This window comes from Oribacterium sinus (assembly GCF_014202695.1).
Classification (GTDB): Bacteria; Bacillota; Clostridia; order Lachnospirales; family Lachnospiraceae; genus Oribacterium; species Oribacterium sinus.
Window position 1 is genome coordinate 1 of the sequence record NZ_JACHHH010000002.1, and the last position, 57,242, is coordinate 57,242.

The window sequence follows — 57,242 nt, forward strand, 5'->3', positions numbered from 1 at the left end:
CTTCCCATAGCCCAAAATGAAAGCCAGCGCCTTTAGACGCTGGCCAGTAGCAGGGGCTTATAGCCCCGAGCAAACCACCCGTTTGACGGGTGGTAATGATTTTTCAGCCAACTCTAAAACATCTCTATGGGATTTATGAAACATTTTAGTTGCGTCTTCAAGAGAAGTATTTTGATGTTTCTTCCAAAAATCTATATTCATATCTCCATAAGTTTTCCAATTGTACGGCTCAGGCAAAAACGGTTTTTCTTCTCCCTTTTGGTTGGAATGTACCCAATTCAAAATAAGCTGATGCCATTCATAGAGATGGATTAAAACATCTCTTAGATTCTTATCTCTTTTCCAGTGGGTTTCTTATTTCTTTTCATCTTTTGAAAAGTCAAATGGTGTATTTAACTCTTCCTCAGTCATCTTTGAGATAAATAAATTTAACTTTTCATAGTTTTCCTTAGCAACAATCATTAAATCATTTTTTGTCGTTGGGCTTGGCATAATTTTTTACTCCTTCCATCTCTTTAGAGTTGGGAAAAACTCCATCATCATTTTTCTTGCACTATCTTCATTCATATCTTTATTGGCTTCGACTACATAAGGAACGCATATCTCAATCATTTCCTCCATTGTTCCCTGTTTCTTACGATATAAATGCTTGGATAGTCACTTACTAATTAGCTTATTCTTTATAAAAAACCATTTTGACCTCAGCCCCGGAAATCCCTCTACCATAATTATTTAAATATAAGTTTCCATTATTTGCCATGACAATATTTTTCACCACCCATAAGCCTAAACCATGTTTATCGCACTTATCTTTTACTTTGCCGGAAATAAATTTATCTGTAAGTAAAGGTAATAAGTCTTTATCAAAACCTGTTCCTTCATCTCTGACGATCAAAACAAACTCTCCGGGCTCATCTTTAAACTCTACCGATATTACAGAATCTTTTTTAGAATATTCGACAGAATTAGTAACTATATTTTGCAGTGCTACAGCCACTTCCTCTTTATCTAACCTAATATTACTGCTTTCACTTTTTATTACTTTTAATTTCAAGCCATTTAACCTACATATACTGGACATTACCTCAATCCAATATAAAATCACCTCATTACTGACAACATCTTTTTTCCCTTCCATCGTATAAGAAAAATTTTTTAATTTTCCAATATATTTTTCCAGTCTATCAATACCATTGAAAATATCCGAAAATCGATCGGAAGATAAACCGGGATTCTCTTCTTTTAATAATTCTAAATTACCTTTAATCAATGTGATTGGCGTTCTTATGTCATGCGTAAGTTGTTCCACCAACTCTTTTTGCTTAACTTGCATGTCCCATTGTTCACCAAGAGATTTTTTTAGATTTTTAGCCAATACATCAATCGAACAAAGTACTCCATCTATTTCTTTATACTTGGAATACTCTCTCTCATAATCTAAATCCATCCGACTGATGTTAGCATTTGCAATAGCAATTTTGTCAATTTCCCTCTTTAATATATTTGAAGAACGAATAAGAAGCAAAGCAAATCCCAAAAACCAAATCGTCAGTATAAAAACAATATACCCCCACTCGAAATTTTCAAAGAGTTTATAAAGCTTTTTATTGGTAAATATAGCATTGACTTTATACCTTATTACCAATTGTCTATTTCCCATAGTATAAGTCTTAAAAATATTTGAGCCTATAATTTCATCACTTGTTGCTTTTCCATTTTTTTGGGCTTCCTGTACTAAATTATCATATTTTTTATCAATAGTATTTTCTATTATTTTTCCATCTTTCAAATATAAAAAATCATAATAAAATGGAATTTCGGCAGGTGTCCAATCTTCTTTTTTAAAACCTTCCTCCACTTTTTCCGACTGAATATCCGCATAGTTGGCAGGGTGGATTACCCCGGTATTTAACAATACATTTAATCCTACATAAAATAATACAACGATAAAAAAACTATATACTAACTCTATAATTGCATATTTGCTGATTAAATATCTTAAACTCTTTTTATTTCCCACTGATAACCAACTCCCCAAACTGTTTTTATAGGATTTATGCGATAGGGCTCAAATTTACTTCTTATTAATTTGATTCGTTCGGTAATCGTTGTAGAACTATCACCCTCCTTATCATAACCATAAATTGCCGTATAAATTTTTTCTTTAGAAAAAACTTGGTTTTTATTTTTTAATAAAAACTCGCAGATTTCATATTCGCTATTTGTGAAACTGATTTCTTCATCATCAAAATAGAATTTTTTTGAAAGCAGATCGCAAGATATCGGATAATCTATAAGTTTTGAATGCTTTTCTCTATTTTCTCTTCTGATATGTGCAGCCACCCTTGCTCTAATTTCAGCAATAGAAAATGGTTTAGTTACATAATCATCTGCGCCCAATGCAAACCCTTCGACTTTATCTTTTTCGAAGTCTTTAGCGGTAAGTAAAATAATAGGAATATCTAAGATATTTCTGTATTTGATTAAAAAATCAAAACCGGACATTTCTTTCATCATGATATCTAAAATGATTAAGTCATATTTACATAAATCACTCGGCTCAACTTTGAGTGCCGAATCGCAAATAACGACATTATATTCTTTCTCAAAGGTCAACTGTAATAATTTCAGCAAATCTTTATCATCATCTATTATGAGAAGGTTCATGCCTTTTATTCCTCCATTTTACTGATTCCATCCCATTGATTATACCAAAATGAACATATACCCACACTTACAAATGAAATAAAAAAAGATAGAAAAAGATAAAAAACAATAGTGTTTAAATTGAAAGAGCGACAAACATAACCATATAGAAGTCGTATTGGATAAACAAATGGGAAGTAATACCATATGCCACTTCCTAAATCTGTTGTGCCTAAAAGAACGGCAGCCAAAGTAAAAATAGTACCTGGCAAAATAGAACCGGTATAATCAAATTTTAAACTTAAAAATTGATAAAACGGCACCATATTAATCAAGCCTACAGACCCGATCATCGTATAAACTTCCAAATCGGATATTTGAATCTTGATTCCATGAAAATATAAAAACAATAAAAAGGGTAATAGTGCTATCCCCTCAATAGTAATTAGTAATATAAAGATAAATAAATATTTGGCAAAAAACAATTTTTTTCGACAAATGCCTATTCTCAAATCATTGGCATAGCTCCCGGCTTTTTTATCGCTTTCATATAACATGGGAACAAAAAAACTGATAGAAAAGCCTGCCAAGGTCGTATAAGCTCCAAAGAAGTAGGCAAGCTCTACTCCTTTTAAGCTTGTGGAACTTAGAAGATATACAATAAAAAGACCGGTAAATAGTAAAGGGCACATATTAATTACCATTCTGGACGGCGTTCTTTTGGTTCTTATCCAATAAGACTTTAAAATATTAAACATGACTTTTTCCTCTTTCCATTCCTATATTTAGAACTGTTATTAGGATATACACCATGACGCTTAACGCTAATCCGACAAACACGGCGTTCATAGATGTTAACGGCGATGATTTTTCTAAAAAAGTTCCATTGGGATGAACCTCAATAATCGGACATAGTATCCGCAAATTGTAATCCCAAGGGAAAAATTTCCAATAGGATGTTACAGCAATCATTGCCGATGGAAAGGTAAATACGAAATTAATTAAAATCACTAAATACTTTTTGTTAAATAAATTATAAATAAAAAAAGATAAAGCAATTATAGGCAAACTTCCAATAAACAAACAACAAGTGGCTAAGAACATGATTTTCAGACTAATTTCCTCTTGTAAGAAGAATCTTCCTACTAAATAAATTCCAATCGATGACAATATCAAAATTACAAATAATTCAAGAATAACCATTTCATTCTTGGCGATTAAAATCTTTTCCACACTTAGATTCAGTCTTCGTTGAAAAGTAAGATGCTCTTCTTTCTCTTTACTGACAATATTAACGACCAGTAGACTTAATACAATAGGTAAAATCAGAACAGGATACCAGTTAAATGCTGTAGCCATTAAATAACTTCTTCCTTCAGGGCTTTGTCCCATGAGATTAACCATAAAAAGATTAAATAGCAGAAAAATAACGGGGACTATATATTTTAGTGTTGAATTAGCAGCTCTCTTTTCTTTAATCCATTCTACTTTAAGCATCTTAATCATTATTCATCACATCTTTCCTAACAATTTCCATAAATAAATTTTCCAGCTTAGACGGATTGGTATTTTGTCCTTCATAGCGTAAAATTCCCTTATTAATAATACCAATTCTATCCGCAATCTGTCCCACTTCACTCAAAATATGACTTGACAAGATTATTGTAATCCCTTGACCTGAAAGCATTTTTATCAGTTCTCTTAATTCTTGTATTCCCAACGGATCTAGCCCATTTGTCGGTTCATCAAGAATAAGTAATGACGGACTGTTAATTAGTGCCATGGCAATGCCGAGTCTCTGCTGCATACCTAAAGAGAACTCTTTTGCTAACTTTTTGCCGGTATTCGTCAATGAAACCATCATAAGTACTTCATCAATTTTCTTCCTATCAATATTTAGTAAAGTGGTAATAACCTCTAAATTCTCATAAGCTGTTAAATTAGGATAAATAGCCGGATGCTCAATAATCGCTCCAATATTCTTTACATCATTTGCGTTTAATGGATGATTTTCAAATATCACTTCACCTGAGCTTTTTGGAATTGATCTTGTAATAATTTTTAATAATGTGGATTTTCCGGCACCGTTAGGACCCAACAGACCATAAACTGTACCTTTTTCCACTTGAATTGAAACATGATTTAGCGCAATCCCATTTTTATATTTTTTTGTCAGTCCTTTTGTTTCTAATAGGATACTCATATGATTAACCTCCATCCTTTTGATGATATCGTTATAAAAAATAAAAATAACTGGATTATAACAATGAGGGAAAGTCGATAGAGATTTTGGAGAAGAAATAATTGCCGGCGAGGCGGAGCGTTTCTTGTAAAATAAAAACAAGGCGAAGGTAACCTGCTAAGTAAAAATGCAAGAGCGTAATATGCAAAAGTATATTATTGCATATTACGCTCTTGCATTTTATAATGTCTCTAGAGAGTATCATGAGTATACGCGATATCCCGTTTTCAGGAGGTGATTTTATGCGCTTTATAGGAAGAGCATTTGAGTTAAAAGAATTAGAAGTAGAATACGGGAAAGGCAATTTCGCTTTATCGGTTATTTACGGCAGAAGACGAGTAGGGAAAACTTACCTGATTAAAGAATTTTTAAAAAGAAAAAGAGGCTATTATTTTGTGGCATTGGAATCCAATGCACTGATTAATCTGAGTCTTTTGTCACAAGCCATCTATGAAGCTTGCGGGAATCTAAAGGGGCTTCCGGATTTTCAGGATTTTGAGGCGGCTCTTCGCTATTTGTTTGCCTACGCGGAAGAGCATAGAATTGTTTTTGTCATCGATGAGTATCCCTATTTAGCCCAAAGTGCGGAGCATATTTCTTCCCTATTACAAAAACTGATTGATGAGTATAGGGAGAAGAGCAAGCTCTTCTTGATTTTGTGCGGCTCATCCATGAGTTTTATGGAAAATCAGGTACTGGGATACAAAAGTCCGCTTTACGGACGACGGACAAGCCAGTTAAAAGTTCAGCCCTTTGGCTATTTGGAAGCGGCAGAGTTTGTCGCTTCCTATAGCGATAGAGATAAGGCCATTGTCTATGGAATCACCGGAGGAATTGCGGAATACTTAAGCTTTTTTGATGAAAATGTAGATTTGAAAACCAACATTATTCGTAATTTTCTGAAGCCTAACGGAAGGCTGTTTGAAGAGCCTGATAATCTCTTAAAGCAAGAATTGAGACAGCCCAAACTTTACAATGATATTCTTTTTGTGATTTCGGCAGGGGCAAGCAAGCTAAATGAAATGGCAACGAAATTGAATATGCAAAGCGGGGGACTAAGTCATTATCTGAATTCCTTATTGGAGCTTGGAATCATTGAGAAGAAAACACCGGTTTTAGATCGTAAAAGTAAGCGCCCTATTTATCGGATCAAGGATACGATGTTTCGCTTTTGGTACTGTTTCGTACAGAAAAATATGAACTTACTTAATATGGATTTGGGAGAGCTTGTATACGAGAAGCAGATCGAGCCAAAACTCAATGAATATATGGGGGCTATATTTGAACAGATTGTCATAGAGTATTTTGAACAAAGGCTGCGAAAAGGAGAATTGGACTTCCTACCGGAAGATTATGGGAACTGGTGGGGAACGGACAAGATCAGAAAGAAGGAATCCGAAATTGATTTACTTGCTTTTGATGGCAAAGACAGCTATTTATTTGCCGAGGTAAAGTGGAGAAATCAAAAAATAGATGCGGTGGTTTACCAAGAATTATTGGAAAAAGCAAAGCCATTTCCTGCGAAGAATAAAAGCTATTGGATGGTCAGCCTTTCCGGATTTGAAGACTTTCCTGTTGAGAAAAACACGGAGCGAATTACTTTAGAGCAAATTTATGAGATAGGACGACAAAGTATTGACTCCTTCTATTCAGAAAGCAATATGAGTTCACTGAAAAAATCTATAAAGGAATTGCGTGAGGGCAAGGGAAAAGCGCATGAGCTTATAGAGGTAGAGGATGAGATAAGAATACAAGGGGATAAGCAATGACTTCGATTAATATTACCAAGGCAAGAGCAAAGCTTAATCAGATTGTTTCAGAAGTAAATGAATTTTCTCAGCCAATTACGATTATCAATAATAGAGGTAAAAATGCGGTATTGATTGGAGAGGAGGATTGGAAAGCCATTCAGGAAACGTTGTACTTGAATAGTATTCCCGGTATGAGCCAAAGTAATTTGGCGTCAAAGGAAAAAGAAATTTCCGATCAACCATCTTTTCAATGAATAGGAGAAATCATGAAACAATCATTAGAAGAAAAACAGTCACTAGCCATGGAAGGCTTAGCGGCAGGGAAAAATTGCGGACAGCTGGTGCTACTTGCCTATCAAGAGGAATTAAATCTGCCAGAGGAGCTTCTGCTTCCTCTCTCTGCAGGGCTTATTGAGGGCTTAGGAACCTTAGAGGGGACCTGCGGAGCCCTGATTGGAGCGAACCTTGTTTTAGCTATGAAAAATAAAGGAAATCCTATGGTACAGGTGGAGGCCGCCCATCTTTTTCAGGATTTTGTTGAGCGCTGCGGAGCCAGCATTTGCAAGGATTTAAGAGGCATAGGCAAAGAAAAGCCTCTTTGCAGCTGCGAAGATTGCATCAAAGAGGCGATTGCTTTACTATATTAAGTTTTAGGGAAGTTCATTAAAACTGATCCACAATTTCCACGCTATCCGGTAAGAGCTCCAGATTCACAATGGAGTTTCCGGATAGCTTTACTTTTTTCAGATTGGGTAAATTCCGTAATGCGCTGATATCGGTAATATAGTTATCAGAAATGTCCAGCTCTTCCAGAGTGCTGAGTCCCTCTATACAATCCAGATTCTCCAGCTTGTTTCCACGAAGTCCAAGCCTTTTTAACGCTTTAAAATGGGAAAGAAAGGCTTTGGCATTGACCGTGAAATTATCAGAATCATCATCCAGGTTTTTGATTTCTGCCTGGTTGAGAATCAAGGTCTCCGTAGCGTTGTTATCTTCCATCTTACTAAGGGATAGGGAAATATCAGGCGTTTCAGGTGGACCAATAAGATTTTCGTCAAAAATCAGTTCTTTTACTTTAATGCCGGAAAAAAGTCCATGATAGTCTTTTAGGAGGTCTAAAGATTCTCCCAGAATGCTCATTTTTTCAAGGTTTGGTAAGCCTGCTAAAACATTTTCCCAGTCGTTAGAAATATAATCCAAGGAACCGGAAACTACTAGAGTGTTTAATGAGTTCATACCGCGAAGGGACTCGGCGCTAATATTCCATCCATTCAAAACACAATAGAGGCTCTTAATCGAAGGCATATGAGCAAAATGCTTGAGATCACTCGATCCGCAAAACACGTCTTCCAAGGCGGTTAAATTTTGCAAATCCGGTATGTAACAGCCATGCCCGCGACCGCCAAGGTGCAGGCTTTGTAAAGCGCTGAGACCGGCAATAGCCTTTCCGTCCGTTAATTCATAGCAGTCATCAATGAAAAGCGTGTTTAATGAGGGGTGATTGGCTAAACCGTCTAAAGAGAGTATCGGTACGCTCTCGAGCTCCAGAGACTTTAAATTAGGCATATTTTGGGTAAAGTTTAAATCCTTTAAGGACATAACATCGTGTAATCTGAGATGTTCCATTTGGGGCATACCGGATAGAACGGAGATATTTTCTAAGGGTTTATCATAGGGACCAGACAGACTTAGATTTTTACAATTGCTTAAAGTAGCTAAAGGAGCTAAATCTGCAGAGGTATCAAGGGTTAAACTCTCTAAGTTAGGAAAGTGTCTTAAAAAAAGTAGTCCCCCTTCATATTTATAGTTTACCCTGATGGAAAGGCTTTTCAGGGAAGAAAAGGGTGTGAAAATATCCGTGATATCTTTTGTTTTGTCAGAGGAAATGCTGTAGGGAACAACGTCATCACGGAGGTAAATACCGCTAAGACCGAGTATCTGTTCCGGTTTTGCCAAGATTAACAAAAGCTCTCTAAAGCCTTCCGAATTGTTTCCTATAGCAGAAAAGTATTTTAACTCTTTTAGATTTTTTAAATCCTGATTGTCTTGACTGTCGCTATCGAAGTCCAGGTCTTTTCCCAGTGCCAGATTTTCCAAACCGGTGAAGGGCTGAATCTCCTGCCGGGGAATGTTTTCCGTAGCAGGAAAATAAAGAGTCTTTTCTTCCACGGGATTTCCCTCTTCATTCAGTTTCTCGGCATAAGAAAAACACCAGTTTTCTTCATCTAAATCTTTTGAGATGGACAGGAATTTTAAGGAATTATAGTCTTCCATTGTGATTTGAGAAAGATTCTTGGAAAATGCTTTTTCTACAAAGGAAATCACTACCGGATCCTGCACTGTGCTACGATATTGGTCGGTGGGAAGCTCTATTCCGCTAGGAGAAAAGACTGTTTTTAGTAAAATAAACAGAAGGATTGACATCACCACTACTACAGAGCCCACTGCACAGCTTTGCAAAAGGTATTTGCCTCGTACGTTGTTTGGAACAGTTCTTTCCTTGTTATAATTCACATTTTTGATGGTGATATTTTGGGTGATATCCGGCTTATGAGGTTCCAAATAGACCTTGGTATTACAGAATTCACACTGCACAAAGCCTTCCTTCATTCCTTCGGGAACGGATAATTGACCTTGACAGTTTGGGCATTGGATTTTGGTAATCTTCATGGATTTTCCTCTTGCTATTTTTAACTTATATTTTGTAAAATAAATATTATTTTATAAATAAATTAAGTTTACAAAATGTCTAAGAGATATGCAAGATAAGATTAGGAGGAAAAACAATGAGAAGTGTTTTGGGAGATCGTACAGCGGTGTTTGATGATGGAGGACGGAAGTTAAGCATTACGAAAGATGGAATATCCGTAGAGGGGAAGAAGCCCTTTACCCTTTCTTTTTCCGAGGTGGGAGCTATTCTTCCCATGCGATATTGTAACTCCAATATGCTGTATTCTCTGATTTTTAGGGATCTTCAGGGGAAAAATATGAGTCTTCCGGATTTAGAGACAGATACCAAGGCAAATGGTAGAGGGCATAATATCGCGGAAACCAAGACGCTCTTACTTGCATTTGCAAGAAATAAGCTGGGGGCTGAATTTCCCAATAGCATCGATAGCTTGGATCTTCCTATCGGCTTTAATTTAAAGGAAAAGGAGATTCGCCTTTCCGGAGGATGTATTACCGGAGCAAAGCATAGTATTCCTTTAACTGCGATTAGACGAGTGAAAATGGTGACCAACGGCACCATTTCCAACTTAGGCATTTATACCAAGGAAAAGGGCGGCTTCTTTGATTTTCCGGATATGAGCATTCCTGCAAATGAATTGACCCTTCCTATCTTGGAGGCGGCCATGACCAGAAATACAGGAGTCGGCATTGACTTTAGTAGGGGAGACGGATTTGCACAAAAAACTTCCGAGTTTATGATTATTCGTTTCTTAAGTGCCGATTTTTTCATTAATGAAGATGGCAGTTTCTCTGCTGAATGGCAAGAGAGGGTCTGTGACAGAATTTCTGCCTATGGATATGAGGAGGATACCTTGCTGGAGCAAGCTATATTGCTTTAGTAAGAAAATGTCTCCTCCACCTCTTGATAAGGATAAGCCCTGCGGAGTGCCTGATAACAGGGGCAGTCTTCTTCGTGGTCGTTAATAAGACCGCAGGCTTGTAAAAATGAATAGACAATGACGGGGCCGGTATATTGAAAGCCCCGTTTTTTTAATTCCTTACTAATTGTTTCGGAAAGAGCATTTTTGGAAGGCATTTCTCCTTTTTCATGTCCTTGATAACAAAGGCTCTTTCCATCGGAAAACTTCCAAAGATAGCTATCAAAGCTGCCCTCTTCCTTTTGCAGGGCTAAAAATGCCTTGGCGTTTTGAATCATAGCTCTGATTTTTCGCTCCGACCTAATCATATTTTCCGTATGCATGATTCTTTCAATATCTTCTTCTGTGAATGCTGCGACCTTTTCCGGGGAAAAGTTTGCAAAACAGCTTCGAAGGATTTCTCTTTTTCGAAGAATCAAGGCCCAGCTAAGCCCGGCCTGCATGGATTCCAAAAGCAAATACTCAAAGAGCTTTTGATCCTCATGGGTGGGGACGCCCCATTCTTTATCGTGGTAGGAAATCATTTCCGCACTGCTGTTTTTCCATTGACAAGCCATAAAGCCTCCTTTTTAAAGCATTATAACAGAATTTATTTAGAGTTGATAATAAATAAGCAGTGTAGTATAATGTACTACATATAAGGTTTGTGTATTCTTTGCTTGAATAGTACAGCAAATTATTTTTGAAATAGAGGTAAAATCATGGCATTTTCAATTCGAATGAGCGAGGAAGAAAAAGCACTTGCAGAAAGCTATGCAAAGCTTCATGCAATGTCTTTAGGAGAGGCTTTCAAAAGGGCTTTATTTGAACGTATTGAAGAGGAGTATGATATCAGTCTTGCCAATGAAGCCTATCAGGAATATAAGAATAATGGATGTAAGTCCAGACCCATTGAGGAACTCTGGAAGGAACTTAATCTATGAGCTATCATGTGGAAACAACTGCTCGATTCGATAAAGAGTTCAAAAAACTGGACAAATACACACAACAGATGATTAAATCCTGGATTGTAAAATATTTGCAAAATTGTGAAGATCCGAGAGCTCATGGAAAGGGACTTACCGCTAACAAAAGTGGACAATGGCGGTATAGAATCGGAGATTATCGCTTACTCTGTCTTATACAAGATCAAGAGCTGATTATACTTGCATTGACTGTTGGTCACAGAAGAGATATCTACAGCACTTAGGGGAACAGTAAGTCTCTATAACTGTGAAGTGGTAGATTACGGCCTATTTTAGACCTACTTTCAATGTTGCTTTCTCCGCTTCTTTTTTCGTAAACCCTTCATTCATCAGAACATCTATTAAATCCTCTTTGGAGCTAACGCCGTCCTCCATGTATTCTTTTGCAACAATCTTTGCTTGCTCTATCCAGTTCACGTGAATGTGGCTTAGGGCAAAATCCGCTTCTTCTTCTGTGAAGTGGTCGAAGAGCAACTGGGCTTTTAATTTTACTTTGGAGAAGCCGATTTTATGCTTGCAATATTCTTTGGCTTTCTTCCGTGCCTCTTGATTCCAATCTATATCAAGATACTCCAGGGCAAATTCTGCATCCTCCAAATTGATATTTTCCACGGTAAGCATTTGCAGTAATTCTGTTTGGGATAAGGGCATAGTATCAAGATAGCCTTCAGCAGTTTGGATGGCCTGTACTTGATTTTCGCTTAAGCTTTCCAATGGGGGCTTGGTAGTTTCTTCGCTTAATGATTCCTTACCTGCCGAGACACTATCCTTGATCCTTTCGTTCGTATCCGCAGAGCTATTCTCCGGGTAAATTTTTTTGGAATCTACCGAACTGTTCTCTATGCTTTCTGAAGAGAGCTTCGAAGAACTTTCTATAGCATTCCCTTCTTGATTTTGCTTTGTACAGGACATTATAAAGAAGAGAAAGAAAATGGCAGTAAGCCGGGTAAAGTATCTGGAAGCATGACTCATTTTTGTAACTCCTTTCGTGGGAGAGAATGGAGAGATTTCTTCATTTTCATAAAAAAAGCTATAACAACTACGGTATAATGTCTTTATAGTAATCTTTGCTTTCTTATTAGGCAAGAACTAGTGCAGTTTAAGAAAAGAGTTTTGAAAGAAATGGAGAAACAATGGAAGAATTTAAAACAATGAGACGGTTTAAGCAGGAAATTTCTAAAGAAGAGTGTATTCAAGTTTTACGGGAAGCTCCCAGAGGGGTAATGGCTTTTCATGGGGAAAATGACTATCCCTATGCTATTCCTTTAAACCAGTTTTATGATGAGGAAGATGGAAAACTTTATTTTCACGGTGCGAAAGAGGGATTGAAATTGGATCTGCTTGCTAAAAACAATAAGGTCTGCTTTACCATCATGGACTCGGGATTCAAAAAGGAAGGAGAATGGCCTTGGTATATTCGTTCCGTACTTTGCCTTGGAAGGGTGGAAGCTGTAGAGAATCAGGAGAAGGTGATAGAACAATGCAGAAAACTGGCGGAAAAATTCTATCCGACGAAGGAGTCTATAGAGAAAGAAATAGAAAAAGCCGGGGCAAGAGTCAATATGCTTTGCATGACGATTGACAGAATGACAGGAAAGCTGGTGAAGGAATCCTAAGTCCGGTTTGATTTTCATGGAAGGAGGAGAAAATGAGTCGAAAGGAAGAAATCCAAAATGCCTATCAATCCGTTGGCAGCCATACCGGCTTTTATGATGGGATGATGACCTATGGGAATTTTGCGGGAAAGCTTTTATGTCGTTTGGTGTGGAACATGGATAGGGGGAAAAATCTCTATTATCGGGAAAAGGTCTTATCGTCCATACCGAAGGACTTTTCCGGAAAGCTTTTGGAAATTCCTGTGGGGACGGGAATTATGACACTTCCTCGATACAAAGAACTGCCAAAGGCGGAAATTGTCTGTATGGACTATGCAGCGGAAATGATGGAGCCGGCAAAGGAGAGGGCAGCTTTAGCAGGTATCGAAAATATTCATTTTCAACAGGGAGATGTGGGTGCTCTTCCTTTCCCGGAGGAAAGCTTTGATATCGTCTTGTCCATGAATGGCTTCCATGTTTTTCCGGATAAAGAAGCGGCTTATCAAGAGGTATTTCGTGTATTGAAATCGGGAGGAATTTTCTGCGGCTGTTTCTATGTGGAAGGGGGCGTTAAGAGAGCGGATTGGTTTGCAAAGCATATCTATGTGCCGAAAGGACTATTTACACCGCCCTTTGAAACGGAAGAGAGCTTAAGAAAGCGGCTTATGGAAAGCTACAAAGAGGTTTCCGTGGAGAGGGTGGAAACGGTGGCCTGCTTTTCCTGTGTAAAAAAATAAATTCATGATTGTGACCTTTCCGTTCTATTCTCCGTCTTGATGGAAGAAGGCGAAAGAAAAAAGAATAGGGAACAAAATTAAGTATTGTTACAGTTTATGAGAATCTTGACGGCAAGGCGGAAATTTTGTCTACAGAAGATGTGGATTTTGGCGTATAATGGGGAGGTGTAAAAATTGTTTTGTCCTATCGCCGGAAGAGCATAGGAGAAGTCGGGAAAAATTAAGTTTGTCTCAAAGCATGTCTCAAAGAATGTCTCAAAGAATGGAGAATAGCAAAAAGAATTCCTGATCGTTAGAGTAGAAATAGGGGAAACTATGCTTGTTACAAAAAAGCTAAGCAACAATAATACATGGATTAATATTAACTCGGATGAAATCACCAAGCATTCCAAAGTCTATGAGGAATATGATATTGACCCGAAAACTTTGGAGTATGCTTTGGATGAAAATGAGCATGCCCACATGGACTATGATCGGGAGGACGGAACTGTTACCTTCATTTACAGTGTCTTGGATCTGGAAAAGGATAAGGAATATTATGAGACGGTTCCATTGACGTTTATTGTGCAAAAAAATCGACTGGTGACCATCAGCAATGAAGACAATGTATATATCATTCAGAAGATGTGTGATTATGTGGATGGAAAAGAGAATCTTTCGATTTATACCTTACTCTTTGCAAGTTTGGAAATGATTTCCAATGCCTATTATCCTATTATTGAGCGTTTGGATAAGCAGAAGGATGAGATTAACCATTTGCTTCGGCAGAAAACCACGAAGAAAAATCTTTATGCTCTTTCCGACTTGGAGGTGGGCATGATTTATTTACGATCCGCCGCTACGCAAAATCGTCTTTTGCTGGAGCATATCCAGGCTCATGCCATTTATCGTAGCTTTAATGAAGAGGAGTCTGCGCAGTTTGATGATGCCATGGTGGAGGCCAGACAGCTGGTGTCCATGACGGACTTACTTTCCAGCGTTGCCCGCCAACTGTTGGATTCTTACAACAATGTTTTAAATAATGACTTAAATAACAACCTGAGTACTTTAACTATTTTTGAGATTTTACTCAGTGTTCTTGCGGTTATCACCGGATTCTTCGGCATGAATGTGCCTCTGCCTTTTATGAATGAACAAAGAGCGTGGATTATGATTTGTGCTGTCAGTGCACTGCTATGGGTGATTTTAACTTGGGTAATGCGCTGGATTATAAGACGCAGATAAATGAATGGATAGAAAGTAAGGAATAAAACGTATTTGAAGCCGAGATTGGGAAATGAAGCATTTGGAATATAGCTTTAGGAACGTAAAATCATAGATAAGGATTCAGAAGGATGGAAGACCAAAAGATTATCGCCCTATATTTTCAAAGGGCGGAGACTGCGATTTCAGAAACCAAAAATAAATACAGCCGCTTACTCCTTTCTATTTCCTATGGTATTTTAAAAATCATGGCGGATGCAGAGGAGTGTGAGAATGACACTTATTTAAAGACCTGGAACGCCATTCCACCGAAACAGCCGGACAATCTGCCGGCTTTTTTATCGAAGATTGTTCGGAATCTTTCTTTAGACCGTTACGACAGTTTGCACGCGGAAAAGCGTGGGGGAGGAGAAGTTCCGGTGGTACTGGAAGAGCTGTCGGAAGTTCTTCCCGATAAGGGATCTATTCCCGGAGAAGAAAATGAGCTGTCGGAGCTTATGGACTCTTTTTTGGCTAGCTTGAAACCGGAGAGCAGAAATATTTTCATGAGAAGATATTGGTTTATGGATTCCGTATCCGAGATTGCGGAGGAATCCGGTTTTGGTCTTAGTAAGGTGAAAATGAGTTTAAGCCGTACAAGGGAGCAGCTTAAGCTTTTCTTAGAGCAGGAGGGATATCGTTTATGAAAGAGGACAGCAAGCGACTGCTTCGGGGAATGACAGAGGTAAGTGACCAATATATTCTGGAAGCGGAGGCATTTTACCAAAAGAAAGAGGAGCAGGACTTAGTAAGTAAAAACCGGGAAAGCCTCGAAAGAGAACGTGTAGAAAAAGAAAAAAAGATCATCAAAATGCAGGAAGCTAAGAAGAGGAAATTTATTACCCTTCCTCGGGTTTTAGGCTTTACAGCTTCCATAGCTGCGGCCTGCTTTGTTTGCTATGTCGGAGTATTCATGTTTTTCGCTCCCAGAGCAGCCAAACCAAGCTCTGTAATGCTGGAGGGAGCACAAGGGGAGGACTCCGGTGGAACACAGGATAAAGCGGAAGAATTTGCTGCAGAGGGTGGAGAACTGAAAGAGAACTCTGGCGGAATCACGGCTAAGGGACGGAGCGTAGAAGAAGTTGCGTCAATGCAGCAGGCTACAGAACTTACCGGTTTTACCATGCGTATTCCTGAGGGCAAAGCTCCTTATACCGAAAAAACCATCAGCGTAATCGGAGAGGATATGATTGAAGTGGCCTATTCTAAGGAAGAGCCCTTTGCGGTTGGATACTCCATCCGAAAAGCAAGAGCTGAAGGAGACATTAGCGGAGATTATACGGAGTATACAGAAAGTAAAGAAGTGGATTCCGAGGGAAGAAAAGTCACTTTAAAGGGTGAAGACGGAACATATTCTCTGGCATTATGGGAAGAAAATGGCTTCAGCTATGCGGTAAAAGCACAGGAGAAGCCAATGACGGAAGAGGAGATTTTAGAAATTGTAAAGGCGGTGGAGTAAGAGACTCGTCCAGGCAATGGAGGAGCGTAAAAAATCGGACGGTAAATATGCACCGTCCGATTTTTTATGAAATATTATAGAAGCTGAATGCTTCCTATAGCAATATCGTCCTTGAGGCTATATTGCTTTTGATATTACATTGTTCTTGAAGTTATAATGCTCTTAATATTGCTCTTGATATTTTGGAACTATCATTAGCCCCAGAAGTAATGTCCGGTAATTAAAGAATAAATGCCCATAACTGCTACAACGGCACAAGCTATAATTTGCAATGGACGAATGCGGACACTGGTTCCGTTTTCATGAGCTTGTTTAATCATAAGAATCTGCCCTACGCACATTACTAAGCAGACAAGAGTAACGATAATGGTCATGGTTTGCTGGTTCATTTTGTTCCCCCCTAAAAATCAAAGTGATTTGTTTATTCCCTTAAAAAAGAAAATATTAATTTTAATCCTTAAGAATTGTAGGCGGAATATTAATGCCTGTCAAGAAAAATATTAATCTTTTACGGAAGCAGATTGACTTCCTGGACAGTGAATTTATAATGGTTTTGCATGTATAGGATAGAGATTTTTTCCTATCCCGTAAGTGAGATTATGGAGAAGAAGTAAACGTTACTATTTATCAATATTTGTAGCAGCTTTCAGGAGGAAAACAAGATGAATCAGACTATTATGATTGTAGCCGGTGTGGTAGTTGTGTGGGCAGTTTTATTTGTTGTCATGATGAGCTTTCAAAAAAAGCGTAAGGCAGGGGAGCAGCAATTTAATGCGGATAATGCGTATAAGGCACTCATACATTTGTACTGTGATCACATTGCTATTGATGGAAACAGCCTTTCCACATTTTCTCATACTAAGGGAGAATATATGCAGACAATCGTAGCTTTGGAGCCGGGACAGCATAGATTGGAAGGCGTTTTCCGTTCTACAGAGGCAGGCGTTACAGGCAATAAGAATTTGGTTAGCGAAAAGCTTAGTATTGATATCGATTTGGAAGCAGGGCATGTTTATTCTGCAGCAATGTATTTTTATTCCGCTGAAGATAGAAACGAATATTATAAGGGACAGACCGGAAAGGCTATTGCAGAAGTTCCTCTTTCCATTGTGAAGGGCAGCGACCAGGTTAAGGCCTATGTCATTGTGTATGAAGAGCAATAAAAGTAGCTAGAGAAAGTGGTGGATTCATGTGGAAAATAAAGTCAAATACTTATTTGGATGAAAATGGATCCTGCCACTGGCAAATTAGGTACTACTCGCCCAATCCGATTTTTTCTTTCTTTGGTCTTCTTTTCTTACTGGGAATATTTTTTCTGAGTTATAGGCAAGTAGGCTTAGATAAGAGTGTGTGGCTTCTGTATGGACTGCTCACTATGTATTCCGCCTTTTGCGTATGGGATATCTACAAATATTTCTTTCTTACTTATATTGTGGAAGCAATTCTGTATGAGGAAGAGATTGTACTTCTTTACAACAAGGGGGAAAGCCGGAGGATTCCCTATACGGAAATAGGATTTGTGGATTTTCAACTCCATGAGGGTGTGGGAAGTAAGATACGTTTTTCGCCCCACTTTAGCCTTTACAAGAAGAACAGCACATCTAAGATTCTGGATTCCGTGCTGTATAAAAATGAGTATTTGCTTTTTACAGGAGAAGTAGAGCTTCTGGAGGATTATCTTAGGATTAAAGAAATTCTGGCGGAAAAGGGAAAACATTGTGTGGAACCCAGGGAAACCGAAGAGTGCTTTCGAAGAGGAAGGCTTAGCAGGCAAGCTAGAAGAGATATTGGGAAATGAATAAATATATATAAAAATGCAATTTCATACATTTTATACATTTCATACACAAGCTGAACATAAATTTCTGTGATAGTAGGGCGTGTAAAGAGCAACCCAATCACAGAAAAGAGGACAGTATGAAAAAGAATAAAAATAAAATGAGTATATGGCTGGCGGCAATGGCGATGAGTATGGCCATCGTAGGATGTTCCAATGCAAAGACCGCTACAACAGCGGCAGCAACGACCGCCCAGAGCACAGAGGCGGTGGCAACGAACACTTCCACAAAAACAACGGCAAGTTATTCTGAGGAAGACTTAAATACTTCTTATTCCGACTCGGATACCACGATTGAGTTGAGTAGCGGAAACGCCAAGATTACCGGAGAGGGCGCAAGCTACACGGATGGCAATATTGTCATTACCAAGGCCGGAACCTATGTCTTTAGCGGAGAGTTCAATGGACAGATCATTACGGAGGTGGGAGACGAAGACCTGGTACACATCGTTTTCAACGGCGTAAATATCACAAATACGACTTCCTCCGTCATTAACGCAGCTACAGGACGTAAGATTGTGTTGACCTTAGTGGATGGCACCACCAACACTATCACTGACGGCACAACATATAATTATGCAGAGGGAGAGGATGAGCCGGATGCGACCCTCTTTGTAAAGCAGGATTTGACCATTAACGGAAACGGAACTTTGAATATCAGCTCCAACTATGCAACAGCCCTTAAGGCAAAGGACAATCTCATTATCTTAGGTGGAAAGCTGAATATCGAATCGGTAGGAAAGGCCATCAAGGGAACCGATTCCGTTACCATTGAAAATGCGGATATCACCATCAATGTAGAGGATGACGGTATTACCACAGACGGAGCCTTGGTCATCAACAGCGGAACTATTAAGATGGAGAAGGTTGGAGAAGGTCTGGAGGCTGTTACCATAGATATTAACGGCGGAAGCATTGACATCGTGGCGAGCGATGACGGTATCAACGCCCGTGGACTGATTGACGATAGCGCTAGCGATGAGGAAAAGGAAGCTTACGGAGAGGAAAATCAGGCGGATACCTATTTCCGTATTACAGGCGGTACGGTAAATGTGACAGCCGGCGGAGACGGAATCGACTCCAACGGTCAGGTCTATATCGAAGGCGGCACCTTAAATGTTTCCGGACCTGCTTCCGGGCCGGATGTGGCTTTAGACTTTAACGGAAAGGCAACCATTACCGGCGGAACCTTTATCAGCACCGGTGTGCAGGAAATGTTTGAATCCTTTGACAGCAGTTCCCCCCAGAACTTTATCAACGTGTTCTACTCTACTGCAGTAAGCGGGGGAACAGAGGTGAAGGTGACAGACAAGAGTGGAAATGTGGTACTTAGCTACACACCAACCAACGACTTTACGGCAGTGATTCTTTCCTCTGAGAAGCTTGTAACAGGGGAGACCTATACCGTAAGTGCAGGAAGTAATAGCGAAGAAATCACGATTTCTGCAGGAGAGAATACCATAGGGGAGCAAAGCAGCGGCATGGGCTTTGGCGGTGGAAACGGTACTCCTCCAAGCGGAGCTCCCGGGGAAAATGTCGGTACACCTAGCGGAAACGGCTCTATGGGACAGCCACCTGAGAAGCCGACAGATGCTAATGGGAATGAGTTGGCTATGCCGGAGCCACCCAGCGGTCAGGGAAGTAATAGTGAAAGCAACTAATATCGTTTAGGGAAATTTTGAAGAAATAATGAAATAGCTATTAGTAGATAGAAAATAGGGAAGGGCTTTGACTCTTTCCTATTTTTATATGAAAATATATTTTACAAACATATCTTTGATACAGCTCCTTACCCACTTCATTTCCGTTTAATCTCTATCTATCTTATATCATACAATATAAAAACATATTCAAGTCTTATATAAATATGATGTATTCATTATAAAATTTAATAGATAAAGCTATAGTAAGATTTAACATTTTCTTTTAAGATAAGGAGGGGATTATAGCTATTTTATACAATATTTTTAAGCATCAAAGGAGAGGACATGAAAAAAGCAAAACGATTACTGGCAAGTACTATGCTTTGTACCTTGGCTTTACAAAGTGTGGCTTTTGCCACAGGCAGTGGGGCGACAGCTTCTACAGTTGCTTTAGAGAGCACAGCGACCAATGGTAGTGTTACGGAGGAAAATAGGGGTAGTATCACTCGTGTGTTTTTTGGAGATGATTTAAATCAGGATAGTAGCACTCTTCCTGCAGAAGGAGGAAAGCTAAAAATCGGCCTAATGCTGGGAATCAACAATCGTCCTGATGGATATGAAACGCTTCGGGTCAAGGCGGAATTTAAAACAAGTGATGGACTGGTTTCGGAAAAACTTCTGCCCCTTGAAGAGGAAGATTTATCTTTAAAGAAGGGAAAGAGAAGTTTTTCTGTAAGTATTCCGGAAAATGAAGATAAGAGCGAAAGAACGATAACTCTCTACTTTAACTGCTGGGGAGATGAAGAAAAATTCCAAGACGCTCCGATTCTTACAATTACCCAAGAGGCCGGAAGAAAAAAAGTCGTAAAGGCGGAAATTACGAAGCTTAGTGCCAATAAAACAGAATTGGCTAAAGGCGGAGAAATTTTACTGCATGTTAAGGGAAAAAACCTTACAGAGGACAATCTTTTCGGAAAGGTATATAGGGAAGAAAAGGGAGAGTATCTTGAAGATGAAGGTTTAAGTGAAAGCTTAAAAGGCGGATGGGAAGGCCTGGAAAACAATAGAACCAAAGCTTTGAGCCTTCCGGATGCAGAGGGAGGCATTCAGAAATATAAAGTTCAAGTAGGGACGATGGATGCCCCGGAGGATTTGTTTTCCGATGCATTGGAAATTTCTGTAGGGGGAGAAGAAAGTAAGAAAAAGGTACAATTTATGCCTCGCCTGGTTAGTCTTTCCGATGATGGACAGAAAATTACCGTATATTTTTACGAGAAGGTTTCTGCGGCAAAGGACATGGATTTTCTGAAGAAAAGCATTTTCCTGAAAACAAAGGAAGAGGAGGGCTATGCTCCTTTAGAGGTAGAGGATGAGCTGGAATTTGTAGATGACCATACTTTGGAAATCCGTTTGCACGCTGCCAAGAACTTTAAAAATACTGCAAAGATTAAAGTGGAAGAGCGGAGCATTTTAGATATCAATCGACAGGTGGAAAATAATCCCTTTGAGAGCTTCTTGCAACAGTCCGGTGTTATCAGTGAAGTAAAGATTGAAGAGGGGACTGTTCTTTCCTCAGAAGGAGGACAGGTTCGCCTTCGAATTAAGGGACAGAATCTTTCCAAGGAAAAGTTCCGCATGAAAGTGCTTCCGAACAAGGCTTTTAGCGGAAAAGAAGAGGATAATATTTTTGAGCCGGCAGACCTTAAAATAGAGGCAGATACTGGTTTTTCAGCGAATGCAGAGGAAGCAGAAAAGGAAGGCTTAGTTGTCAGCTTCTCCGTTCCGAAAAACGAAAGCAAGGAGATGAAGAGTTTTACTTTGCGTTTATCTGCTGACGGTGGAATGAGTTTTAAGAACCGTTTTTCCAAGCAGGCACTTCCTAATGAGAAGCTGGTGTTAACTCAGCTTTATGAGGGACAGGAGGAAGGTATTCCTGCGATTTCCTTTGCATCCATTCAATCCTATGGAACTTCCGGAGGAGGAACGGAGGTGGTGGACAATACCCACACCGTCAGTCCCACAGGACAAGGCAGTAAGAAGACTCTCGTGCATCTTTACGGCATTAACCTGGATGAAAAGAAGAGTAAGATTAAAATTGTGGATGAAAATGACATTACCTGGTATCCGGTGAATGATGCAACATCTGATAGTTCCAGCAACTTCATTATGATTGCCTTTAACCATACCGGAATCACCGGAAATGGAAACAGTCAGGTGATGGAAGTCATTTGTCCTAATAATTTCAAAGGCGACAGAACTTTTACTTATTATATTGCCCCGGACGGAGTGCATTATGATATGCAACACAAGGTTACAGCTACAGTGTTGGACGACAAGACTCCGAATAAGCTGGAGCTTTCCGGAAAGAACATTCGTGCAGTGAAAGTAAGCTATGTGGATGTGGAAGGGAATATTTTAGAGGATCCGGAATATATACAGGGCTATAGCTTTGCTAAGGTGATGTCATTCGGTATCGCTCCTAAAGACATTTCCGGCTACAAGGCAAAGGTTTATCGCTACGGTAGTATTCAGAATAAGAAAATGCAGTGGACGGAAGGGGACATTCGTATTTTAGATAACCTGAATATTAAAGATATGGCAGAAATCCAGTTTGTCTATGAGAAGGACAATACAGGAAAAGAAGAAAATCCTAATCCCTCTGAAAATACCGAAGCTTCTCATGAAAAGCAAGAGACCGGCAGAACTTTTGGGGGTGGTTCCGGAAATGGAAACTATCGTTCCTTTTCCAGTAGAAGTTCCGTTGCTTCCGCTATAGTTAAAGTGGGAGCGGTACTTGGAGAGAGCCGTGATACTACTCTTTCCGGAACTTGGCAAACGGATGATAAGGGCTGGTGGCTATCTGCAACTGATGGAACTTATCCAAAATCTCGATGGGCGGAAGTACATTACGAAGGAAGACCTCAGTGGTTTTACTTCGGAGAAGAAGGCTACATGGCCACCGACTGGATTTTCGTGAATGGAAAATGGTATTATCTAAATCCATTAACAGGTGCTATGCATGAGGGCTGGCTCCTTTGGAAGAATCAGTGGTATTACTTAAGCAACGGTTCAGGAGAAATGAAAACCGGAGAGGCAAAAATAGGAGAACAAAGCTATAACTTTGATGAGAAGAGCGGAGCCTTAAAGTAAGAGAAAAATACTTTCCATAAGATAGATGCTCTTTTGCAGGAATAAGAAAAAGGGACTGGAAACAAAATAGTAAATTGTTTTTTCCGGCCCCTTTTGCATTTTCCTAAGAGGAAAAACTAAATTTTAGTTCTAAAGGAATTGACAATGCCGCGTATTGCGCCATAGCCCACTCCGGCTACTGGCCAAATAATCCAGCTGATATCCCAACGCCGTGTAATAAAGCTGTAGGCCAGATAGATAGCCGTTACCGAGCACCAGTAAATTTGCCCGATGGTTTCATTTTTATGCTCATCCATCTTTTTCTCCCTTCTATAATCCCCTTGCTCTAAAAGCATGTTCAAGGCATCCCAAATAATATTCGTTTTGACAATCTGAAACACGCCAACGGCCACAAAAAGCAGAAGGAAAGGCACGGCAAGAGCGGTATGGAGATCATCTTCTCCGAAAATAATCATACTGATAAAGATGGGACTTACCGCAATGATGCAAAGAAAAATGCCTAAAATCATCTGAGAAGTATAAGTTCCCTGGTAACGGGATTTTTTCTCCTGCACCATACCGTTTACCCCGTAAGCGGTATTCAGAAGCTCTTTTTCCATATAATGGAATCGGTCTCCTTCAATGGAGTTCTTGATAAATAAAGCTACTCCTACTCCTGCCAAAAGGAAGAGGAAGAGCACACCGATACCTACGGCTTTTCCCTCTGAGAGAGGAAGAAGAGAACTTTCCTGAAGAGTGCTTAAAGCAATCAATAGGCTGGGGGAGAGAATACAAAGCAATACGCCCAGAGCAATTTGGGAAGCTGCTTGATTCTTGTGCGCGAGAAAGGCATTGGCTTCCTCTATGGAAACAGGAACTTCCTTTAGGGAGGATTCCGTATCAATCTTTGGAGCTTCTCCCGGGCTGTCCAGCTCTATCTCATCCTTTAAGAGGTAATCCGTACTGACGGAAAAGACCTCGGACAACTTCAAAATCTTATTCATATCCGGAATGGACTGGGCGCCCTCCCATTTGGAAATGGACTGTCTGCTGACCTCCAGCTTCTCCGCCAGATCCTCCTGAGACCAACCGTTTTTCTTTCTTAATTCTATAATCTTGTCTGCCAGTATCATACTCTACTCCTTTTATGATTTTCAGTGTTTACCGGATTTTCCTTCTTTGGAAAATGTCTTTGCTCACTCCGTCTTTACGTCTCCCATACTAGTGAAAAATGCGGTTGCAGGGAAGAAAGAGGGCTTGTCAATTTGACAACCGACGGTTGCAAAGCCTTGATTTTCCATGGAAAAATAATATTTCGAAGAAAAGTTTCAGAACGGAGAAGTGTGATGAGTGAATTGAAACAACAGTTTCGGGAAAACGAGAATCGATATGCGCTTGTCGGGGATTATTATATCCCGAACTTGACTTTAGTGGAAGAAGAAAGATAGAGTACAGTCTTTGAACTCTTGCTTGCATGAGTTTGTAATTCACTTGAATTATCGAGAAAAATATAGTACGATTGCATTACAAACAAATGCAGATTTCAATGGAGGTGTAAGCATGGCAAATGGATTACTTCAGCTTCGTATAGACGACAATCTTCGGAAGGAAGCTTCCGATGTATATTCTCAGCTCGGCCTTGACCTGCCCACGGCAATCCGCATGTTCCTGACTCGTTCTGTGCAGGTGCGCGGTATCCCATTCAGCATGATTTTGCCAGAAGAGAACTATAAGGCGACGGCAGCTGTTGCAGCCATGAAGCGCATGAGCAGTGATGCGGAGAATGCCGGTGTAGCCGACATGACACTGGATGAAATCAATGCGGAGATTGAAGCTGTAAGGAATGGGAAATAACGTATGAAGCTATATGCTGTGATAGATACCAACGTACTGGTTTCCGCTCTTCTTCGCTGGGATTCCGTGCCCGGAGCGGTTCTGGAACAGGCTCTTGTGGGAAGCATTGTTCCTCTCCTTAGCGATGAAATCATGACTGAATACGAAGAGGTACTGCGGCGGAAGAAATTCCCCTTTAAGGAAGAGGATATCCAAGCTGTGACGGATGGGATTCGTATGCGTGGTGTGTTCCTTGTCCCGGAGAAGCGGGAGGAAAACCTGCCCGACCCGAAGGATGTAATATTCTATGCGGTCACTATGGAAGCCAGAAAAGATAGTGACGCTTATCTGGTGACTGGAAACATCAAACATTTCCCGCTGAAGCCCTATGTGGTGACGCCGAGGGAAATGCTGACGATCCTAGAGAACGGCGAAAAGTTACTCCCGGAGGAAGCAAATAGTGATGAATGATGCGCTTATCCAAGGTTTTTGTAGACACTGTCTGCAAAATTGGAGAGATGACGTAATATCCTTGGAAGAGACCTGCTCATTTTTGTTTTGCTGAGCTTGAACTATCTCATTACTCGTCTTGCTCCAAAGAACTTCATTTTCTCAATATCTTCATTCTCTGAATCTCTACATTTCCAAAACCGATTCAATGCTGAGACGCAAGGCGATTTCCCGGGAACCAATACCGAAGGAACGCATATCGTGTTCCTCTACATTTGCCAAAGAATCTCCGGTGTAGAGCAGACTACCCCATTGAATATCCCGCATCTTTGCCACGGCTGCCAGGGCGGAACACTCCATTTCCACAACGGTACAACCTTCCGACTTTCTATATTCCACCTTTTCTTTGGTTTCCCGGAAAAATCCGTCGGTGGACCAGGTAATTACTTCTTCATAGGGCAAATGATGGGAGCGCAGAACCTTTTCGATAGCCTTTCTTGGGGCTTCCTCTATGTTCACGAAGCGGGAGGGAGGAAGATAATGGTAGGAGGTGCCTTCGTCCCGCAGTGCTTTTTTCGGAACCAGAAAAACGCCTTCCTCCTTATGAACCAATACACCGCAGGAACCGCTGCTGATGACTTTTTTAACGCCATGGGCAATGAGCCAATCCAGAATCTGTGCGGCAGGGGCGGCACCTACAGGAGCCTGCACCAAGAGGAAGGGAATTCCATTTTCCTCCAATAAAAAAATGGGATATTGCATGGTGGCGGAGAGAAATTGGGTCAGTACCTTTCCGCCATGCTGTAAGGCATATTTTTCTATTGTGTCCTGTAAAAAGGCAAAAACGGCTCTCTCCGGAAAATGCACATCCAGTGCTTCGTGACCCGGCTCTAAAACAGCACTGGGATCGGAATCAAATTCTAAGATGGGAATTTCGTGTTTTTGAATACTCATTTTGGCCTCTATTTTTCTCTTTTTAAAAGGGTTTTATGGTAAAATAATAGCAATATTTTTTTATAAAGTCTTAGTATACATGGGAAAATAAGAGATTCGCAAGAAGGAAAATGCTAAGGGAATTTAAATATTTAAATTGTAATGGAAGCATACGTGTCTTGGATAGAAAAATATTTATCCGACTATAATACGGACTTTTATTATCAGTCTCGAGAGTATATTGCTTTGTGCTATAGAGAAGGGGAAATTGTGGAGTAGAAAAGGCTGTAGAGCGGAAAAGCTGTAGAGTAGAGGAGTGGGATAATATGAAAGTACTGGTCATACCGGATGTGCATTTAAAAACTTGGATATTTGATAAGGCGGAAAATGTCTTAAAGTCGGGTAAGGCAGATAGGGCAGTCTGTCTTATGGATATGCCTGATGATTGGGATATGGAATTTCAGATTGATCGATACAGAGCAATCTACGACAGGGCTATTGCATTTGCCAAGGACTATCCGGATACCCTTTGGTGCTACGGAAACCATGACCTAAGCTATCCCTAGGGACGACTGGAAAGCGGCTATTCTCCTTATGCAGAGCGGACGGTGATGGAAAAACTGGAAGTGTTGGAAAACAGCCTGAAAAATTCCTCTCAGATAAACATTATGCATAGGATAGATCGAGTTTTGTTCTCCCATGCAGGCCTTAGCACGGAATTTGTAAAAAGCTTAAACAAGAAGCTTTTGGATGGGAATATAGACGAGGTTCTCCATTCGGTAAATACTGCTTCTCAGGATAAGCTATGGAATGATGAATCGCCCCTTTGGCTAAGAGCATTGGATGTACGGAGAAAGGCATTTCGAGGGGAAAAGTACAAGCAAGTTGTGGGTCATACTCCGGTGGAAAAAATTATGGAGCAGGGGGGAATGATCTTTACAGATGTTTTCTCTACGGATAGGGAAGGTACGCAGATTGGGGAATCTACCATGGTGGTGATAGATTCCGAGACGGGGGAGTATGAGGTGGCAGAGGTCTAAGAAAAGGGCTATGAAAAATCAATACATGATGGATTTTTGACAATATAGTTCTGAAAGGGAGGCAATCTGAGCCCGCGGGTACTTGCGAAAAACAAAGGTACTGCAGTTTTTCGCTTAGTAACCCTACCCGTTGGGCGAGCTTAGCGAGAGCGTGCCTCAATTTCAGACCTATATTGTGAAGAAAATCAGTATGATTTTCATAGTATTTTCTTATCCGATGAGTACCTTGCCGGTTTGTTTTAAATACTTTTCCGGAATTGGTGTTTCCAACTGCCAGATAATACTCATGGGCTTACTGCCGGTATGAGAGATATACCGGGCTGGGCCAAGAAAGGTATAGGCTTCTGCCCCAAGGGCGTTTTTTTTCCATTCGCGAACGAATAAAAAGACATTTGTCCCCAGCGTTTTGTGCTGAATATAGCGCTTTCCGGTTTCGGAAGTATCGGAAGTGGCATTCTGGCTCTGCCAGTGAAAGAGCCTTTCGTTAAGGGAGTAGTCTTGGTACATGGTACTGGGAGAATACTCTTTATCAGATTTATTCAAAGTCACAAAAAGAAGATCCAGCTTTTTCTCCGGAAGCCATTTCACGCCCTCTCGAACCGTATTGGGCTTTTCAAAGTCTAAAGCCAATAAGATCTGATCTCTTGAATAGCTACAATGCACATCCAGTGGACAGTCCGGTATACATGACAGGCTTTGATCCACAAAATCTATACTGTCTAAATTGAAGGAAAGTAAATCCAGTAACTCTCGAAGCATTGTGGGCGATTTCTGCAAATTGATTAAGTTCTCTTTATCCTCCGGGCTTTCCCAATCTATAAGCCTTTGAAATAAGGAGAAATAGAACATTCGGAAAAATCTGGCTTGCAGTTTAGGTAAAGATAAGAGGTAGTCAAAGCAATCTTCAGATGTTTTTTCCAAAAACATGGACAGAAATTCTTGTAAAAAATGAATCCAACGTCTGGAGTTTATGCTGCAAAGCTTTGGCAAGGCTTTCGTAATTAATTCTTCTAATGGTTCGGAAAAATTTGCCCATTGCTCTGCCTCTACGCAAAGTCTGGAAAAGGAGATTTTTCGGAGATAAATGTCTTTAGGGCTTAGATGAAAATGCTTTAAAAAATTGTCGTAGCTTAAAGGAAGTCCCGTATCTTCGCTGAAGGATTTTAATCTAAAGAGAAAACCATCTTTTCTATCAAAGTTTGCCCTTATATTCTCCAAGATGATTTTGCTGGCTACTTTCTCCAGTTGGATATAACAGTTTTGGGGAAGCGCAGTAAAGCCCTTCTGGATTTCCTGACTAAGGTTATTCCTGTGATGAGACAGCAAGGCGGAAAACTTTTCTTCAAAGTTATATTTTTTATTGGCTTGTCCAATAAAGTCTAAAACAGTAAGACACTCTTTACCCGTGGAAAGACGCAGTCCACGTCCTAACTGCTGTAAGAAGACGGTTAAGGACTCTGTAGGACGGAGAAATAGAATCGTATCCACCTCCGGAATATCGATTCCTTCATTATATAAATCCACAACAAAAATAAATTGAATTTCGCCGGAAATCAAACGGCTTTTTGCAGTGTTACGTTCTTCTGTACCGGAACTTTTGGTTAAGGACAGACAGGCAATTCCATTCTTTTTAAAGTGACTTTCCATGAATTTTGCATGCTCTACTGAAACGCAAAAGCCAAGTCCATGAACCGCGTGAATATCATTCACATAGCGATTAATACTGTTGATAATATGATTTGCTCTTTTTTCTGCACTACTGCTTTGTAGGGAGAAAATGTTACTAAGCTCTGTTTTATCATAGCCCCCTCTTACCCAATGCACATTGGATAAATCGATCTCATCAGAGATTCCGAAATACTGGAAGGGGCAGAGTAAGCCACGGTTAATTGCTTCCGGAAGACGGATTTCAGCCGTGATTTTATTGTTAAAGTACTTTAAAATATCCTTTCCATCCATACGCTCCGGCGTGGCGGTAAGACCTAGAAGAACTTTGGGTTGAAAATAACTTAATAAGTCCTGATAGCTGGGAGCTGCAGCATGGTGAAATTCATCCACGACAATATAATCATAATAATTAGGGGGCACTGCTTCTGTAAAGTTCTTCGAAGAAAAGGTTTGTATAGAGATAAAAAGATGATCTAAGGAATCCGGCATAAACTGCCCTACAAATAATGCCCCAAAATTAGAATCCTTTAATACGTGCCGAAAGACAGCTAAGCTTTGCTTTAGGATTTCTTCTCTATGCACTACAAATAAAAGTCTGGGCTTTCTTGCGTCCTGCTTATTCCAAAAACGTCTATAGTCAAAGGCTGAAATCAAGGTTTTACCGGTACCTGTCGCAGAGACAATGAGGTTCTTATAATTTCCTCGAACTTCTCTTTCTGCATTAATTTGATCTAAGATTTCCAGCTGGTGGGGATAAGGATTTAAGTCAAAGAGAAAGCTGTCATCAGAAAAGGAAGACTGCCCTGTTTTTCCTAATTGAAGTGCGGCTTTTAACTTTTTCTTATCTTCTTCGTTATTAGTATAGGAAATAAAACTTGCATTATTCCAATAGCTGTCAAAAATTGTCTCCATCTTCTTGAGAATAAAAGGCATATCTTTGGCGGTCAGTTTGACGTTCCATTCTAAACCTTCATCAAGAGCCGCAGAGGATAGATTGGAGGATCCTATATAGGCGGTTGTAAAGCCGCTTTCTCTGTAAAAGATATAAGACTTTGCATGTAGTCGTTTTCTTTCAATATCATAAGAAATTCTTATTTCCGTATTTGGTAAGTTACAAAGCTGTTCAATAGCCTTGGCATCACTGGCTCCCATATAGGAAGTGGTGATAATGCGAAGCTTTCCTCCATTTTCCGTAAACTCTCGTAAAGTATCCCGAATTAGATTTAAACCGCTCATTTTGATAAAAGAAACCAAGAAATCAATTCGGTCAGCTGATGCAATTTCCTTTTTTAATTCGGAAAAAAGGGAAGGCTCATTTTGTGAGCCGGTAAAAAGACTGCTCTGGGAAATCGGACTTTCAGGACGAAGTAGATCCTTTGCACTTTTCATACCAAGCTTTAGAAGCGGATTTTCGGAATGGGTAGCGGAAAGTACGGCAAGGAGCTGTTCTCCTTCCGTACCAACAGACAATGGAGAAATATCCTCTCCCTCTGCGGAAAGGAGCGCAATGATTTTATTAATCACTTGAATTTTAGCAGTAGTATTCTGATCTGATAGCTGCTCCAGGTTGCTTCGAATAATATCACTACAGTACTGTGCGAGTATAGTGGAGGCTTCCGCTTCATCGATTTTCACAATGTTCTTTTCTGCTTCAGAAAGATCAGATAATTCTTTTTGAATGGCTAAGTTGATTAGTTGTTCATAAATTCCGGGCTTCAGCATAAGTTCATCCTCTTGAATTAAGTACTTGTATTCTTAACGAGTATCCCTCATGAAGCATGTGGGATTCCGTTTTGTTTGTATTTTTTACAGAATGAGATCATTATGGCAGCTTCTTTAGAGGAAGTAAATAAGTTATGGGAGGATTTTGAAAAACTAAAGAATCATTCTAAATCCTTTAAAATATAAAGTATCTATGCTTTGCTCATAAAGCTTAATACAGTCCGTTCTTGCAATTTAAATTTACCTTCAAGGTAAATTTAAATTGACCAAGCTGTTTATTTATAGTAATATAAATTTACCTAAAAGGTTAATTGCAAGGAAGAGGTGATGCCTTGGAAGTTACGTACAAAACAAATAAAATAAAGAAAATTTGTACGGATGCTAAAGTTTCAGATCGAACTTATGGAAATGAAATGTCTGAAAAAATACAGATGCGTATAGCGGAAATAGAAGCTGCAGACACTGTGGAAGAGATGATTAAATTCCATATTGGTAGATGCCATCCATTGACGAATAACCGCAAAGGGCAATATGCAGTAGATTTAGTCCATCCGTATAGAATGGTATTTGAAAAACACGGTAATAAGATACAGGTAGCCCATATTATGGAAATAGTGGATTACCATTAGAAAAGTAAAATGGAATAGGGGGTAGCACTATGGTGAGAAGTCGTAGCATTATTGCAACACCACCTGGAGCGACAATTAAGGAACAGCTCAATGACAGAGGAATGAGTCAGAAAGAGTTTGCTGTAAGAATGGATATGTCTGAAAAGCATATCAGTAAGCTTATAAATGGGGAGGTACAGTTGACTCCGGAGGTTGCTGTTAGGTTGGAGGTGGTGCTTGGAGCACCTGCAAAGTTTTGGAATAGTTTAGAGGCGATATACAGGGAAAAATTAATCAAAGCTGAAGCTGAAAATGCTGTGGATAAGGATGAAGAGATAGCTAAAAAATTGCCTTATAATGAGATGGCTAAATATGAATGGGTTCCAGAAACGAGAGTATTAAAGGAAAAAGTATTAAATCTTAGAAAATTTTTTGAGGTTGTGGAACTTTCACTGCTAGAAAATATTCAGATAACAAGAATTGCATGTAGAAGGTTGGCGATAACAGAAAAGAGTGATTTAGCCTTGTTGGCTTGGGCGCAAGAAGCAAGGATAGAGGCCAGAGATATTGAAACGGCCCTCATTAATGTTAAGGGTCTAGTGAATATTATTCCTAAAATCAGATTGATGACAGTTATGAAAGCGAAAGATTTCTGTCCAAAGCTTAAAAGTATGCTTGCAGAGTGCGGAATTGCACTTGTTTTTTTGCCGCATTTACAAGGCTCATTTTTACAAGGAGCTTCCTTTATGGACGGGAAGAAGATTGTTGTAGGATTAACTGCGAGAGGAAAAGACGCGGATAAGTTTTGGTTCAGTCTATTTCATGAACTAGCGCATATCGTTTTAGGACATATAAGTCAATTGAATGGAACATCAGAGGATGATGAGAAAGCTGCAAATTCTTGGGCCAGCGATACATTAATTCCGAACAAAGAATTTGATGAATTTGTTGACCATAAGAGCTTTTCAGTATTAAGCATACGCGAGTTTGCTAAGAAGCAAGGCATTGCACCCGGGATTGTGGTTGGAAGATTACAAAACGAAGGATGCATTAAGCATAATATGTTGAATGAATTAAAGAATCATTATAAAGTCGTTGTATAGTTTTTAAGAGAAGGCTATAAAATTCCTTCTCGGGATTATACTTTTAATAAAATACTATTGTCGGGTATTGTGGAAGAAAATAGGTATGCGGAGGGAAATATGACAACAGCAAACCTTTGGAATCGAAATTTCAGCTTGGTGATTCTTGCGTCTACGATGGGTACTATCGGGGGAATTGCAGGAGGTTTTGCGCTGGCATTCCTGGTTTTCGATGAAACCGGGAGCACTTTGGCATCCGCTCTGATTCTCGCAATACAGCTTCTTCCCTTCCTGTTTATTCCTATCGTCATTGCGCCTATTATGGATCGGCTTCCGAGAAAGACTTTTCTGGTCATGGGAGATGTTGCAAATTCCTTTTTGATTTTCGGCATGGGACTATGGCTATTGTTTTTTGACTTTTCCTACATTGGGTATCTCGCGCTGTCTTTGCTTCTGGCCTGTCTCGGATCGGTAGACGAGTTGGCCTTCACCAGTATTTATCCGGAGCTTATCCCGAAGGGCGCGGAGCAAAAGGGTTACGCGGTATCTTCCATGCTTTATCCGGTTTTAACGGTGATTATGACCCCGTTTGCTGCGGTACTTTTGGACACGTTCGGTGTGGCATGGATTCTGATTGCGCAGGGCGGACTATCGCTTCTTGCCGCTATTACGGAGAGTTTTATTCGTTTGGATGAAACGGAACGGCATCATTCCGAACCCTATTCTCTTAAGGCATGGGGCTCGGACATACGGGAGGCGGTACAGTATTTAAAGAAAGAACGCGGCCTTTTGAGTCTTTATGAATATATGGCGGTGAGCAATGGTGTTACCTGTGCCTATTCTCCCCTTCTCATCGCTTTTTTCCGTACTTTTCCGGGATTCACGGCGGCAATGTATGCCGCATTTTCCGTGGTGGAGTTTATAGGAAGGTCCATCGGCAGTGCATTACAATATCGAATTAAAATTCCGGATAAGAAAAAGTTCGGTTTCGTGTTTTTTGTCTATCAAACATATTCCGCGATGGACATGTGTTTGCTCTGGCTTCCTTATCCTTTGATGCTTGTGAATAGAGGAATATGCGGTTTTCTCGGGAGCAACAGCGCCATCATAAGAAATGCAGCCGTACAGAGGTATATTCCGGAGAGACTCCGGTCTCGAGTCAATGCTTTCGAAGGAGTTCTGGTTACAGCCGGCTGCAGTGCATTTTCTTTGGTGATGGGCTTTCTCGGAGAGATTCTGGATTATCGGTGGTGCATTACGATTGGCGGAACGTTCACCTTACTGGCCGGTTTTGTTCTGATTTTAGTCAGGCAAAAAGAGGTTCGCAGGCTCTATGAGCCGGATATCAGTGAGGGGACTGGAAATTAGGGACGTTTTAAATTCGGCCCAAAGCAATTTCCAATAAGGCTACAAATTGTAATTTCAAGTGCTCTTCTTGAAGAATTCTCTTGTTATCATACATCACCAACCTTCAGCTCGATGTTCGTTTTATTTTGAAGGAATTCCCGTAGTTCTCTTTCTTTGTTTCTGCGTCGTGCGTACCGAAACATTTTTACTTGATCGACTTCGTATAATGAAAAAATAGCCTCCAAAGCCGCCGGATAATCTCCGAAAGAGAGCATGTCCTTTAGCCGCTTGTTAGCAAATAAATCAACTATCAGTTTTTCAATTGCCAGTTGATGCTGATTATTCCTTCCTTTTGGAGATTCACTAATTAGGCGATTGATGATTATGCTGTTATCGATGCCATAGCGAAGAATCTGTTTTAAATCAGGTTTTAGAAGTACTTTTCCCGCAAATTCAGATACTATTCGCTCGAATACAAATTCGCATCCGTCCTTTTCTACCTCAAGGAAGATGTAATTGCGGCCAATCTGATGATTGAGAAATTCATTCAGCCAGCTGAATTCCCAAATTCTGTATTCAATCAAAGGAAATTCCTCATCCATAATAGAAATTATTTGCAAGGAAATATCGGAGTATTGATTTTCATATTTTATCGTATTCGCTGAATCTATGACTTTTCTATATTGGTTTCGTCCGATATGTTCGAGTTTTGAATTTTCAATCATGTATGAAAGTAATCCTTTAAGTTGCCCTTCACGAAAAAGAGGATCGCTTTTTTGTGCCAGCTTTAAGATATCCTGTCTTGAAATGGTATAGTCAGGCAACGTATCCCTAAGTAAATAATCCTTCATTCAGACCTCTTTTCTATAGCGGCAAATTCTTGTTTTTTTGCCGTTATGATTCACTATATAATATATCGTTAACGAGTGAGAACACAATACCATATCGGCAAATTTTGTTTTTTTTGCCGATATGGCTAAAGCTGATTTTTTTCTTCTTTTTCAGCTTCATTTCAGTTTTTTTTCCTATACTCCAGTCATGAAAGGAATTGAAGCAAGTGCTTCCAACTTTCATTCAGGAAACTAAAGCAGACAAGGAGGGATAAGCATGAAAAAGAGGATTGCCTTAATACCGGCTTATAAACCCAATATACAGTTATTGGAATTTGTAAAAGGAATTGAAGAAAATGGAATGGATTGCCTGATTGTAAATGACGGTTCGGGAGAGGAGTATTTGTCTCTCTTTCATAAGATAGAACGGGAAACGGAGGCCAGAGTGCTGTCCTTCCCGGAAAATAGAGGAAAGGGTGCCGCTTTAAAGGCGGGACTGGAATATTTGCAGAAGGAAAATGTGGGATTGCAAGGGGATTTCACAATTATCACATTGGACGCGGACGGACAGCATTTGCTGAAAGACGCCCTCAATCTACTTTCTGTAGCAGAGGAGAAAAAAGATACTCTGATTCTTGGCAGCAGAACCCAGTCCAAGGATTCTCCTCTTCGTTCCAGAATCGGAAACGGCATTACCAAGGAGGTGTTTCATCTTTGCACCGGCGTGGAAGTGAAGGATACCCAGACAGGGATGCGGGCATTTTCCGGTAAGATGATTCCGAAAATGCTGACGATTCCGGGGGAACGTTATGAGTACGAAATGAATGTGCTTTTGTATTTGGCAAAGGAAGGAGTGCCTATGGAAGAAGTACCGATTGAAACAGTATATATCAATGACAATGCGGAAAGCCATTTTGATACGGTGAAGGATTCCTATCGGATCTACAAGCAGATTTTAAAATTCTCTGCCAGCTCCTTAGTATCCTTCCTGGCGGATTTCTTGCTCTACAGTTTCTTCTTCCTGATTACAGGAGGACTGTTTGTATCGAATTTCCTGGCAAGAGTCATTTCCCTACACCTAAATTTCTTCTTAAACAAGACCATGGTATTTTCCACGGATGGAGAGAAGGAAGATATTGCAGAAAGCAAAAAGAGGATGGAAAACGCTAGAGTGCAGAAGGGAACTAAGTGGAATCTATCCGCATTAAAGAGCTTTAAGAAGGAAGAGTACCTTTCCTATCTAGGATTGGCAGCATTTATCTTCTTAATTAACAGCTTCATCCTATCGGGAATTGTAGGAAGCTTGGGAATGAATCCTTACCTGGCGAAGATTTTAACGGAAGGCCTGTTGTTCTGCCTGTCCTACTTCGTGCAAAAGAAATGGATTTTCGGAAAGAAAAACAGCAAGAATGAAGCGGTGAAGGAGAAAGAGCTTATGAGGTCCCGTGGATTAACAAAGACAGAAGCTTCTATGGCATTTTCCGGAAAAATGGATGAGGAATTAGCGGTTTTTGAAGAAGCCTTAAAAGAGAAAAACAAGCAGATTATGCAGGTACAGGCATAAGGAAAGGATAGAAATATGAGAAAGTTTAACGGAAAAAAAGCAGGAATTATATGTGGTGTGGCATTGGCTTCATTTACCTCCTATGCCCTCCTGGATACCTTCGTAATCCCCCACCCCATGCAGACGGTGTCGGGACAGAACTTAGATTCCAACGGGCTGTCTATAAATGAAGAGGAGAGTACAGAGGCGGAAAATGCCTATGCAGCTAATCAGGATCAGGACGGTTTAAGTTCCAATAACTCCGGACGAAGTGGCTTCAATCAAGATGATTCCGGGCAAAATGGATTTAAGCAAGACGGCTATCATCAGGATGGTGAGAATAACGACAATTACGATGAAAACAGCTCTGATCAGAGCTTTGGCGGAAATGGTGGATTCGATAATGGACAGGGCTTCGGTGGTCCCGGAAATGGCGGCTCCGGCGGACATGGTCAAGGCGGCCCGGGACGGGGAGGACAGGGTAGCTCCGGTAGTACAAGCAGCACAAGTTCCGGAACGGTAATCGGCACGTACTCTGATAGTAAGAGCAAAATTACCGTAACTCAGTATAGAGCCTATGATAGTAATATTTATGTGGCAGATGTGGAGGTAACAGACGGAACAAGTATTCTTTCCGCATTTGCAAACAATACCTATGGAAGAAACATTACCGACACTACTTCCGATATGGCGGAGGAAAACAATGCGGTTTTAGCTATTAACGGAGACTACTACGGGGCAAGACAAAGTGGCTATGTCATTCGAAACGGTGTGGTATACAGAAACCAGGGAAGTAACGGAGAAGATATGGTGATTTCCAAGGATGGAAGCCTTTCCTTCATTTCCGAATCCGACACCACTACAGACTCTCTGATACAGAAGCAGGCTTGGCAGGTTCTTTCCTTTGGGCCGGTTCTTGTAGAGAACGGAGAGGTAGCCGTTACGGAAAATGATGAGGTAGGTATGGCTATGGCCAGCAATCCAAGAACAGCTATCGGTACTGTAGCCAAGAACCATTATCTCTTTGTGGTGTCTGACGGAAGAACTTCTGAAAGTGCGGGATTAAGCCTTTACGAGTTGGCAAACTTTATGAAGTCTTTAGGGGCGACAAATGTCTATAACTTGGATGGGGGAGGATCCTCTACCATGGTGTTCCAGGGAGAGGTGGTAAATAACCCCACTACCAATGGAAACAAAATTTCCGAGCGAGCAGTCAGCGATATTTTGTATATCGGAAAGAATTCATAATACTAATAATAAAGGAAAAAACATGGAAAAGAATCAAGTTATTTATTATCATTCGGCAAGTCATCAGAACAATGCTGAAGAAAGGATGGAGAAAATGGAGAAGCTTTATGAAACAAAAGAGGGGCAACTGTCCTGGAAGTCTCTTCTCCCCATTGGCTTGACAACGATCTTTGTCTTTGCTTTTGCGCAGATTTACGGACTTTTCTCCCACGGCGTGTACTCAGCTTTTATGAGCTATGCCTTTTTACTCCCATTAACCCTCATTTTCCTTCCAAAGTTTATCAACCTATGCACAGGCAATCGCCTTTGGAATCTTTCTTTGGAAAATGGGGATGAGGCAGGGGAAAAGAAGCTATTCTTCACCTCTTTGGCATTCTTCCTTTGGAAGAGCGGTGTGGCGGTACTTACGGTAGGCTCCATCTATAAAGGAGTACTGGAGATTTACGGAACCAGCGGCACTTTTGAATGGATTTACTTGGTAGTGGGAATTTTGGCATTAGTATCCGGAGGAATCGCTGCTTTATTGGCAAAGAAAGAATAAGCTATAAGGGAAAATGGAAAAGGGCTTGTCGTGTAAGATAAGCTCTTTTTTCGCGTTGGAATTGTGGTTTAAGACTATAATAATGGAGTGGTGTTTATAAGTCTATGCAATAAAACTGATAATTTATAAAATAATCCAATTTCTCTCCTGTGGTTCTCTGGCGTATACTCTTCTTCGTTACAGCTTAAAAGAGTGGCTTAAGGAGGAAAAAATGAGAAAAAGCTTAAAGTTCGTGTTGCTCTTGGGAACAGTGGGGGTACTAATGGCTGCCTGCGGAAATAAGGCATCAAGCAATGTGGAGAGTAGTGCAAAGGGTACCGAGCAAAGTACGGAATCTGTTGCCGCTACAGAGAAGAGCACAGAGAAGGCAACAGAAAAGGCAGAGGTTTCCGAAAAGAAGATGGTAGAGGGAACGGTAAACAATACCGTTGACTTATCCAAGTATGAAAAAGGAAAGAAGGTTCGCCTTTGGATTCCTGTGCCGCAAAGCAGTGAGTATCAGACTGTTGAGGACGTAAAGTATGATGCCGGAAATGCTAAGGCGGAAATGAATACAGACGACTGGGGCAATCAGATGCTTTATGTGGAATGGGACGAAAATGCCGAGCCCGCCGATAGAGTGGTTAAGCTGGATTTACAGGTAAAGAGAGAAGAAATTGTAAGCCCTGAATTAAAGGAGGATGAGAAGGCGGAGCTTCCGGAGGATGTGAAGAAGTATCTGGAGCCTTCCAAGAACCTTCCCTTAAATGACCAGGTGAAGAACAAGGCCGCAGAAGTAACCGAAGGAAAGACTACAGATTTAGAGAAGGCAAGAACTATCTATGACTGGGTTATTGCCAATATGAATCGGGATGAGAGCGTGAAGGGTTGTGGAGAAGGCGATGTTTGTGCCCTTTTAGACACAACTATGTCCGGAAAATGTACCGATATCAACTCCATGTTTGTAGCCCTTTGCCGTGCATCCGGAATTCCTGCCAGAGAACATTTCGGAATCCGTATCAATGCGGAGGATATTACGAAGAATCAGCACTGCTGGGCAGAATTTTATTTAAAGGGAACAGGTTGGGTCTCCGCAGATCCCGCCGATGTGTTAAAGGCTGTTTTAAAGAATAATTGGACAAAAGACCAGACAGAAACCAAGGAAAAGCAAGAGTACTACTTCGGAAACTGCGATGCAGAGCGTATGATTTTGTCTGATGGAAGAGACCTCACTTTAAGTCCTGCTCAGGATGGAGAGGCTTTAAATGATTTCGGCTATCCATACGCAGAGGTTGACGGATTAAAGCTTGATAACTACACTCCGGATCAATTCGTTTATACCTACAGCTTTGCGAAGAAAGCATAATGTAGAAAAGAAGGCATAATGTAGTAAAGAAGAGCGTACAAATCAGAATGCTTCTACTGAAAAGCTTCTACTGAAACACTTCTATTGAAACAGGCTACTAAATAGTATCAAAAACATGTAAAAAAGCATTTCCATTTTCTTCCTGTATAGAGGTTTTGGAGATGCTTTTTTCTTTTTAGAAAAGTCTTGGAAGAGATACCTTTCTTTCAGAAAGTGAATATCAATAGAGTAAAGATTTTTTCAGTTGATAAAGAAATAAAAAAAGAGTAATCAATACCCCTTCGTGAACATTCGCAGGTCTTTTTTCCGCTACAATAGAGTGCTATACTGGTAGCAGAATTCCAAAGGGGGACGGCAAAATGAATACAGCGCTTTCTGCAAAAGTGAAGGATATTATCATGGTGAATGTGGGCATAGTCATAGTGGCTGCCGCAGTCTTTTTCTTTCAAGTGCCCAGTCATGTGGCAGTATCTTCAATTTCCGGTCTGGCCATTGTGCTTCATCATTTTCTACCCTTTTCTGTGGCGACTTTAGTAATGGCGATGAATATCTTCTTGTTAATTATATCTTATTTTTTTGTAAGCCATCAATTTGCCTATAAAACAGCATACGGTACCATCATGTTGCCTGCGGTTATGCTCCTCTTTGAAAAGCTTTTTCCCAATAATCAATCTTTAACAGGAGATGTCTTTTTGGATGTGGTAGCCTATATCTTCTTTGTCAGCATTGGACTTTCTATTCTTTTTAACCGAAATACCTGCTCCGGTGGACTGGATGTAGTGGCCAAGATGATGCAAAAGTATCTCCACATGGATGTGGGACAAGCCATGGGACTTGCGGGGATTTGTATTTCTATCCTATCCATCTTTGCCTTTGATGCAAAAAGTGTAATTTTATCGGTGCTAGGCACCTACTTTAATGGCATCCTTTTGGACCATTTTATCTTTGGACAGACCATTAAAAAGAGAGTTTGCGTGATTACCACCGAGGAAAAGGCGGCTATTCTTACAGAATTTATTTTGAATCGCATCCATAGCGGTATGAGTATCTATGACATTATGGGAGCCTACAGTCATGAGATGAAGAAGGAAATTGTGGCGGTAGTGGATCGGCAGGAATATCAGAAGCTGATGGCCTTTTTGGAGAAGGAAGATCCGAAGGCGTTTATTACCGTTTATAATGTGGCGGAGATTCACTATACGCCGAAGAAGTGGTAGGAGAAATACATAGAATACTTGTCGTTGACAGATAAGAAAGAGAAATCTGTAAATATGGAGTAGTATATAGATGATATTTGCTAAAGAAAGAATTGTGAAAATATGAATGAATTAATTTATTCCAATACAAATAATATCACTGTGGATGCCTGCGAAATTATAGATAGTGCTCAAACAGCAGCGTATCGTGCAGTTAATACCACACTAACTATTCGCAATTGGTTATTGGGGAAGCGTATTTCAGAGGAAATATTGAGGGAATCGGACAGAGCTGAATATGGTAAAGAAGTGATTAAAGAACTTTCAAATACGCTAACTAAGAAATATGGGAAAGGCTTTAACTTAAGAACTCTGTATAAATGCCAGCAGTTCTATAGGTATTTTCCGGAGATTGTGCGGTCATTGGCCGCACAATCAGATGGAGTTTTAATTGTGCGGCCAATGACCGCACAATTGTTGTCGTGGAGTCATTATGAGAAGCTGTTACAGGTTAATGATGAAGTTGCAAGAAACTGGTATGCAAAGGAAGCTTATGAGCAAACATGGAATGTAAGAACATTACAAAGAAATATTTCATCACAGTATTACTATCGAATGCTTAAAGCACAAGATAAACATGTGATTGAAAAAGAAATGAAAGAATTGACATTAGCATACCAAGATAAGCTTGAATTTATAAAGAATCCTATTATTGCTGAATTCTTAGGAATGCAAGAAGATACATCTTATTTAGAATCAGATTTAGAGCAATGCATTATTGATAACTTGCAAAAGTTTCTTATGGAACTTGGAAAAGGCTATGCATTTGTGGCAAGACAGCAGCATATTCATACGGAAAAGGAAGACTATTATATTGATCTTGTTTTTTATAATTATATTCTTAAATGCTTTGTGTTGATTGATTTAAAAACAAAAAAGATTACACATCAAGATGTTGGACAGATGGATATGTATATCCGTATGTATGATGAACTGAAGAAAGGATCTGATGACAATCCTACATTAGGAATTGTTTTATGTTCGGATACAGATGAGGATATAGCAAAATACTCTATATTACATGATCATGAGCAATTATTTGCTTCAAAGTATAAGCTATACCTTCCAACAGAAGAAGAACTTAAGGCTGAGATTGAGACACAGAAGGAAATGTTCTATTTAACTAATCAAGAACTCGAATAGCCGTAAGATTGGGAAACATTCTTGCTAACAAAGCATTAAGAATAAAGGAGTAAATAAAGTACTATGCAAAAAATCTGCTTCGTCTGCCATGGCAATATCTGCCGTAGTCCCATGGCGGAATTTCTATTTAAAAGAATCTTGGAGGAGCATGGGAGAACAGAAGACTTTCAAGTATCTTCCAAAGCAACCTCTTCGGAGGAAATTTATCGTGGACAGGGGAATCCTGTCTATCCTCCGGTACGGGAAATTCTGGAAGGCCTGGGAATTGATTGCAGTAAAAAAAGAGCCTGCCAATTGCAAAAAGAAGACTATGAAAATTACGATTATTTCATAGGGATGGATGAAAGAAATCGGGAGAATATGAGGCGGATTTTAGGCGGAGACCCCAATGGCAAGGTTTCCCTCCTTGGAGATTATACCGACCATCCTCATCCCATTGCCGACCCTTGGTATAGCGGGGAATTTCAGGCCTGTTATGAAGATATCCTAGAGGGATGTAGGGGACTATGGGAACAGATTAAAGAGAAGTAAAAGAGGGGCTGTAAAAAAATCAAAATAGTTTTCTAAGCAATATAGGTCTAAATTTGGGGCACGCTCTCGCTAGCTTCGCCTGACTGAGCAGTGGTTTTGTTAACCACTGCTCACTTTGCTTCGCAAAGCAAATTCCTTCGGAAGTTGGTCTGTTACAGGACGACTTTTCTGATGAAAAGTCTGTCCTTGTGGATACTAAGCGAAAAACTTCGATTCTCTTGTTTTTCGCAAGTACCGACGGGCTCAGACTACCCCTCATTTAGACCTATATTGCCGAAAATCTATTTCTTATTTTGATTTTTTACAACCCCTTTTCTTCTGTTTAAATATGTGCGAAATGTGTTTGTTTGTGTGTTTTGCCTAAAATACATGGCAATATTTTGTGTTTTTGCTTATTGATAACTTATATAAGTAGGGTATAATGCAGATAGTTATTTGTTCAGAATATACAAGAAAGATGGGAGGAAAACAATGAAAAAGAGAGTTTTATCCGCAGTGTTGGCCCTTTCCTTAGGGGCATCTTTGCTGGCGTGCGGAGCAAAGACAGAGGGCAATACCGGAGATGCATCTGCTAAGGCGGAGGAGGGAAAGTCCGAAGCCGCTGCGGGAGAAGAGAAGGCAAAGGGCAGTGGAGAAACCTTGACTGTTCTTTATATGTCCGGCGTTTATGCAGATGCGGCTAAGTCTATGGTGGATGAATTTGAAGAGAAAACCGGTGCTAAGGTGGAAGTTATCGATATGCCATACACCGAGCTTCACCAGAAAATGCTTTTAGATTTCACCAGTGGAGCAGGAACCTATGATGTAATTGATGTAGCCAGCCAGTGGGATGGAGAATTTGCTCCTTACCTTACTGATTTGCAGCCTTATATGGAGAAGGACGATGTAAAGGCGGAGGACTTCATTGACAATGTGATTGCAAACTCCGGAAAGTGGCAGGATAAGTACATTGGAATTCCCAATGCTTCCACACCACAGCTTTTTGCTTACCGTACCGACATTTTCCCGAACGGACTTCCGGATACTTGGGAAGCGTACAGAGAAGAGCTAAAGAAGGTAACCAAGAAGGATGAAGGTTTCTACGGTGCTTCCATTTCCGGTATCACCGGACAGCTTGGCGGCGTGTTTGACTATGTACTTTGGTCTAACGGTGGTGCATGGGCGGATGAAGATTGGAAGGTTACTATAGACTCTCCTGAAACCAGAAAAGCTTTAGAGCATTTGAATGCTTTACAGGAGTCCCTGGATCCTAACTGGCTAAACTGGGGAACCGATCAGTCTATTCAGGCATTCTTAAACGGAGATGCAGCGGTTTGTGAAACCTGGCCTACATTGGGCTTGGTACAGGATGCCGACAACCCTGAAAAGTCCAAGGTAGTTGGAAAATGGGCATTGTCCGTAATTCCAAAGGAGAAGACCGGAATCACCCTGCTTTCCGCATGGGACTGCGCTATTCCGGAAGGCTCCAAGAACAAGGATTTGGCTTGGGAGTGGATCAAGATGTATACCAGCCTGGATAAGCAGAAGGAATTCTACGACAACCATGGCATTCTCTCTCCGAGAAAGGCTTTCTGGGAAGAGGATGGCATTAAGGGTACATACATGGATACCGTTCGTGAGGCACTGGACACCGCAAATATGTGGTGGAGAGTGGCGGCCTCCACACAGGTGGACACCAGCTTTAACACTTTGATTTCCGCATATCTTTCCGGACAAAGTGACTTGGATACTACCGTGAAGGAAATGAAGGCTGCTGTGGAAGAAGCATTACAGCAGGCTCCTCCTGAAGAGGGAACCAAGAACTATAATCATTAATCTATTTTGTAGAGAAGTATTTTTGCTTATCTCAAAAAACAGTTTTAAAAAGAATATGCTAGAAAGTTAGAGGAATACAGTATGAATGGCACAGAAATAAGAAAAGGAAATAGAGGTAGAGGAGAAAGGCTGTGGTCCTGGCTTTTCCTGCTTCCTACCATTTTATTCTTAGGCTTTACGGCCTTGTTACCCCTACTGTATTCCCTCTATCTCAGTTTATTTCAATACAAAATCAATCTTCCCAATGCCGTTCCCAAGTTCATCGGCATTGGGAATTATCTTCGGATGCTTCAAGACAAAAACTTGGGTGTAAGTGTGGGGAACACGGTTCTTTTTGCGGTGGTTTCCGTATCTTTAGAGTTGGTTTTAGGGCTTTTGGCGGCTATGATGCTTTGCGGCACCAAAAGAATTTACCGCATTTTTACTTCTTTGCTCTTGATTCCCATGATTATGGCTCCTGTAGCCATTGGTACGCTGTTTCGTATGATGTTGGACGGCAGTACGGGAATCATCAATTATCTCTTGCATTTTGTGGGTGTACCCCAAATGAACTGGCTGAGTAATCCAAAAACGGCTATGCCGGCAGTAATTTTTGTAAATGTCTGGCAGTTGATTCCCTGGGTATGCATCATTACCATGGCAGGGCTTAAGTCCCTTCCACAGGATGCGCTGGAAGCGGCCCGGGTGGATGGGGCGAAAAATCGCCATATCTTTTTCCAAATCGTGCTTCCCATGATTAGTCCCTTACTGATTATTGTTTTAATGCTACGTTTCGTGGATGCTTTCAAGGTGTTTGACACCATCTATACTATGACCAACGGCGGTCCGGGAAATGCTACGGAAATGTTGCCGAACTATATTTACAAGCAAGGCTTAAAGTTCTTTGATGCCGGCTATACGGCGGCTCTGGCCATGGCCTTCGTTTTCTCTATGACCATTGTAAGTTTCCTTTTCCTTCGCTGGAGAAAAGCGGTGGAGGAGCGAGTTTTGTAGTGCATAGGGATAGCAAGATAACTTGTATCATGAAGTCGATTGCTCCTATAGAAACAGTTTTTATGGAAATATGAATGTGAACACAATCTGCGAAAGCAGTGTATCAATATAATTTTACTTGGTGATTTATCAAAGGGTTTAAAGGAAGAAAATGATGGCTAAGAAACATAGAATAGATGCAAATGATTCCATGGTGCATGAAATATTGGGAAATGTGTGGGGAAGCCCTTTTCGTATAGTGTTTACCGCTGTGCTGATGTTGCTGGTTTTGTTTCCCTTATACTGGCTTTTTTCCAGTGCTTTTAAAATTAGGGCGGAGTATTTGGCGAATCCTCCTCTTTTGATTCCCCATGTTTTCACCATGGAAAATATCAAAACAGTGTTGTCTATGAATGGTCTTGGACGGCAGTTTATGAATTCCATGATTGTAAGTCTTAGCTCCACTGCCATTTCCCTGCTTTTTGGCTCTATGGCCGCTTATAGTCTGGTGCGAGGAAAGTTCTCTAACCTTACCAGACAGATTTTCGGTCTATGGTTTATGATTCAGAAAATGTATCCGGCCATTGCAACAGCAATTCCTATTTACCTTGTGATGCGGAAGCTACAGCTGATTGATACCTTGCCTGCTTTGATTATTATGAATACCAGCTTTAACCTGCCATTAGTAATCTGGTTAATGATGGGCTTCTTTGCTCAGGTACCTATTGAAATGGAGGAGTCCGCCAGAATTGACGGTTGCCATTTCCTAAGCCGCTTCTTCTATGTGGTTTTTCCGGTAACAAAGTCCGGAATTGTGGCAGCAGGAATCCTGGCATTCGTGGGAGCATGGAACGAATTCCTCTTTGCGGTTATTTTAAGTATCAATAAATCTAAGACATTGCCTGTAGTTATTGCGGGATTTATCACTGATAAGGGCTTGGATTGGGGACCAATGGCGGCGACTTCTCTGATCAGCTTGCTACCGGTTTTGGTACTGGTATACCTTTGCCAGAAGCAGTTCGTGGAAGGACTGGCTATGGGAGCGGTGAAGGGGTAGAAGAAGGTGAATCATAATACGAGCGGGCAATAAGGTGGATATTCTTTATGAGAACTAATAGTCGAACAGTGATGATTAAATATTTTTGTGCATTAATGATTTTGACTATTTTATTTCTTTATCTTATTTGCTATCGATTTTCTGTACAAAGGACTTATTCAAAAAAAGTCATTGTTCTCCTCTCCGGTTCTGAGGAGGACATGAGTTGGAACAAGGCAAATATTGATGGTATTAAACTCTATAATGCAAAAAATGATCAGCGAATAGAATATATCGAGAACATAGCAGAGAAAGATTTTGAACGTAAGATTTTACAATATGCTGATCAGGGATATGGTCTCATTATTGGGGCAGGTGCACAATTTAATGACGTTATAGAAGCTACAGCGCCTAAATATAAAAATACCTTGTTTTGTATTATCAATGGTTCGTTTTTAAATCAAAAGAATATAGTCTCTGTTCAAATTAAAGAAGAGGAAGTAGCTTATATCGCTTCCTGTATAGCCGGGAAACTAACGAAAACAGGAGTGTTTGCAAATATTGCAGGATTTCCGAATGAGCCAATGAAGAAAATGTTGGACATTTATGAGAAAAATGCTGTTCGCGTTGCCCGGGAAAGAGGGCTTGGTCAGGCGCACTGTCTAAGGGCATATACCAACAGTTGGGATAATATTGACTTAGGATATAAAATTACAGAACAAGTGTTAGAAGAAAATGCAGACATTGTTCTGGTATATGCTAATAAGGTTTGGCAAGGAAGCCTTAAGGCGCTTCAAGAAGAACCGGGCAAGGCAAGTATGATTGGAATTGCTACGAATCAGTGCTCTATAGATGAGAACATTGTTTTGGCATCTGTTATATTTGATTTTGATAAAGTTTACACATGTATTATGGACGAATATAAAAAGGGACATCTTGGCAAGCAAAGGGTATATCCACTGGGAATGAGCCAGGATCTTTTTCACGTGCAATATAGTAAGAAAATACGAGGACAAGTAATAGAGGAAATTGATACTGTACAAAAAGACTTGAAAGCAGGACGGATTAACTTGGGCAAGGAGTAACAAATGAGTCTTTGGAAAAAAATGTCATTCACAATTATTGCGGTTATTGTACTTATTACCGGGCTTTGTGGAGTGATTTCTTACAGAACGGTACAAAGTGTAATTATTCAAAATAAAAAAGAAGAAATGGGAAATATGCTGAACCTTATTGATATGAATATAACGCAGCATATAGAAACATTAGATAGATTGATTGACGTTATTAGTGATTTGGTGTTTGCCCCCAATAAAATGATTAATGAGACAGGAGTAAAGATATTTGGAGAAACGGAGCTTTTTATTTTAGAACAGGAAATTAATGTTTTTCCTTCGGTTAAAAATTTATATGCTTTGAATCAACAAGATGAAATTTTTTACCAATATAAGATGAGTCAAATTTCTTTAGAAGAACTTTTCGTTCAATTGGGTGAGGATAAAGTAAAGCAAAATAAAAATATATGGATAAGCCTAGAGGACGGATCCATCTTTTTACTTAGAACGATATGGGTGGAAGGGGAAAAGAAGGGATCAATTGTTCTGGAGTTTAACCCCGAAATATTTATGCAATTACTGATTAATAATTTAAGTACTTTCCATCATCAAATTACTCTTATTACGGATAAAAATGGGAAGGTGATTTGTTCGAATACCAGTGTGCCGGCAGAGTATCTTAATATAGTAAAAGAACGATATGATACCGGAGAACATACCTTTCAATTTAACTGGAGCAACGTTAGCTATTTTGCTTGTGGTCAATACAATGGCGTTACCGGATGGAGACTATTTTCTATTGTTGCTACGAAAGACATTTTTCCGCAATTACAACTGTTAAAAAATAGAGTAATCACAATTACTGCTTTATCCGTGCTTATGGGATTTCTAATCAGCTTTCTTCTTGCATGGACGATAACTAAGCCATTGAAAGAGCTTTCCAAGGCTATGGAGAAAGCACAAAATGGTAACTTTGACATTCAGGTTCATACGAATCAAAAGGATGAAATTGGAAGCTTAATTCAATCCTACAATTTTATGCTGGGTGAAATTAAAAGGCTTATTCATGTGGTTACGGAAGAAAAGATGGCGCAGAAGACAGCAGAATTAAATGCTTTGCAAGCGCAAATCAATCCTCATTTTTTGTACAATACTTTAGATACTATCAATTGGATGCTTTTAGCAAGAGGAGAGGACGATATTAGCGATTTAATTGTTCGTTTGGGAGAATTGTTAAAGTACTCTATATCAGGCGCAAATACATTAGTGCCTTTGCAAGAAGAAGTAAGATACATTAGAAATTATTTAGAAATTCAGAAGTGTAGAATGGAGGAACGTTTGGAATACGCTATTTCCATAGAGGAATCATGCAATGCGTATCCTTGTCCTAAGCTTCTCCTGCAGCCTCTTGTGGAAAATGCAATAAAACATGGTTTAGAACCTTTGGTTCGAGGAGGTAAAGTTTGCATTGTTGCCGTAATAGATCAAGGAGAGTTGAAAATTTCTGTTATTGATGATGGGCAAGGAATGGAAGCAGAAAAGATACAAGATATACTTTTGGATAAGCGTGTTGGCCTTAATAATGTGGAGAAACGAATCAAATTAATTTACGGACAGAGCTATGGTTTGAGAATTCATTCTCAAAAGAATAATGGGACCACAGTGGAAATTCATCTGCCGTTAATAGTAGAGGAGATTTTTCATGAAGATTATGATTGTAGATGATGAACCTAAAATTAGACAGGGACTCAGGACTTTACTTTCCGGTCAAGAAGGAATGGAAGTAGTGGGGGCTTATGAAAGTGCTATTTCTGCATTACTCGCCATTTCGGAGAAAAACCCTGATGTTCTCATTACAGATATAAGAATGCCTGAGTGTAATGGATTGGATTTTATAGAAAAAATAAGAGAGAAAGATAAGCGCATAAAGATTATTATACTTAGTGGCTATAGCGAGTTTTCTTATGCACAGCGGGCTATTAAATATGGGGTATATAGATATCTCACAAAGCCGACTAATCCAAGAGAACTTCTTATGGCTTTAAGAGAGCTTGGTTTTAATACACGAAAGAATGATGGAGAAACAGTTGGAAAAAATGTATTTTCAGAAAATTTTGAGGTGGGAAATTATTTAGTTAGAGAAGCGATGAATTATATTGAAGTGCATTATGCAGAAAAAATAGGACTCAAGAGTATAGCAGATGTTTTGCATATTTCTCCAAACTATTTATCGGACTTGTTTCGCTTACATTTGAAAGATAATTTTTCAGATTATCTTTTGGCTTTTCGATTAAAAAAAGCTTGTTTGTTTTTGGAGTTGCCACAATATAAAGTGGCAGATGTTTCTCAAATGGTTGGGTTTAAAGACGCGACTTATTTTAGTACAGTATTTAAAAAAGCATACAATGCTACTCCATTGGAGTACAAAAATACTGCAAAAAAACTATATTAATGATATATTTTTCGAAAAATGTATACATAATATATGTAAAATAAATAAAAGTGATAAAATATATGTAGAAAACAAATAAAATCAGTAACTTATCATATATTCAATAAAAAACAAAATAGATATACTGTTCATAAATACAAGTACAGAAAAAAAGGAGGGTTACCTTATGAAAAAGAATCGTTTGTTTTTTTCTGCAACCTTAGCATTATTGGCATCTATGATGGTTGCTTGCGGCGGTGGAGCTGCAAAATCTGAGTCGAAGGTCGAGAATGGTGAACAACAGAATGCCGAGAAGACAGATTCGGAATATTCTGGCATGAAGATTGTTTTAATTCTTCCCGGAAGCATAGATGATCAGAGCTGGAATGCCAGCAATAATGCCGGAGCAAAACAATGCGATAAGGAACTGGGAACCAAAATTGAGGTAGTTGAGTCTGTCCCTGTAGAGGAATTTGAGCAGACCTTTACAGAATACGGGGAAAAGGGATACGATCTGGTAATGGCTGCCGGAAGTCAGTTTGATGAAGCTTGTGCAGCAGTAGCGCCTCAATATGAAAAGACAGTTTACACCATTATCAATGGAACCAAGAGTGAGTCGGATAATATGGTTCCGGTTTTCCCAAAAGAATATGAAGGTTCCTATATTGCGGGAGTCATTGCCGGATACACTACGGAGAACGGAAACTTTGCAACAATGGGCGGAGAATCTAATCTGGCCATGGTACACCTTTTGGATACTTATGAAGGGATAGCTGTGGCAACCGCAAAAGAAAGGGGATTAGCTGATGCAAAGGCAAATCGTTCATTCTTGAATACCTGGACCGATGTATCAATCGGAAAGGCAATGGCTTCACAAATGATTGATAATGGCGCTGATACAGTGTTCTGCTACTCCAACGAGGCGACTTCCGGTGCAATTCAGGCAACAGCTGAAAAAAAGGCAAAATTCGTAGGATTTGCAGCGAACAAGAATGAGGAAAGTGATTGTGTAGTGGCATCCGTAAGCATGAATTGGGCCAATGTATATCCTTGGATTATTAAGGGCATCAAAAGTGGAGAATTAAAAGGTGCTCAAGAGGTGGGGGTAAAAGAAGGTGTGTTTGAAACTATCTTTACTGACCAGTGCTCTGAGGAATGTAAGAAGGCAGTTGAGAAAGCTACAGAAGAAATTACAAATGGAAAAATAGACTTTAAGCAGTATTTTTCTGAATAGATTTATAAAAAGGCAGTGTTAATCTAACGCTGCCTTTTTCATAAAAATCCTTAGGAGATGCATTATATGGGAAAAAATATTATTGTTGAATTAAAACATATCAACAAACGTTTTGCCAAGGTTTTGGCAAATGATGATGTATCTATGGTGATTAAAGAGGGAGAAGTAGTTGCTCTCTTAGGGGAGAATGGTGCCGGAAAAAGTACCATCATGAAAATCTTATACGGACTTTACCATGCCACAGAAGGAGAGATTTTCATTAATCAGAAAAAGGTAGAAATTCGCTCTCCTAAAGAGGCGATGGCTTGTGGAATTGCTATGATTCAACAGCACTTTTCCTTGGTAGAGGCACATACGGTTACCGAGAATATCATATTGGGGCACTGCAAAGGTAAGATTGATTTCACAGAAAAAGAAAAAGAGATTCAAGCCCTTGCTGACCAATATCACTTTGACGTTCCTGCAGGGGAATTGGTGAAGAATTTGACGGTTGGTGCACAGCAAAAAGTTGAAATTTTAAAGGCGCTCTACCTAAATGCAAAAATTATTATTATGGATGAACCCACAGCAGTACTTACACCCCAGGAAGCGGATGTGTTAATGGGATTTGTCCGAGACTATGTAGCGAAGGGAAATTCGATAGTATTTATTACCCATAAGATGAAAGAAGTTTTAGAAGTATCGGATCGAATCATTGTACTGCGAAATGGAAAAATAAGTGGGACGATAGAAGAAGGGGAGATTCGGACGGTTAAAGAGTCAGAGTTAGTCAATCTGATGATTGGACATGACTTGGAAATTATAAAAGCGCCATCAATGACGGGGACAGATAATCGGAAAAATAGATTAGAGGTAGAACATGTATCTTTAAGATCTAAAGATAATATTCCATTACTGGATAATGTTTCATTTTCGATTAAAGAAGGAGAAATTCTTGGCTTTGCAGGTGTTTCCGGAAATGGACAGCAGGAACTTTGCGAAGCGATTTATGGTGCAAGAAAACTTCATGCAGGAAAGGTGATTCTTGACGGAGAAGAGATTAGCCAATTAGCGGTAAAAGAAAGAATCGAAAAGGGAATAGGATACTTAGCGTCGGATCGTTACAGGTATGGGATGATTTCCGGAATGACACTCTCTGAGAATATTCTTTTAAAAGCCAGTTATCTTAAAAACTGGGTTAAAAATGGAATCATAAAATGGAAAGAATTGAACAATTATACGGAGAATATTATTCAGGAATATAAGGTTAAGGCTCCTGACCATGAAGTTGTGATTGGTAGCTTGTCTGGGGGGAATCAACAAAAAGTTGTCGTGGCCAGAGAAGTGGATAGAGGAGAAAAGTTGATTATATTTGATCAACCTACAAGAGGCTTAGACCTTGGAGCGATTAACTATGTACACAAAACCATTATGAGAGAAAAGAGTAAGGGAAAGAGCATTTTACTGGTATCTACAGAGCTATCGGAAATCTTTGCTCTTTCCGATAGGATTGCTATTTTATACAAAGGGAAAATCATGGGGATTTTTCAAAATGGAGAGCTTAGCACAGAACAGATAGGATTGTTAATGGCAGGCTATGAATTGAAGGAGGCGTAAATGAAAAAGAAAGAGATTCTTTGTGATTTTTTACTTTGGATTCTTTTCGCAATCCTTTTAGGTCTGACAATCAGCTTTAGTTTTTTACCTTTATTATCAGTGAATCCTTTTCAGGCTCTTACGGTAATGTTTTCAGAAACATTTTCCAGCACATATAATATGGGAAATATTCTGATTAAAACGGCTCCTCTTATTTTAACCGGTTTGGCTTTTACGTTCACCTATAAAGCGAATCTGTATAATATTGGAGCGCAGGGGCAGTTCTATTCCGGCTGCATTTGTGCATCGGCAGTATCTTTAGCACTGGGAGGGAAACTTCCAGGACCAATTGTAATTCTTTTGGCAGGAATGGCTGCTATTTTGGGCGGTGCTGTTGTTGGATTTATAATTGGATTTTTAAAGGCAAAATTCAATGCTAATGAATTTTTGATTAGTATGATGTCCACCTATGTTATCCAATATGTTATGCAGTTATTGCTCAGAACCAGTTTACAGGAATCAAAACATGAGTATTTGAAAACAGACTATTTGGATAAAAGCACCTGGCTGCCAAAAATCATCCCGGGCACCTCTGTTTCCTTGGGAATTGTGATTTCTTTGCTGGTTGCGGTATTGGTTTGGTATGTACTTTATAAGACTTCTTTAGGATTTAGAATTCGGGCAACCGGTTTAAATCAGGATGCTGCCAGAATGTCCGGAATCAGTCCTCAACATCAATATATGCTTGCCTTCGCCATTAGTGGTGCTATTGCAGGACTTGCAGGACTGGTGGAAATCAATGGAATGCAGCATATGCTTCTTACCGGTTTTGATACGCAGATAGGATCTTACGGAATCGGAATCGCTATTTTAGCCAATGCTCACCCACTTGCGGTTGTACCGGCTTCTCTACTATTTGGCTTTTTGCAAGTTGGAGGAACGGCATTGGGACATTCAACGGATGCTCCTGCCAGTGTAATTGATCTGCTACAGGGTTTTGTAATGCTCTTCGTGCTTATGTCTTTCTACTTTAGAAGAAAGGCTGAATTAAATAAGCTTAAGAAAAAGAGAATCGTGACAGAGGAGGCCTAGAATGAACAATATAACAAGCCTTTTGGCAAGAGCATTTTTTATGAGTACCCCTCTTATTCTTGGTGCGCTTGGAGAGGTGATTGCAGAGAGAACAGGAATGATGGTTACCGCTGTAGAGGGAATATTTCTCATAGGAGCATGGGGAGGATTCATAGGAGCATACATTAGTGGGAATCTATATCTTGGTTTTTTGCTGGCTATGGTGTGTGGCCTCATGGTTGCGCTTCTCTATGCTTTAACCACTGTATATATGAACCAGCATCAAATTGTAATGGGAACAGCAATTTCCATTTTGGTAACAGGGTTTTGTACTTTTTTCTATCGAGTTATTTTTGGCATTCAAACCACCCCTTTGAAAGTAGAGGTGCTTTCCACAATACAGATCCCTATACTAAGTCAAATCCCTTTTGTTGGTAAAATTCTATTTTCTCAAAATATTATTACCTATCTGGCATATCTATTGATTCCGATTATTTTATTTGTGATGAATCATACAGCATTGGGGCTTACCCTTAGATCCTGTGGAGAGAATCCGGAAGCCGTTGATACCGCAGGAATAGATATATTAAAGATTCGTTTTGCGGCAGTAGCCGTCGCCGGTTGTTTGGGAGGAATTGCAGGTGCGTACTACTCTTTATGTAATGTGGGGATGTATACATCTGAAATCATTAGTGGGCGCGGTTGGATTGCTTTTGGAATTTGCTTTTTAGGAAACTGGAACCCGGTAGGAGCACTGATTTTCGGTACTGTATTTGGCGTATCAGAGGCTATTGGAGTTTATGTAAAATCTTTGGGGATGAGCACCATGCCCAGTGAACTCTTTAGTGCACTGCCTTATGTTTTAGTGATTGTTCTAACGGTTTGTAGGAAAGATCTCAGAGCGCCAAATAAGCTGGGACAGAATTATGTGAAAGAGAATTAGTGTATAGAGTTTTGGCATCCATACCAAGCATTTGCTTGGTACAACAATATTTTCATAACAAAGGAGGATATGGTATGAAAAGAAAAGAACGTCTATTTCTAAGCCTTTCACTTGTGGCAGGAATGGCATTGTCCGCATGTGGAGGAGCTGCACAAGAGGCCAAAGACTCTGCTTCACAAGCTCAGATGGAGACAAAAGCTGAAGAAGCAGGGAAAACAGAAGAGACAACAAATGGAACCGGAACAGTGGATAACCCTGAAGAGGTTACTGTTCCTGCGGGTACTTTAAGCTTTTGGTCTTTATTTACCGGGGGAGATGGAGATTGGTTTAAACAAATAAAAGACCAATATAATCAAACTAATCCTAAAAATCCGGTGGAGATTATTACGCTTGTCTGGGATGATTATTATACGAAATTACAGACTGCTGTAGCTGCGGGAAAAGGTCCTGATATTGGTATCTCTCATGTTTCTAAACTATATGAGCTTTCCCAGAGTGGTGTTGCGGAGCCATTAGATGATTATTTGAAGAAACTGAACATTGATTTATCAAAGGACTATCAGAAATCCAGTCTTGACTCCGTAAGCATTGATGGAAAAATCTATGCCATTCCTTTGGATACTCATGCTGAGGTAATGTATTACAACACCAGCCTTCTGGAAGAAGCGGGAGTTACGGAAGAGGAACTTCTTAATGTGAAGGATATGGAGGGATTTAAGGATATTTTAAAGCGATGCAAAGAAAAATTACCTGCTGAAATATCTCCATTAGGATTAACACAGTCCGGAGATGATCCCTTTAGAACTTGGTATGCAATTTATTTCCAAATGGGTGGAAAGGATTTCATCAATGCAGAAGGAAAGAATACAATAGATGTAGAAGTTGGTAAAAAAGCGCTGGAGGAATTAGAAGTACTTTATAAAGAGGGCTATATTCTTCCAGGTATTGATGATAGCCAGGCTTTATTCCAATCCGGTAAAGCGGCTATACTTTTTGGCGGCACTTGGTTAACCGGAGCGTACGAGCAGACGGAAAATCTTAAGTTCAATAACACAACTTTTCCACAATTATTTGGCGATAAGCCATATTGTTGGGCAGATTCCCATACTTTGATTCTTCCCAAAAAAGAAAAAAGAACAGAAGAAGAGACTTTGTCTGCAGTTCAATTTATGGTATATGCGTCAAAAGACGGAGGTATCGTTTGGGCAGGATCCGGACAAATTCCCTCTGCAAATGAAGCTAACCAGAGTGAAGAATATAAAAAACTCAAAGGATATAATGTGATTTCTGAGTTAGAGTATGCGAAATATGCACCAAAGAGTGAACATTATTATGGCGGAATGAAAAAAGATTTGATGGATGCGGTAGGTGCATATTTAACAGGCAACAGTTCCTTGGACGAAGCCGGAACTGCTCTTAAAGAGGCTGTGGAAAATAATTTGGATTAAACGTAAACCATCAAAGAATAGTAGGTAAACTATGAATAGATTGCTATCTGCTCCATATAACAAACATAAAATAGGGAAAAAGCAAGCTGTGGCAATATTATTTATTATGCCTTTCTTCGTGCTCTATTCTATCTTTACAATCTTCCCTGTTTTTCAAGGGATATATGTCAGTTTATGCAATTGGAATTTGATGGGAAAGGCCAGTTTTGTTGGTATAGAAAATTATAAAAAGATGATGCAGGATAAGAATTTCTACTTATCCTGCATCCACACTGTAAAATTTGTGATTTTTTCTGTACCATTCTTGGTTATTTTATCATTTATCCTTGCATTATTGGCAAACAGAGCCGTTTGCTTCCGACGCTTTTTAAGGACGGCATATTACTTACCCGGAGTGCTATCAGTTTCTGTTGCCTCTTATTTGGCCAGTTTTGTTTTTGCACCTTACCGTGGCTTACTAAATGGCCTTTTGCGGTCTTTTCATTTCTTGAATGGTCAGAAGGAGATTTTATGGTTACAAGATTCTAATAAAGTGTGGTTTAGCTTAGTAGCTATGACTTTATGGTGGACTATAGGTTTTTCTATGTTGCTATACTTAGCTGCTTTACAGGATATACCGGAGGTTTTGTATGATGCTGCAAAAGTAGATGGTGCGGCACCGCTCCAAATATTTTGGAAGATTACTGTACCACTGTTAAAACCGACAATTTTCCTTGTGATGATGCTCCAAATTATTGCCAGCTTTAAAGTTTTTGGACAAATTCATTTAATGACAGGTGGAGGACCGGCTAATACTACGCGTTCTTTAATACAATACATATATCAACAAGCATTTGAAAAGAATAAATTAGGCTATGCTTCTGCAATGTCGTATTTCTTATTTGTTGTTTTATGTCTATTGGTATTTATTCAAAGACGTTTTGGAAGACAAGAGGAAGGTTAAGTATGAGAAATAGAACGAAAACAATACAAAGCAATCTTATTTCTGCACTTTCCTTACTTATCGCTTTAATTATGCTTTCTCCGATTATTTGGGGGCTGTTTTGTTCCATTCAATACGAAGGAAAGCAATTTCATAATGTGTTTTCTTGGTTTACACCGCCCTATACATTACAAAATTATCCTCAGGTTTTATTGAAAACAGGAGTGTTTCGATGGTTCTGTAATAGCCTGATTGTCGCTGTGGTGACTACTGCATTGTCTGTTCTTGTGTCTACATTAGCGGCGTATAGCATAGCTCATATTTCCTTTAAAGGAAGTGGCTTTTTCTATTTTTATTTCCTTATTGGAATTCTGGTTCCCAGTGAGGCAACGATTATTCCTTTATTTGTATTAATGAGCAAATTAAAGCTAATTGATAGCTATAGCGGTTTGATTTTGCCATCTGTGGCCAGTTCTATGAATTTTGTAATCACTTATAGCTTTTTTAGGTCACTACCAAGAGAACTTTTTGAGGCAGTACGAATCGATGGAGGTGGGGAATGGATAATTTACACTAAAGTCGTCCTTCCGCTTTCAAGACCAATCATTGCGACAATTGCTATCATGAGTTTCATCGCAAGTTGGAATAATTATATTTGGCCACTACTTTGTGTATTTAGCGAAAAACTATATACGCTACCTATCGGGATTCCGACGTTGATTAAGATAGAGAGGCCCGATTTTGTCATTCCAATGTGTATAAACAT

At 39.8% G+C, this 57,242-nt stretch carries 56 protein-coding genes and 2 pseudogenes (1 of these 58 running past the window's edge); 43 read left to right on the forward strand and 15 right to left on the reverse strand.

The window, feature by feature from the left end; all coding sequences use genetic code 11:
• Window positions 1–99: 99 nt before the first annotated feature.
• From HNQ46_RS12270 to HNQ46_RS01785, 7 genes and pseudogenes are all read right to left on the reverse strand, one after another.
• Window positions 100–492, reverse strand: a pseudogene (locus tag HNQ46_RS12270) (ClbS/DfsB family four-helix bundle protein); the annotation flags it as partial.
• A 6-nt stretch (window positions 493–498) separates the two neighbouring features.
• Window positions 499–621, reverse strand: coding sequence for a zinc ribbon domain-containing protein (locus HNQ46_RS01760; protein WP_408637130.1), 123 nt, complete (start codon window positions 619–621; stop codon window positions 499–501).
• A 52-nt stretch (window positions 622–673) separates the two neighbouring features.
• Window positions 674–2,020 carry an ATP-binding protein gene (locus HNQ46_RS12215; protein ID WP_183682210.1) on the reverse strand — a complete coding sequence of 449 codons (1,347 nt, stop codon included), beginning with the start codon at window positions 2,018–2,020 and terminating at the stop codon, window positions 674–676.
• Window positions 1,999–2,667 (reverse strand): response regulator transcription factor, encoded by a 669-nt coding sequence (locus HNQ46_RS01770; RefSeq protein WP_009536775.1) that lies wholly within the window; start codon window positions 2,665–2,667, stop codon window positions 1,999–2,001. Before HNQ46_RS01770 ends, HNQ46_RS12215 begins: the two co-directional genes overlap by 22 nt.
• 5 nt (window positions 2,668–2,672) lie before the next feature.
• On the reverse strand, window positions 2,673–3,404 hold the full coding sequence (locus HNQ46_RS01775; RefSeq protein ID WP_183682212.1) for an ABC-2 family transporter permease: 732 nt from the start codon (window positions 3,402–3,404) through the stop codon (window positions 2,673–2,675).
• On the reverse strand, window positions 3,397–4,152 hold the full coding sequence (locus tag HNQ46_RS01780; protein WP_009536773.1) for an ABC transporter permease: 756 nt from the start codon (window positions 4,150–4,152) through the stop codon (window positions 3,397–3,399). The genes HNQ46_RS01775 and HNQ46_RS01780 overlap by 8 nt, the downstream gene beginning before the upstream one ends.
• Window positions 4,145–4,849, reverse strand: a complete 705-nt coding sequence (locus tag HNQ46_RS01785) for a lantibiotic protection ABC transporter ATP-binding subunit (RefSeq protein WP_183682214.1) — start codon at window positions 4,847–4,849, stop codon at window positions 4,145–4,147. The genes HNQ46_RS01780 and HNQ46_RS01785 overlap by 8 nt, the downstream gene beginning before the upstream one ends.
• A gap of 281 nt (window positions 4,850–5,130) precedes the next feature.
• Between HNQ46_RS01785 and HNQ46_RS01790 the strand changes: the two genes are divergently transcribed.
• The 3 genes from HNQ46_RS01790 to HNQ46_RS01800 are packed head-to-tail and all read left to right on the forward strand — an operon-like array spanning window position 5,131 to window position 7,286.
• A complete protein-coding gene (locus tag HNQ46_RS01790) occupies window positions 5,131–6,657 on the forward strand; it encodes an ATP-binding protein (RefSeq protein ID WP_183682216.1) in 1,527 nt (508 codons plus the stop codon).
• The gene (locus tag HNQ46_RS01795) at window positions 6,654–6,893 is read left to right on the forward strand and encodes a type II toxin-antitoxin system Phd/YefM family antitoxin (RefSeq protein WP_183682218.1); all 240 of its coding nucleotides are present in this window, start codon (window positions 6,654–6,656) and stop codon (window positions 6,891–6,893) included. Before HNQ46_RS01790 ends, HNQ46_RS01795 begins: the two co-directional genes overlap by 4 nt.
• A 12-nt stretch (window positions 6,894–6,905) precedes the next feature.
• Window positions 6,906–7,286 (forward strand): C-GCAxxG-C-C family protein, encoded by a 381-nt coding sequence (locus tag HNQ46_RS01800; RefSeq protein ID WP_183682220.1) that lies wholly within the window; start codon window positions 6,906–6,908, stop codon window positions 7,284–7,286.
• Between the two features lie 16 nt (window positions 7,287–7,302).
• On the opposite strand, the gene HNQ46_RS01805 is transcribed toward HNQ46_RS01800, so the two are convergent.
• Complete coding sequence (locus HNQ46_RS01805; protein WP_183682222.1) at window positions 7,303–9,309, reverse strand: leucine-rich repeat domain-containing protein; 2,007 nt, start codon at window positions 9,307–9,309, stop codon at window positions 7,303–7,305.
• Between the two features lie 116 nt (window positions 9,310–9,425).
• Here HNQ46_RS01805 and HNQ46_RS01810 point away from each other — a divergent pair, with 116 nt between their 5' ends.
• Window positions 9,426–10,208, forward strand: a complete 783-nt coding sequence (locus HNQ46_RS01810) for a hypothetical protein (protein WP_183682224.1) — start codon at window positions 9,426–9,428, stop codon at window positions 10,206–10,208.
• Here HNQ46_RS01810 and HNQ46_RS01815 read toward each other — a convergent pair.
• Window positions 10,205–10,804 (reverse strand): DNA-3-methyladenine glycosylase I, encoded by a 600-nt coding sequence (locus HNQ46_RS01815; RefSeq protein WP_183682226.1) that lies wholly within the window; start codon window positions 10,802–10,804, stop codon window positions 10,205–10,207. The genes HNQ46_RS01810 and HNQ46_RS01815 overlap by 4 nt on opposite strands.
• Before the next feature lie 144 nt (window positions 10,805–10,948).
• Between HNQ46_RS01815 and relB the strand changes: the two genes are divergently transcribed.
• Together relB and HNQ46_RS01825 are read left to right on the forward strand one after the other, a co-directional pair.
• A complete protein-coding gene (gene relB / locus HNQ46_RS01820) occupies window positions 10,949–11,170 on the forward strand; it encodes a type II toxin-antitoxin system RelB family antitoxin (protein ID WP_183682229.1) in 222 nt (73 codons plus the stop codon).
• A complete protein-coding gene (locus tag HNQ46_RS01825) occupies window positions 11,167–11,436 on the forward strand; it encodes a type II toxin-antitoxin system RelE family toxin (RefSeq protein ID WP_183682231.1) in 270 nt (89 codons plus the stop codon). The genes relB and HNQ46_RS01825 overlap by 4 nt, the downstream gene beginning before the upstream one ends.
• A gap of 43 nt (window positions 11,437–11,479) precedes the next feature.
• Here HNQ46_RS01825 and HNQ46_RS01830 read toward each other — a convergent pair whose 3' ends face one another.
• Window positions 11,480–12,184 (reverse strand): Ltp family lipoprotein, encoded by a 705-nt coding sequence (locus HNQ46_RS01830; RefSeq protein ID WP_183682234.1) that lies wholly within the window; start codon window positions 12,182–12,184, stop codon window positions 11,480–11,482.
• Window positions 12,185–12,345: 161 nt separating this feature from the next.
• Here HNQ46_RS01830 and HNQ46_RS01835 point away from each other — a divergent pair, with 161 nt between their 5' ends.
• The 5 genes from HNQ46_RS01835 to HNQ46_RS01855 all read left to right on the forward strand — a co-directional run bounded on the left by HNQ46_RS01835 (window position 12,346) and on the right by HNQ46_RS01855 (window position 16,245).
• Window positions 12,346–12,828, forward strand: a complete 483-nt coding sequence (locus HNQ46_RS01835) for a pyridoxamine 5'-phosphate oxidase family protein (RefSeq protein ID WP_183682237.1) — start codon at window positions 12,346–12,348, stop codon at window positions 12,826–12,828.
• 32 nt (window positions 12,829–12,860) lie between these two features.
• Entirely contained in the window at window positions 12,861–13,544 is a 684-nt protein-coding gene (locus HNQ46_RS01840; RefSeq protein ID WP_183682239.1) for a class I SAM-dependent methyltransferase, read from the forward strand.
• A 315-nt stretch (window positions 13,545–13,859) separates the two neighbouring features.
• On the forward strand, window positions 13,860–14,768 hold the full coding sequence (locus HNQ46_RS01845) for a magnesium transporter CorA family protein (RefSeq protein WP_183682242.1): 909 nt from the start codon (window positions 13,860–13,862) through the stop codon (window positions 14,766–14,768).
• A 110-nt stretch (window positions 14,769–14,878) separates the two neighbouring features.
• Window positions 14,879–15,433: an RNA polymerase sigma factor gene (locus tag HNQ46_RS01850; RefSeq protein WP_183682246.1), complete on the forward strand. Its 555-nt coding sequence runs from the start codon at window positions 14,879–14,881 to the stop codon at window positions 15,431–15,433.
• Window positions 15,430–16,245: a DUF4367 domain-containing protein gene (locus HNQ46_RS01855; RefSeq protein ID WP_183682248.1), complete on the forward strand. Its 816-nt coding sequence runs from the start codon at window positions 15,430–15,432 to the stop codon at window positions 16,243–16,245. Before HNQ46_RS01850 ends, HNQ46_RS01855 begins: the two co-directional genes overlap by 4 nt.
• Before the next feature lie 194 nt (window positions 16,246–16,439).
• Here HNQ46_RS01855 and HNQ46_RS01860 read toward each other — a convergent pair whose 3' ends face one another.
• Window positions 16,440–16,634, reverse strand: coding sequence for a hypothetical protein (locus HNQ46_RS01860; RefSeq protein ID WP_007157169.1), 195 nt, complete (start codon window positions 16,632–16,634; stop codon window positions 16,440–16,442).
• 273 nt (window positions 16,635–16,907) lie between these two features.
• Here HNQ46_RS01860 and HNQ46_RS01865 point away from each other — a divergent pair, with 273 nt between their 5' ends.
• From HNQ46_RS01865 to HNQ46_RS01880, 4 genes are all read left to right on the forward strand, one after another.
• Window positions 16,908–17,408, forward strand: coding sequence for a hypothetical protein (locus tag HNQ46_RS01865; RefSeq protein ID WP_183682252.1), 501 nt, complete (start codon window positions 16,908–16,910; stop codon window positions 17,406–17,408).
• Window positions 17,409–17,434: 26 nt separating this feature from the next.
• Window positions 17,435–18,043: a hypothetical protein gene (locus HNQ46_RS01870; RefSeq protein ID WP_183682255.1), complete on the forward strand. Its 609-nt coding sequence runs from the start codon at window positions 17,435–17,437 to the stop codon at window positions 18,041–18,043.
• Window positions 18,044–18,162: 119 nt separating this feature from the next.
• A complete protein-coding gene (locus tag HNQ46_RS01875; RefSeq protein ID WP_183682258.1) occupies window positions 18,163–19,743 on the forward strand; it encodes a carbohydrate-binding domain-containing protein in 1,581 nt (526 codons plus the stop codon).
• 327 nt (window positions 19,744–20,070) lie between these two features.
• Entirely contained in the window at window positions 20,071–22,875 is a 2,805-nt protein-coding gene (locus HNQ46_RS01880) for an N-acetylmuramoyl-L-alanine amidase family protein (RefSeq protein ID WP_183682261.1), read from the forward strand.
• A gap of 116 nt (window positions 22,876–22,991) precedes the next feature.
• Here HNQ46_RS01880 and HNQ46_RS01885 read toward each other — a convergent pair whose 3' ends face one another.
• Window positions 22,992–23,987, reverse strand: a complete 996-nt coding sequence (locus HNQ46_RS01885; RefSeq protein WP_183682264.1) for a helix-turn-helix domain-containing protein — start codon at window positions 23,985–23,987, stop codon at window positions 22,992–22,994.
• A 213-nt stretch (window positions 23,988–24,200) separates the two neighbouring features.
• Between HNQ46_RS01885 and HNQ46_RS12000 the strand changes: the two are divergent.
• From HNQ46_RS12000 to HNQ46_RS01895, 3 genes and pseudogenes are all read left to right on the forward strand, one after another.
• Window positions 24,201–24,299 (forward strand): annotated as a pseudogene (locus tag HNQ46_RS12000) (TnpV protein); the annotation flags it as partial.
• A 115-nt stretch (window positions 24,300–24,414) separates the two neighbouring features.
• A complete protein-coding gene (locus HNQ46_RS01890) occupies window positions 24,415–24,708 on the forward strand; it encodes a type II toxin-antitoxin system RelB/DinJ family antitoxin (RefSeq protein ID WP_040648793.1) in 294 nt (97 codons plus the stop codon).
• 3 nt (window positions 24,709–24,711) lie between these two features.
• Window positions 24,712–25,158 (forward strand): putative toxin-antitoxin system toxin component, PIN family, encoded by a 447-nt coding sequence (locus HNQ46_RS01895; RefSeq protein WP_183682267.1) that lies wholly within the window; start codon window positions 24,712–24,714, stop codon window positions 25,156–25,158.
• 165 nt (window positions 25,159–25,323) lie between these two features.
• On the opposite strand, the gene HNQ46_RS01900 is transcribed toward HNQ46_RS01895, so the two are convergent.
• Entirely contained in the window at window positions 25,324–26,091 is a 768-nt protein-coding gene (locus tag HNQ46_RS01900; protein WP_183682271.1) for a nucleoside phosphorylase, read from the reverse strand.
• Between the two features lie 305 nt (window positions 26,092–26,396).
• Here HNQ46_RS01900 and HNQ46_RS01905 point away from each other — a divergent pair, with 305 nt between their 5' ends.
• Window positions 26,397–26,636, forward strand: a complete 240-nt coding sequence (locus HNQ46_RS01905; protein ID WP_183682272.1) for a hypothetical protein — start codon at window positions 26,397–26,399, stop codon at window positions 26,634–26,636.
• Between the two features lie 45 nt (window positions 26,637–26,681).
• Window positions 26,682–27,110: a hypothetical protein gene (locus HNQ46_RS01910; RefSeq protein WP_183682275.1), complete on the forward strand. Its 429-nt coding sequence runs from the start codon at window positions 26,682–26,684 to the stop codon at window positions 27,108–27,110.
• A 210-nt stretch (window positions 27,111–27,320) separates the two neighbouring features.
• On the opposite strand, the gene HNQ46_RS01915 is transcribed toward HNQ46_RS01910, so the two are convergent.
• Window positions 27,321–30,500, reverse strand: a complete 3,180-nt coding sequence (locus tag HNQ46_RS01915; RefSeq protein WP_183682279.1) for a DUF3427 domain-containing protein — start codon at window positions 30,498–30,500, stop codon at window positions 27,321–27,323.
• Between the two features lie 332 nt (window positions 30,501–30,832).
• Here HNQ46_RS01915 and HNQ46_RS01920 point away from each other — a divergent pair, with 332 nt between their 5' ends.
• The 3 genes from HNQ46_RS01920 to HNQ46_RS01930 all read left to right on the forward strand — a co-directional run bounded on the left by HNQ46_RS01920 (window position 30,833) and on the right by HNQ46_RS01930 (window position 33,558).
• A complete protein-coding gene (locus HNQ46_RS01920; protein ID WP_183682282.1) occupies window positions 30,833–31,129 on the forward strand; it encodes a type II toxin-antitoxin system RelE/ParE family toxin in 297 nt (98 codons plus the stop codon).
• Window positions 31,130–31,158: 29 nt separating this feature from the next.
• Window positions 31,159–32,211 (forward strand): helix-turn-helix domain-containing protein, encoded by a 1,053-nt coding sequence (locus HNQ46_RS01925; protein WP_183682285.1) that lies wholly within the window; start codon window positions 31,159–31,161, stop codon window positions 32,209–32,211.
• Window positions 32,212–32,310: 99 nt separating this feature from the next.
• A complete protein-coding gene (locus HNQ46_RS01930; RefSeq protein WP_183682288.1) occupies window positions 32,311–33,558 on the forward strand; it encodes an MFS transporter in 1,248 nt (415 codons plus the stop codon).
• Between the two features lie 86 nt (window positions 33,559–33,644).
• On the opposite strand, the gene HNQ46_RS01935 is transcribed toward HNQ46_RS01930, so the two are convergent.
• The gene (locus HNQ46_RS01935) at window positions 33,645–34,388 is read right to left on the reverse strand and encodes a DUF6577 family protein (RefSeq protein ID WP_183682291.1); all 744 of its coding nucleotides are present in this window, start codon (window positions 34,386–34,388) and stop codon (window positions 33,645–33,647) included.
• A gap of 256 nt (window positions 34,389–34,644) precedes the next feature.
• Between HNQ46_RS01935 and HNQ46_RS01940 the strand changes: the two genes are divergently transcribed.
• From HNQ46_RS01940 to HNQ46_RS02035, 20 genes are all read left to right on the forward strand, one after another.
• Window positions 34,645–35,931, forward strand: a complete 1,287-nt coding sequence (locus HNQ46_RS01940) for a bifunctional glycosyltransferase family 2/GtrA family protein (RefSeq protein WP_183682294.1) — start codon at window positions 34,645–34,647, stop codon at window positions 35,929–35,931.
• Window positions 35,932–35,946: 15 nt separating this feature from the next.
• On the forward strand, window positions 35,947–37,158 hold the full coding sequence (locus HNQ46_RS01945) for a phosphodiester glycosidase family protein (RefSeq protein WP_183682297.1): 1,212 nt from the start codon (window positions 35,947–35,949) through the stop codon (window positions 37,156–37,158).
• Window positions 37,159–37,180: 22 nt separating this feature from the next.
• Complete coding sequence (locus HNQ46_RS01950; RefSeq protein ID WP_183682299.1) at window positions 37,181–37,699, forward strand: hypothetical protein; 519 nt, start codon at window positions 37,181–37,183, stop codon at window positions 37,697–37,699.
• Between the two features lie 211 nt (window positions 37,700–37,910).
• Window positions 37,911–39,044 (forward strand): transglutaminase-like domain-containing protein, encoded by a 1,134-nt coding sequence (locus tag HNQ46_RS01955; protein WP_183682302.1) that lies wholly within the window; start codon window positions 37,911–37,913, stop codon window positions 39,042–39,044.
• 359 nt (window positions 39,045–39,403) lie between these two features.
• Entirely contained in the window at window positions 39,404–40,261 is an 858-nt protein-coding gene (locus HNQ46_RS01960; RefSeq protein WP_183682304.1) for a YitT family protein, read from the forward strand.
• A 102-nt stretch (window positions 40,262–40,363) separates the two neighbouring features.
• Window positions 40,364–41,443: a PDDEXK nuclease domain-containing protein gene (locus HNQ46_RS01965; protein WP_183682308.1), complete on the forward strand. Its 1,080-nt coding sequence runs from the start codon at window positions 40,364–40,366 to the stop codon at window positions 41,441–41,443.
• A gap of 63 nt (window positions 41,444–41,506) precedes the next feature.
• On the forward strand, window positions 41,507–41,974 hold the full coding sequence (locus tag HNQ46_RS01970; protein WP_183682311.1) for a low molecular weight protein-tyrosine-phosphatase: 468 nt from the start codon (window positions 41,507–41,509) through the stop codon (window positions 41,972–41,974).
• 471 nt (window positions 41,975–42,445) lie between these two features.
• Complete coding sequence (locus HNQ46_RS01975; protein ID WP_183682314.1) at window positions 42,446–43,789, forward strand: ABC transporter substrate-binding protein; 1,344 nt, start codon at window positions 42,446–42,448, stop codon at window positions 43,787–43,789.
• A gap of 81 nt (window positions 43,790–43,870) precedes the next feature.
• Entirely contained in the window at window positions 43,871–44,782 is a 912-nt protein-coding gene (locus HNQ46_RS01980; protein WP_183682317.1) for a carbohydrate ABC transporter permease, read from the forward strand.
• 154 nt (window positions 44,783–44,936) lie between these two features.
• Window positions 44,937–45,818, forward strand: coding sequence for a carbohydrate ABC transporter permease (locus tag HNQ46_RS01985; protein WP_183682320.1), 882 nt, complete (start codon window positions 44,937–44,939; stop codon window positions 45,816–45,818).
• Between the two features lie 95 nt (window positions 45,819–45,913).
• Window positions 45,914–46,882, forward strand: a complete 969-nt coding sequence (locus tag HNQ46_RS01990; RefSeq protein ID WP_279287705.1) for a BMP family protein — start codon at window positions 45,914–45,916, stop codon at window positions 46,880–46,882.
• Window positions 46,883–46,885: 3 nt separating this feature from the next.
• Window positions 46,886–48,577, forward strand: coding sequence for a sensor histidine kinase (locus HNQ46_RS01995; protein ID WP_183682328.1), 1,692 nt, complete (start codon window positions 46,886–46,888; stop codon window positions 48,575–48,577).
• Window positions 48,555–49,304, forward strand: a complete 750-nt coding sequence (locus tag HNQ46_RS02000; protein ID WP_183682331.1) for a response regulator transcription factor — start codon at window positions 48,555–48,557, stop codon at window positions 49,302–49,304. Before HNQ46_RS01995 ends, HNQ46_RS02000 begins: the two co-directional genes overlap by 23 nt.
• A 166-nt stretch (window positions 49,305–49,470) precedes the next feature.
• Window positions 49,471–50,517: a BMP family protein gene (locus HNQ46_RS02005; protein WP_183682333.1), complete on the forward strand. Its 1,047-nt coding sequence runs from the start codon at window positions 49,471–49,473 to the stop codon at window positions 50,515–50,517.
• A 66-nt stretch (window positions 50,518–50,583) separates the two neighbouring features.
• Complete coding sequence (locus tag HNQ46_RS02010; RefSeq protein ID WP_183682336.1) at window positions 50,584–52,113, forward strand: ABC transporter ATP-binding protein; 1,530 nt, start codon at window positions 50,584–50,586, stop codon at window positions 52,111–52,113.
• On the forward strand, window positions 52,114–53,184 hold the full coding sequence (locus HNQ46_RS02015; protein ID WP_007157136.1) for an ABC transporter permease: 1,071 nt from the start codon (window positions 52,114–52,116) through the stop codon (window positions 53,182–53,184).
• A 1-nt stretch (window position 53,185) separates the two neighbouring features.
• Entirely contained in the window at window positions 53,186–54,106 is a 921-nt protein-coding gene (locus HNQ46_RS02020; protein WP_007157135.1) for an ABC transporter permease, read from the forward strand.
• Between the two features lie 74 nt (window positions 54,107–54,180).
• Window positions 54,181–55,554 (forward strand): extracellular solute-binding protein, encoded by a 1,374-nt coding sequence (locus HNQ46_RS02025; RefSeq protein WP_183682339.1) that lies wholly within the window; start codon window positions 54,181–54,183, stop codon window positions 55,552–55,554.
• Between the two features lie 31 nt (window positions 55,555–55,585).
• On the forward strand, window positions 55,586–56,497 hold the full coding sequence (locus tag HNQ46_RS02030) for a carbohydrate ABC transporter permease (protein ID WP_183682342.1): 912 nt from the start codon (window positions 55,586–55,588) through the stop codon (window positions 56,495–56,497).
• Window positions 56,498–56,499: 2 nt separating this feature from the next.
• A protein-coding gene (locus HNQ46_RS02035; RefSeq protein WP_007157132.1) for a carbohydrate ABC transporter permease crosses the window boundary here: on the forward strand, window positions 56,500–57,242 show its 5' portion. Its footprint extends 88 nt past the window's final position; 743 of the gene's 831 nt are visible here — the first part of the coding sequence; it begins with the start codon at window positions 56,500–56,502; its stop codon lies off the right edge, out of view.

What these genes read in the sequence shown, in the direction of transcription:
- HNQ46_RS01855 (WP_183682248.1), top strand. Translation starts at nt 15,430, where the DNA reads ATGAAAGAGGACAGCAAGCGACTGCTTCGGGGAATGACAGAGGTAAGT.
- HNQ46_RS01930 (WP_183682288.1), top strand. Translation starts at nt 32,311, where the DNA reads ATGACAACAGCAAACCTTTGGAATCGAAATTTCAGCTTGGTGATTCTT.
- HNQ46_RS01840 (WP_183682239.1), top strand. Translation starts at nt 12,861, where the DNA reads ATGAGTCGAAAGGAAGAAATCCAAAATGCCTATCAATCCGTTGGCAGC.
- HNQ46_RS01895 (WP_183682267.1), top strand. Translation starts at nt 24,712, where the DNA reads ATGAAGCTATATGCTGTGATAGATACCAACGTACTGGTTTCCGCTCTT.
- HNQ46_RS01985 (WP_183682320.1), top strand. Translation starts at nt 44,937, where the DNA reads ATGGCTAAGAAACATAGAATAGATGCAAATGATTCCATGGTGCATGAA.
- HNQ46_RS01780 (WP_009536773.1), bottom strand. Translation starts at nt 4,152, where the DNA reads ATGATTAAGATGCTTAAAGTAGAATGGATTAAAGAAAAGAGAGCTGCT.
- HNQ46_RS01915 (WP_183682279.1), bottom strand. Translation starts at nt 30,500, where the DNA reads ATGCTGAAGCCCGGAATTTATGAACAACTAATCAACTTAGCCATTCAA.
- HNQ46_RS01760 (WP_408637130.1), bottom strand. Translation starts at nt 621, where the DNA reads ATGGAGGAAATGATTGAGATATGCGTTCCTTATGTAGTCGAAGCCAAT.
- HNQ46_RS01885 (WP_183682264.1), bottom strand. Translation starts at nt 23,987, where the DNA reads ATGATACTGGCAGACAAGATTATAGAATTAAGAAAGAAAAACGGTTGG.
- HNQ46_RS01875 (WP_183682258.1), top strand. Translation starts at nt 18,163, where the DNA reads ATGAAAAAGAATAAAAATAAAATGAGTATATGGCTGGCGGCAATGGCG.
- HNQ46_RS01775 (WP_183682212.1), bottom strand. Translation starts at nt 3,404, where the DNA reads ATGTTTAATATTTTAAAGTCTTATTGGATAAGAACCAAAAGAACGCCG.
- HNQ46_RS01795 (WP_183682218.1), top strand. Translation starts at nt 6,654, where the DNA reads ATGACTTCGATTAATATTACCAAGGCAAGAGCAAAGCTTAATCAGATT.
- HNQ46_RS01785 (WP_183682214.1), bottom strand. Translation starts at nt 4,849, where the DNA reads ATGAGTATCCTATTAGAAACAAAAGGACTGACAAAAAAATATAAAAAT.
- HNQ46_RS01905 (WP_183682272.1), top strand. Translation starts at nt 26,397, where the DNA reads ATGAAAGTACTGGTCATACCGGATGTGCATTTAAAAACTTGGATATTT.
- HNQ46_RS02025 (WP_183682339.1), top strand. Translation starts at nt 54,181, where the DNA reads ATGAAAAGAAAAGAACGTCTATTTCTAAGCCTTTCACTTGTGGCAGGA.
- HNQ46_RS01880 (WP_183682261.1), top strand. Translation starts at nt 20,071, where the DNA reads ATGAAAAAAGCAAAACGATTACTGGCAAGTACTATGCTTTGTACCTTG.
- HNQ46_RS01995 (WP_183682328.1), top strand. Translation starts at nt 46,886, where the DNA reads ATGAGTCTTTGGAAAAAAATGTCATTCACAATTATTGCGGTTATTGTA.
- HNQ46_RS02030 (WP_183682342.1), top strand. Translation starts at nt 55,586, where the DNA reads ATGAATAGATTGCTATCTGCTCCATATAACAAACATAAAATAGGGAAA.
- HNQ46_RS01900 (WP_183682271.1), bottom strand. Translation starts at nt 26,091, where the DNA reads ATGAGTATTCAAAAACACGAAATTCCCATCTTAGAATTTGATTCCGAT.
- HNQ46_RS01910 (WP_183682275.1), top strand. Translation starts at nt 26,682, where the DNA reads ATGGAAAAACTGGAAGTGTTGGAAAACAGCCTGAAAAATTCCTCTCAG.
- HNQ46_RS01965 (WP_183682308.1), top strand. Translation starts at nt 40,364, where the DNA reads ATGAATGAATTAATTTATTCCAATACAAATAATATCACTGTGGATGCC.
- HNQ46_RS01950 (WP_183682299.1), top strand. Translation starts at nt 37,181, where the DNA reads ATGGAAAAGAATCAAGTTATTTATTATCATTCGGCAAGTCATCAGAAC.
- HNQ46_RS01790 (WP_183682216.1), top strand. Translation starts at nt 5,131, where the DNA reads ATGCGCTTTATAGGAAGAGCATTTGAGTTAAAAGAATTAGAAGTAGAA.
- HNQ46_RS01975 (WP_183682314.1), top strand. Translation starts at nt 42,446, where the DNA reads ATGAAAAAGAGAGTTTTATCCGCAGTGTTGGCCCTTTCCTTAGGGGCA.
- HNQ46_RS01865 (WP_183682252.1), top strand. Translation starts at nt 16,908, where the DNA reads ATGAATCAGACTATTATGATTGTAGCCGGTGTGGTAGTTGTGTGGGCA.
- HNQ46_RS02020 (WP_007157135.1), top strand. Translation starts at nt 53,186, where the DNA reads ATGAACAATATAACAAGCCTTTTGGCAAGAGCATTTTTTATGAGTACC.
- HNQ46_RS01770 (WP_009536775.1), bottom strand. Translation starts at nt 2,667, where the DNA reads ATGAACCTTCTCATAATAGATGATGATAAAGATTTGCTGAAATTATTA.
- HNQ46_RS01860 (WP_007157169.1), bottom strand. Translation starts at nt 16,634, where the DNA reads ATGAACCAGCAAACCATGACCATTATCGTTACTCTTGTCTGCTTAGTA.
- HNQ46_RS01835 (WP_183682237.1), top strand. Translation starts at nt 12,346, where the DNA reads ATGGAAGAATTTAAAACAATGAGACGGTTTAAGCAGGAAATTTCTAAA.
- HNQ46_RS01960 (WP_183682304.1), top strand. Translation starts at nt 39,404, where the DNA reads ATGAATACAGCGCTTTCTGCAAAAGTGAAGGATATTATCATGGTGAAT.
- HNQ46_RS01850 (WP_183682246.1), top strand. Translation starts at nt 14,879, where the DNA reads ATGGAAGACCAAAAGATTATCGCCCTATATTTTCAAAGGGCGGAGACT.
- HNQ46_RS01810 (WP_183682224.1), top strand. Translation starts at nt 9,426, where the DNA reads ATGAGAAGTGTTTTGGGAGATCGTACAGCGGTGTTTGATGATGGAGGA.
- relB (WP_183682229.1), top strand. Translation starts at nt 10,949, where the DNA reads ATGGCATTTTCAATTCGAATGAGCGAGGAAGAAAAAGCACTTGCAGAA.
- HNQ46_RS01935 (WP_183682291.1), bottom strand. Translation starts at nt 34,388, where the DNA reads ATGAAGGATTATTTACTTAGGGATACGTTGCCTGACTATACCATTTCA.
- HNQ46_RS01980 (WP_183682317.1), top strand. Translation starts at nt 43,871, where the DNA reads ATGAATGGCACAGAAATAAGAAAAGGAAATAGAGGTAGAGGAGAAAGG.
- HNQ46_RS01925 (WP_183682285.1), top strand. Translation starts at nt 31,159, where the DNA reads ATGGTGAGAAGTCGTAGCATTATTGCAACACCACCTGGAGCGACAATT.
- HNQ46_RS01805 (WP_183682222.1), bottom strand. Translation starts at nt 9,309, where the DNA reads ATGAAGATTACCAAAATCCAATGCCCAAACTGTCAAGGTCAATTATCC.
- HNQ46_RS01815 (WP_183682226.1), bottom strand. Translation starts at nt 10,804, where the DNA reads ATGGCTTGTCAATGGAAAAACAGCAGTGCGGAAATGATTTCCTACCAC.
- HNQ46_RS02010 (WP_183682336.1), top strand. Translation starts at nt 50,584, where the DNA reads ATGGGAAAAAATATTATTGTTGAATTAAAACATATCAACAAACGTTTT.
- HNQ46_RS01800 (WP_183682220.1), top strand. Translation starts at nt 6,906, where the DNA reads ATGAAACAATCATTAGAAGAAAAACAGTCACTAGCCATGGAAGGCTTA.
- HNQ46_RS02015 (WP_007157136.1), top strand. Translation starts at nt 52,114, where the DNA reads ATGAAAAAGAAAGAGATTCTTTGTGATTTTTTACTTTGGATTCTTTTC.
- HNQ46_RS01945 (WP_183682297.1), top strand. Translation starts at nt 35,947, where the DNA reads ATGAGAAAGTTTAACGGAAAAAAAGCAGGAATTATATGTGGTGTGGCA.
- HNQ46_RS01870 (WP_183682255.1), top strand. Translation starts at nt 17,435, where the DNA reads ATGTGGAAAATAAAGTCAAATACTTATTTGGATGAAAATGGATCCTGC.
- HNQ46_RS01940 (WP_183682294.1), top strand. Translation starts at nt 34,645, where the DNA reads ATGAAAAAGAGGATTGCCTTAATACCGGCTTATAAACCCAATATACAG.
- HNQ46_RS01970 (WP_183682311.1), top strand. Translation starts at nt 41,507, where the DNA reads ATGCAAAAAATCTGCTTCGTCTGCCATGGCAATATCTGCCGTAGTCCC.
- HNQ46_RS01890 (WP_040648793.1), top strand. Translation starts at nt 24,415, where the DNA reads ATGGCAAATGGATTACTTCAGCTTCGTATAGACGACAATCTTCGGAAG.
- HNQ46_RS01825 (WP_183682231.1), top strand. Translation starts at nt 11,167, where the DNA reads ATGAGCTATCATGTGGAAACAACTGCTCGATTCGATAAAGAGTTCAAA.
- HNQ46_RS01830 (WP_183682234.1), bottom strand. Translation starts at nt 12,184, where the DNA reads ATGAGTCATGCTTCCAGATACTTTACCCGGCTTACTGCCATTTTCTTT.
- HNQ46_RS02000 (WP_183682331.1), top strand. Translation starts at nt 48,555, where the DNA reads ATGAAGATTATGATTGTAGATGATGAACCTAAAATTAGACAGGGACTC.
- HNQ46_RS01990 (WP_279287705.1), top strand. Translation starts at nt 45,914, where the DNA reads ATGATTTTGACTATTTTATTTCTTTATCTTATTTGCTATCGATTTTCT.
- HNQ46_RS01955 (WP_183682302.1), top strand. Translation starts at nt 37,911, where the DNA reads ATGAGAAAAAGCTTAAAGTTCGTGTTGCTCTTGGGAACAGTGGGGGTA.
- HNQ46_RS02005 (WP_183682333.1), top strand. Translation starts at nt 49,471, where the DNA reads ATGAAAAAGAATCGTTTGTTTTTTTCTGCAACCTTAGCATTATTGGCA.
- HNQ46_RS01845 (WP_183682242.1), top strand. Translation starts at nt 13,860, where the DNA reads ATGCTTGTTACAAAAAAGCTAAGCAACAATAATACATGGATTAATATT.